Annotated in this window: 47 protein-coding genes; 28 read left to right on the forward strand and 19 right to left on the reverse strand. The window is 60.9% G+C overall.

All coding sequences use genetic code 11. The features are described from left to right. Positions 1-179: 179 nt before the first annotated feature. The 3 genes from JO015_21820 to JO015_21830 all read right to left on the reverse strand — a co-directional run bounded on the left by JO015_21820 (position 180) and on the right by JO015_21830 (position 2,649). Positions 180-584, reverse strand: a complete 405-nt coding sequence (locus JO015_21820) for a pyridoxamine 5'-phosphate oxidase family protein (GenBank protein ID MBW0001744.1) — start codon at positions 582-584, stop codon at positions 180-182. Positions 585-1,047: 463 nt separating this feature from the next. Beyond that, positions 1,048-1,557, reverse strand: coding sequence for a ferritin-like domain-containing protein (locus JO015_21825; GenBank protein ID MBW0001745.1), 510 nt, complete (start codon positions 1,555-1,557; stop codon positions 1,048-1,050). 54 nt (positions 1,558-1,611) lie between these two features. After that, on the reverse strand, positions 1,612-2,649 hold the full coding sequence (locus JO015_21830; protein MBW0001746.1) for a cysteine synthase A: 1,038 nt from the start codon (positions 2,647-2,649) through the stop codon (positions 1,612-1,614). Between the two features lie 187 nt (positions 2,650-2,836). Here JO015_21830 and JO015_21835 point away from each other — a divergent pair, with 187 nt between their 5' ends. The 5 genes from JO015_21835 (at position 2,837) to JO015_21855 (ending at position 7,055) form a co-directional block, all read left to right on the forward strand. Continuing rightward, positions 2,837-3,901: an Mrp/NBP35 family ATP-binding protein gene (locus tag JO015_21835; protein ID MBW0001747.1), complete on the forward strand. Its 1,065-nt coding sequence runs from the start codon at positions 2,837-2,839 to the stop codon at positions 3,899-3,901. Positions 3,902-3,981: 80 nt separating this feature from the next. After that, a complete protein-coding gene (locus JO015_21840) occupies positions 3,982-4,197 on the forward strand; it encodes a hypothetical protein (protein ID MBW0001748.1) in 216 nt (71 codons plus the stop codon). Between the two features lie 80 nt (positions 4,198-4,277). Continuing rightward, the gene (gene pyrR, locus JO015_21845) at positions 4,278-4,823 is read left to right on the forward strand and encodes a bifunctional pyr operon transcriptional regulator/uracil phosphoribosyltransferase PyrR (GenBank protein ID MBW0001749.1); all 546 of its coding nucleotides are present in this window, start codon (positions 4,278-4,280) and stop codon (positions 4,821-4,823) included. 11 nt (positions 4,824-4,834) lie between these two features. Then, positions 4,835-5,785, forward strand: a complete 951-nt coding sequence (locus JO015_21850) for an aspartate carbamoyltransferase catalytic subunit (GenBank protein MBW0001750.1) — start codon at positions 4,835-4,837, stop codon at positions 5,783-5,785. Beyond that, the gene (locus JO015_21855; GenBank protein ID MBW0001751.1) at positions 5,778-7,055 is read left to right on the forward strand and encodes a dihydroorotase; all 1,278 of its coding nucleotides are present in this window, start codon (positions 5,778-5,780) and stop codon (positions 7,053-7,055) included. Before JO015_21850 ends, JO015_21855 begins: the two co-directional genes overlap by 8 nt. Before the next feature lie 143 nt (positions 7,056-7,198). Here the strand turns inward: JO015_21855 and JO015_21860 are convergent, their stop codons facing one another. Beyond that, positions 7,199-8,284, reverse strand: coding sequence for a hypothetical protein (locus tag JO015_21860; protein ID MBW0001752.1), 1,086 nt, complete (start codon positions 8,282-8,284; stop codon positions 7,199-7,201). A 375-nt stretch (positions 8,285-8,659) separates the two neighbouring features. Here JO015_21860 and JO015_21865 point away from each other — a divergent pair, with 375 nt between their 5' ends. The 6 genes from JO015_21865 to JO015_21890 all read left to right on the forward strand — a co-directional run bounded on the left by JO015_21865 (position 8,660) and on the right by JO015_21890 (position 18,039). Then, a complete protein-coding gene (locus JO015_21865; protein ID MBW0001753.1) occupies positions 8,660-9,958 on the forward strand; it encodes a SpoIIE family protein phosphatase in 1,299 nt (432 codons plus the stop codon). Then, entirely contained in the window at positions 9,955-10,392 is a 438-nt protein-coding gene (locus JO015_21870) for an ATP-binding protein (GenBank protein MBW0001754.1), read from the forward strand. The genes JO015_21865 and JO015_21870 overlap by 4 nt, the downstream gene beginning before the upstream one ends. Before the next feature lie 121 nt (positions 10,393-10,513). After that, positions 10,514-11,899 (forward strand): sigma-54-dependent Fis family transcriptional regulator, encoded by a 1,386-nt coding sequence (locus JO015_21875; protein ID MBW0001755.1) that lies wholly within the window; start codon positions 10,514-10,516, stop codon positions 11,897-11,899. A 120-nt stretch (positions 11,900-12,019) separates the two neighbouring features. After that, entirely contained in the window at positions 12,020-12,238 is a 219-nt protein-coding gene (locus JO015_21880) for a hypothetical protein (protein MBW0001756.1), read from the forward strand. A 73-nt stretch (positions 12,239-12,311) separates the two neighbouring features. Beyond that, on the forward strand, positions 12,312-15,224 hold the full coding sequence (gene uvrA, locus JO015_21885; protein ID MBW0001757.1) for an excinuclease ABC subunit UvrA: 2,913 nt from the start codon (positions 12,312-12,314) through the stop codon (positions 15,222-15,224). A 376-nt stretch (positions 15,225-15,600) separates the two neighbouring features. Next, a complete protein-coding gene (locus tag JO015_21890) occupies positions 15,601-18,039 on the forward strand; it encodes a tetratricopeptide repeat protein (GenBank protein ID MBW0001758.1) in 2,439 nt (812 codons plus the stop codon). A 38-nt stretch (positions 18,040-18,077) separates the two neighbouring features. Here JO015_21890 and JO015_21895 read toward each other — a convergent pair whose 3' ends face one another. The 3 genes from JO015_21895 to JO015_21905 all read right to left on the reverse strand — a co-directional run bounded on the left by JO015_21895 (position 18,078) and on the right by JO015_21905 (position 20,889). Further along, positions 18,078-18,650 (reverse strand): GNAT family N-acetyltransferase, encoded by a 573-nt coding sequence (locus JO015_21895; protein MBW0001759.1) that lies wholly within the window; start codon positions 18,648-18,650, stop codon positions 18,078-18,080. A 32-nt stretch (positions 18,651-18,682) separates the two neighbouring features. Then, on the reverse strand, positions 18,683-19,759 hold the full coding sequence (locus tag JO015_21900; protein MBW0001760.1) for an alanine--glyoxylate aminotransferase family protein: 1,077 nt from the start codon (positions 19,757-19,759) through the stop codon (positions 18,683-18,685). A 65-nt stretch (positions 19,760-19,824) separates the two neighbouring features. Beyond that, the gene (locus tag JO015_21905; protein ID MBW0001761.1) at positions 19,825-20,889 is read right to left on the reverse strand and encodes a hypothetical protein; all 1,065 of its coding nucleotides are present in this window, start codon (positions 20,887-20,889) and stop codon (positions 19,825-19,827) included. A 410-nt stretch (positions 20,890-21,299) separates the two neighbouring features. Between JO015_21905 and JO015_21910 the strand changes: the two genes are divergently transcribed. Further along, the gene (locus JO015_21910; protein MBW0001762.1) at positions 21,300-22,007 is read left to right on the forward strand and encodes a hypothetical protein; all 708 of its coding nucleotides are present in this window, start codon (positions 21,300-21,302) and stop codon (positions 22,005-22,007) included. Between the two features lie 200 nt (positions 22,008-22,207). Here JO015_21910 and JO015_21915 read toward each other — a convergent pair whose 3' ends face one another. Next, complete coding sequence (locus JO015_21915) at positions 22,208-22,588, reverse strand: VOC family protein (protein MBW0001763.1); 381 nt, start codon at positions 22,586-22,588, stop codon at positions 22,208-22,210. Positions 22,589-22,731: 143 nt separating this feature from the next. After that, positions 22,732-24,423, reverse strand: coding sequence for a dihydroxy-acid dehydratase (gene ilvD / locus JO015_21920; GenBank protein ID MBW0001764.1), 1,692 nt, complete (start codon positions 24,421-24,423; stop codon positions 22,732-22,734). Between the two features lie 63 nt (positions 24,424-24,486). Between ilvD and JO015_21925 the strand changes: the two genes are divergently transcribed. The 5 genes from JO015_21925 to JO015_21945 all read left to right on the forward strand — a co-directional run bounded on the left by JO015_21925 (position 24,487) and on the right by JO015_21945 (position 28,721). After that, positions 24,487-25,287: a lycopene cyclase domain-containing protein gene (locus tag JO015_21925; GenBank protein MBW0001765.1), complete on the forward strand. Its 801-nt coding sequence runs from the start codon at positions 24,487-24,489 to the stop codon at positions 25,285-25,287. A 107-nt stretch (positions 25,288-25,394) separates the two neighbouring features. Next, on the forward strand, positions 25,395-25,949 hold the full coding sequence (locus tag JO015_21930) for an RNA polymerase sigma factor (GenBank protein ID MBW0001766.1): 555 nt from the start codon (positions 25,395-25,397) through the stop codon (positions 25,947-25,949). Continuing rightward, a complete protein-coding gene (locus JO015_21935) occupies positions 25,942-26,700 on the forward strand; it encodes a hypothetical protein (protein MBW0001767.1) in 759 nt (252 codons plus the stop codon). Before JO015_21930 ends, JO015_21935 begins: the two co-directional genes overlap by 8 nt. Before the next feature lie 76 nt (positions 26,701-26,776). After that, a complete protein-coding gene (locus tag JO015_21940) occupies positions 26,777-27,298 on the forward strand; it encodes a gluconokinase (GenBank protein ID MBW0001768.1) in 522 nt (173 codons plus the stop codon). Positions 27,299-27,365: 67 nt separating this feature from the next. Further along, positions 27,366-28,721 (forward strand): permease DsdX, encoded by a 1,356-nt coding sequence (locus JO015_21945; GenBank protein ID MBW0001769.1) that lies wholly within the window; start codon positions 27,366-27,368, stop codon positions 28,719-28,721. A 286-nt stretch (positions 28,722-29,007) separates the two neighbouring features. Here the strand turns inward: JO015_21945 and JO015_21950 are convergent, their stop codons facing one another. Genes JO015_21950 through JO015_21960 form a run of 3 tightly spaced genes read right to left on the reverse strand, consistent with a single transcriptional unit; the run spans position 29,008 to position 31,473 of the window. Continuing rightward, a complete protein-coding gene (locus JO015_21950) occupies positions 29,008-30,282 on the reverse strand; it encodes an insulinase family protein (protein ID MBW0001770.1) in 1,275 nt (424 codons plus the stop codon). 16 nt (positions 30,283-30,298) lie between these two features. After that, positions 30,299-31,021, reverse strand: coding sequence for a 2-C-methyl-D-erythritol 4-phosphate cytidylyltransferase (ispD, locus tag JO015_21955; GenBank protein ID MBW0001771.1), 723 nt, complete (start codon positions 31,019-31,021; stop codon positions 30,299-30,301). After that, entirely contained in the window at positions 31,021-31,473 is a 453-nt protein-coding gene (locus JO015_21960; protein ID MBW0001772.1) for a GatB/YqeY domain-containing protein, read from the reverse strand. Before JO015_21960 ends, ispD begins: the two co-directional genes overlap by 1 nt. 256 nt (positions 31,474-31,729) lie before the next feature. Between JO015_21960 and JO015_21965 the strand changes: the two genes are divergently transcribed. Next, positions 31,730-32,662, forward strand: coding sequence for a DUF1460 domain-containing protein (locus JO015_21965; protein MBW0001773.1), 933 nt, complete (start codon positions 31,730-31,732; stop codon positions 32,660-32,662). 24 nt (positions 32,663-32,686) lie between these two features. After that, entirely contained in the window at positions 32,687-33,757 is a 1,071-nt protein-coding gene (locus tag JO015_21970) for a PA0069 family radical SAM protein (protein ID MBW0001774.1), read from the forward strand. Positions 33,758-34,409: 652 nt separating this feature from the next. Here JO015_21970 and JO015_21975 read toward each other — a convergent pair. The 5 genes from JO015_21975 to JO015_21995 all read right to left on the reverse strand — a co-directional run bounded on the left by JO015_21975 (position 34,410) and on the right by JO015_21995 (position 38,663). Further along, a complete protein-coding gene (locus JO015_21975) occupies positions 34,410-35,087 on the reverse strand; it encodes a hypothetical protein (GenBank protein ID MBW0001775.1) in 678 nt (225 codons plus the stop codon). Continuing rightward, positions 35,084-35,956, reverse strand: coding sequence for an NAD(P)-dependent oxidoreductase (locus JO015_21980; GenBank protein ID MBW0001776.1), 873 nt, complete (start codon positions 35,954-35,956; stop codon positions 35,084-35,086). The genes JO015_21975 and JO015_21980 overlap by 4 nt, the downstream gene beginning before the upstream one ends. After that, the gene (rfbB, locus tag JO015_21985; GenBank protein ID MBW0001777.1) at positions 35,938-36,948 is read right to left on the reverse strand and encodes a dTDP-glucose 4,6-dehydratase; all 1,011 of its coding nucleotides are present in this window, start codon (positions 36,946-36,948) and stop codon (positions 35,938-35,940) included. The genes JO015_21980 and rfbB overlap by 19 nt, the downstream gene beginning before the upstream one ends. A 486-nt stretch (positions 36,949-37,434) precedes the next feature. Continuing rightward, positions 37,435-38,073: a lysophospholipid acyltransferase family protein gene (locus JO015_21990; protein ID MBW0001778.1), complete on the reverse strand. Its 639-nt coding sequence runs from the start codon at positions 38,071-38,073 to the stop codon at positions 37,435-37,437. Between the two features lie 98 nt (positions 38,074-38,171). Then, positions 38,172-38,663 (reverse strand): DUF4864 domain-containing protein, encoded by a 492-nt coding sequence (locus tag JO015_21995; GenBank protein MBW0001779.1) that lies wholly within the window; start codon positions 38,661-38,663, stop codon positions 38,172-38,174. 137 nt (positions 38,664-38,800) lie between these two features. Between JO015_21995 and pstS the strand changes: the two genes are divergently transcribed. The 3 genes from pstS to pstA are packed head-to-tail and all read left to right on the forward strand — an operon-like array spanning position 38,801 to position 41,816. Beyond that, positions 38,801-39,823, forward strand: a complete 1,023-nt coding sequence (pstS, locus tag JO015_22000; GenBank protein ID MBW0001780.1) for a phosphate ABC transporter substrate-binding protein PstS — start codon at positions 38,801-38,803, stop codon at positions 39,821-39,823. A gap of 44 nt (positions 39,824-39,867) precedes the next feature. Then, positions 39,868-40,827, forward strand: coding sequence for a phosphate ABC transporter permease subunit PstC (gene pstC, locus JO015_22005; protein MBW0001781.1), 960 nt, complete (start codon positions 39,868-39,870; stop codon positions 40,825-40,827). Positions 40,828-40,871: 44 nt separating this feature from the next. Continuing rightward, a complete protein-coding gene (pstA, locus tag JO015_22010) occupies positions 40,872-41,816 on the forward strand; it encodes a phosphate ABC transporter permease PstA (protein ID MBW0001782.1) in 945 nt (314 codons plus the stop codon). 453 nt (positions 41,817-42,269) lie between these two features. Here the strand turns inward: pstA and JO015_22015 are convergent, their stop codons facing one another. Next, a complete protein-coding gene (locus tag JO015_22015) occupies positions 42,270-43,841 on the reverse strand; it encodes an outer membrane protein transport protein (GenBank protein ID MBW0001783.1) in 1,572 nt (523 codons plus the stop codon). 198 nt (positions 43,842-44,039) lie between these two features. Between JO015_22015 and JO015_22020 the strand changes: the two genes are divergently transcribed. Genes JO015_22020 through JO015_22035 form a run of 4 tightly spaced genes read left to right on the forward strand, consistent with a single transcriptional unit; the run spans position 44,040 to position 51,480 of the window. Then, positions 44,040-45,923, forward strand: coding sequence for a long-chain fatty acid--CoA ligase (locus JO015_22020; GenBank protein ID MBW0001784.1), 1,884 nt, complete (start codon positions 44,040-44,042; stop codon positions 45,921-45,923). A 47-nt stretch (positions 45,924-45,970) separates the two neighbouring features. Then, entirely contained in the window at positions 45,971-47,260 is a 1,290-nt protein-coding gene (locus tag JO015_22025; GenBank protein MBW0001785.1) for a thiolase family protein, read from the forward strand. Positions 47,261-47,283: 23 nt separating this feature from the next. Continuing rightward, positions 47,284-49,425, forward strand: a complete 2,142-nt coding sequence (locus JO015_22030; GenBank protein MBW0001786.1) for an enoyl-CoA hydratase/isomerase family protein — start codon at positions 47,284-47,286, stop codon at positions 49,423-49,425. A gap of 15 nt (positions 49,426-49,440) precedes the next feature. Further along, entirely contained in the window at positions 49,441-51,480 is a 2,040-nt protein-coding gene (locus tag JO015_22035) for an acyl-CoA dehydrogenase family protein (protein ID MBW0001787.1), read from the forward strand. Positions 51,481-51,521: 41 nt separating this feature from the next. On the opposite strand, the gene JO015_22040 is transcribed toward JO015_22035, so the two are convergent. After that, complete coding sequence (locus tag JO015_22040; protein MBW0001788.1) at positions 51,522-51,872, reverse strand: hypothetical protein; 351 nt, start codon at positions 51,870-51,872, stop codon at positions 51,522-51,524. Positions 51,873-52,044: 172 nt separating this feature from the next. Between JO015_22040 and aceB the strand changes: the two genes are divergently transcribed. Both aceB and JO015_22050 read left to right on the forward strand, forming a co-directional pair. Beyond that, positions 52,045-53,643: a malate synthase A gene (gene aceB, locus JO015_22045; protein MBW0001789.1), complete on the forward strand. Its 1,599-nt coding sequence runs from the start codon at positions 52,045-52,047 to the stop codon at positions 53,641-53,643. A 121-nt stretch (positions 53,644-53,764) separates the two neighbouring features. Continuing rightward, complete coding sequence (locus JO015_22050) at positions 53,765-54,745, forward strand: hypothetical protein (GenBank protein MBW0001790.1); 981 nt, start codon at positions 53,765-53,767, stop codon at positions 54,743-54,745. The last annotated feature ends 385 nt before the right edge of the window (positions 54,746-55,130 follow it).

Consider the following 55,130-nt stretch of genomic DNA (forward strand, 5'->3'; position numbering starts at 1 on the left):
GGGTGCAAAAGCTGGCGCAGCGCAGAGCAGCGGGCGTGCCAAGGCCTAAAAGAACCATAAAAAAGGGGTTTTACCAGAGGGGCGGGCCCGGGCCGGGCGGGCCCGGCCGGCCCCCGCTAGGCAAAAAGGCCCTGCCCCCGCCCTTCCTGACCCGGAAAATTTTGCCGTGCGTGCCCGCTTCAGGCAAAATTCCACTGTTCCGTGTGCCGGATATCGATTCGGAGCAACGCCAGGTCCGGATCGGAAACGCCCTGCGGGAACCAGCGGCTCAGTTCCGTCGTCCAAAGTTTTTGGAGCAATTTTTGATCGTGGACCACCTGAGCTTGTCCGGTAACGGACACGTATGCTTCCTTTTCAGGGGAGGCAAACGTGACGTTCACCGCCTGGTGCTCCTGCGCTTCGGCAACCTTCGGCGTGTGTTCTTTGGTGATAAACCAGAGCGCATCCTGATCCAGGCCGGCGCACACCATCGGTCGCGAACGTAACCCGCCGTCCTTCTCCTGGGTGGTTAACATTGCCACCCGGATACTTTTAACTGCCTCGCCGAGAGCTTCGCTTGCGGAGGGTTTCGAATCTTGAGCCATAATTGCTTTCCGTGGATTCCCTGGAAGGTGAGGGCATCCCATGTTCGGCCGGTCCTGCAAACTGGATGTAACCGGACGGGCGTGCCGGAGGCGCGTCACGAGGCCAATCCCCCTACGGCCGCCGTGTGACCTTAATCTGTGTCAATCTGTGTAATCTGTGGATGCTTTCCTCTTTTCTGCCTTCTCTGCGTGTTCTGCGGATGATTTAATCTTTCCGCCGTGGTCGCCGTGGCTCGCCGTGTTCGCCGTGTGAACTCTTACGTCGTGCCCGCCACCCCCGCTGTGGCCGCCGTCCCGAGCTTCGAACCCCCAAACGCCAGACTTTACTCGGCACCCGCCACTCCCCTTCTTCATTTGGGGCATTCGAAAAAGAAAGGCGCATTCCTGGAGAAAGCGCCTTTCCGATTAACCGGTGGCTCCCGTGAGGGCGACCGCGGTTAATTTATGATTTCCTCTAAGCTTATCACCTGGACGCCGCTTGCTGGTTAACGCGGCTTTCAGCGATTTCCGTCAATTTCTTGTCTGCCTCTTTTTCCTCGTCTAACGTTTGTTCAAGGATCTGGGAAATCTGGTTTTCACCGACCTGCCGCGCCAAAGTGCGAGCCGTGCCGTACCCGGCCATTTCGTAATGTTCAACCCGCTGAGCGGCGCCGATCAACCCGGCATCAATCACATTCTTATCGCCCTGAGCCTTCACGAAGTGCTGGCCTTCCGTGACCAACCCCTTCATCGCTTCACAGGTTTCACCCTGCGGTTTTTCGCCGAGCTGTTCAAATATCCGGTCCAGACGGGTCACGTGCTCCTGGGTCTGGTTCAGGTGCATTTCGAAGGCCGACTTCAACTGAGAAGAGCCGGCGGCCTCAGCCATCTTAGGCAGCGCGTCGACCAGCTGGTTTTCGGCACTGTAGAGGTCCCGCAACTCCTCAAGCAGAAGATCACGAACGGAATTCAACTTAAGGGATGTAAATCTCATAACGTAATGGTTCGCACCGCCCCGGCCTGATGGTCGTTTTACGAGTACGTCAGGTTAAAGCCGGTCCAGAAATTCGAGGCCCGTCGCCTTCGGTTCCAGGTTTTTCGCCTTCAGCCACTCGGCGTTGAACAGGCGGGAAAGGTAACGGGCACCGGAATCGCAAAGGATCGTGGTGATCAACTGGCCGGGGCCATAATCCTTCGCCGCCTTGACGGCGCCGCACACGTTGATGGCCGAGGACATCCCGAGAAACAACCCTTCGTGCCGCAAGAGGTGGTAAACCATTTCGATCCCGAGGGCGTCCGGGATCCGGTAGGCACGATCGACCTCGATTCCTTCAAGATTTTTTGTTACCCGGCTCTGGCCGATCCCTTCAGCAACCGAATCACCATCATTGATTTCGGTGTGGCGATGGGTAAACCAGGACCACATCGCCGCCCCGTAAGGGTCGGCGCAGATGACTTTGATCCGGGGATCGCACTCCTTCAGAAAAATGCCGGTCCCGGCCAGCGTTCCGCCGGTGCCGATCGAGGCCACGAAGGCAGTCACCCGGCGATCGGTCTGTTCCCAGATTTCCGGCCCGGTCGTTTGGTAATGGGCGCGGCGATTGGCCAGGTTATCAAACTGGTTGGCCCAAAAGCCATTCCCGGTTTCCGCCGCCACCCGCTCCGATACGCGGATGTAATTGTTCGGATTGCTGTAAGGCGCATCCGGGACGGTTCGGACTTCGGCGCCCATGGCACGCAGGCCCTCGATTTTCTCCTGCGACACCGTTTCGGGCACCACGATGATACAATGGTAACCGCGCGCGTTTCCCACCAGCGCCAAGCCGATCCCCGTGTTGCCGGCGGTCCCCTCGACGATCGTGCCACCGGGGGCCAGCGCTCCCGACTTTTCGGCTTCGAGCACAATCCCAAGCGCAGCCCGATCCTTTACAGATCCCCCGGGATTCATAAACTCTGCTTTACCGTAGATTTCAGACCCGGTGGCTTCGGAAAGGGCATTGAGGCGGATCAAGGGTGTGCGACCGATCGCCTCAGAGAAACCGGCTGTCCGGAATCCGAGGGCAGAAACGCTCAACTCTGGCTGCATCCGTGAAGGGTACATCATTCCTGCGGTTGTGACAGACCGACCTGCACGGCGGCCCGGTGCCGGCGCCGCGGCACGTCCGGCCCGGCCTCCGGCTGGTTTAACTTCGTGAAATTCTGAAGTTCAATGCACATCCCCTGCCATACCCTTCTGCGTACAGTTAGGGGCTGCACTGGGACTGATTCTTGCTATGCCTCGCCTTTCTGAAGCTGATATCATCGATCGCCTGCGTCACGTCAGGTTCCCGGGTTACAGCCGGGATATCGTCAGCTTTGGACTGGTGCGGGAAGTGAAAGTTGCCGGCGGCGACGTTCTGGTCCGCCTGAACGTCGCGACCAACAATCCTGCCGTCCCGCAGCAGCTGAAAACCGACGTTGAACAGGCCGTCCGGGGCATGGTAGGGGTAAGTTCGGCGAAGGTCGTCATCGATATCAGTACCCCCCCGGAAACGGGCGGGGCGACGCCTGGAACGACGGCCATTCCGGGTGTAAGATACGTGGTCGCCGTTGCCAGCGGCAAAGGTGGCGTGGGCAAATCGACGGTGGCCGCCAACCTGGCGGCGGCCTTGCAGCAGAGCGGAGTCAAAACCGGCTTGTGCGACTGCGACATCTACGGGCCGTCCATCTCGCTGATGTTCGGCGCCACCCACGAGCAGCCGATGGCCACGGCGGAGGAGGTCATCATTCCGCTGGAACGCTACGGGATTAAACTGATGTCCATGGGTTCGCTTCTGGAAGATGATTCACCGGCGATCCTTCGGGGGCCGATGGTGACCCGGGCAACGCAGCAGTTCCTTCGCCAGGTAGACTGGTCAGGGCTCGATTACCTGGTTCTGGACCTGCCCCCGGGCACCGGCGACATCCAACTCACGGTCGTCCAGACCGTAGCTCTCAACGGCGCAATCATCGTCACCACCCCTCAGGAAGTGGCTTTGATCGACGCCCGGAAGGCTAGCGCGATGTTTGCCAAAGTGAATGTCCCGGTGCTGGGGATCGTCGAAAACATGAGTTTTTTCCTGAGTCCCAACGATGGAACCGCTTACCACATTTTTGGTGAAGGAGGGGGCGCCCGGGAGGCCAAACGGCTGCGTGTTCCTCTGCTGGGCCAGATCCCGCTTGACATTGAAACGCGTGAAGCCGGTGATCGGGGCATGCCTATCGTTTTTGAGAATTCCAAGAACCCGGTGGCGCAGGCATTTATGCGCATGGCCGCACAGCTGCGACAACAAATTGAGGAGCTTCCGCACACCCGGTAACCCCTTGGTTGTCTATGGCCAGGTTACTAATAAAGTCGTTGACTTCGCGCTCCGGGCTCTCCCAAAATAGAGAATCATCCATGGAACCCCCACGGGAAGATGCAACTGAACTGGTAAGAAATTCTGTCTTGTACAAAGAATTCCTGGCCGAGCGTGAGGAAATCCTGCGTCACAAATGGATTGAAAGCGAAAAAGCCGGTTACGACATCGGCTTTGAGCGTGCGCTGCTGGATTGGATCGTGAAGTACCGATCGGCCTGGCGTGAGAAACGCCAGCGCCAGATGAAAGGCTCCTGAGATCCTCCCGGCTGAGTTAAGTCTTTGGCCGGCGCGTCTCGTTTGAATTCGTCCGGTAAGATCCTGCAAGCAGGTTAGGCATGGTTCATACGCTCACGATCCTGGACGCCGGTGAAATTGCTCGCGCGTTGCGCCGGATGGCCGGTGAGATCCTGGAGCACAATCCCGATCCGGCTGCTTTTGCCCTCGTCGGTATCCCTTTGCGCGGGCCTGAACTCGCCCGCCGTCTTGCCGATTTGATGATGCAAATCGAAGGGCGCCGCCCGCACGTCGGGGCGGTCGATGTGTCGATGCACCGCGATGACCTGAAGCTGCGCCGGTCGTTGCGAAGCGTTCATCCGACCGAATTGCCGTTCCAGGTCGAAGACCTTACCCTCATCCTGGTGGATGACGTTTTGTTCACCGGCCGGACTTGCCGCGCGGCGATGGATGCGATCTCATCTTTCGGGCGCCCCGCCCGCATCCAGCTTGCCGCCCTGCTGGACCGCGGTCACCGGGAGCTGCCGATCCAGCCCGATTACGTCGGGAAAAGTATACGGACCGCACGCCACGAACTGATCAAGGTCCGGCTGGAAAGTATCGACCACGAGCCTGATTCGGTTCACCTTCAGAAGCCCGCACCGTGAACACTCCGGATTTGGCCCAGGCCGTTGATTGGCGGCGGAAAGATCTCCTGAATATCCGCGAGCTCGAACGGTTTGAAGTCGAAACCATCCTCGACACCGCCTCCGCCTTCAAAACCGTGGGGGTGCGGGACATCAAAAAGGTTCCGGCCCTGCGTGGGAAGACGTTGATCAACTTTTTCGTCGAGCCGAGCACGCGGACCCGCATTTCGTTCGAACTGGCGGCGCTACGCCTCAGCGCTGACGTGATTAACATGTCGGCGGCCATGTCGAGCCTGCAAAAGGGTGAAACCCTCAAGGACACAGCCAGAAACCTGCAAGCCCTGCAGGCGGACATCATTGTCCTGCGGCACGCCTCGGCCGGCGCCCCCAAGTTTCTGGCGGAACGTCTCGAAGCGAGCATCATTAACGCCGGAGACGGCGCGCACGAACACCCCACCCAGGCGCTGCTGGATGTCTTTACCATCCGGGAACATTTTCAGCGGGTGGCCGGCCTGAACGTGGTGATTGTGGGCGACATCCTTTTCAGCCGGGTTGCACGCTCAAACCTGTGGGCCCTTAAAAAACTCGGCGCCAACGTCATCCTGGTCGGGCCGAACACCCTGGTTCCGCGCAATTTCGAAGAAGTGGGCGTATCGGTGGCACGTTCCCTCGACGAGGTTCTACCGTCGGCCGACGTCGTTAACCTGTTACGCATCCAGCATGAACGGCAGCGGAAAGAGTATTTCCCCAGCTTGAACGAATACGTCCGCTTTTTCGGGTTGACGAAAGAACGGGCCGCCCGCCTGCGGCCGGGTTGCCTGGTGATGCACCCGGGGCCGATCAACCGCGGCGTTGAGATCGACAGCGAGGTCGCGGACGGGCCGCAGAGCGTCATCCTCGAGCAGGTCACCAATGGATTGGCGGTGCGTATGGCCGTGCTCTATCTGTGCAGCACCGCTGCGCGGCAGGCTGCACATGAGTAACCTGATTATTCGCCAGGGCCGGATCATCGACCCGAGTTCCCGCCGCGATGAGATCGCGGACTTGTTTGTGGCCGCCGGCAAGCTCAGTGCCGATCCGCCTCCGGACCCGGTCGAACTTATCGACGCGTCAGGTTTGGTGGTGGCGCCGGGCCTGATCGACATCCATGTTCATCTGCGAGAGCCGGGCCAATCGCATAAGGAGACGATCGAGACCGGCACGGAGGCGGCTGCCGCGGGCGGTTTCACCTCCATCGTTTGCATGCCGAATACCAGTCCGCCGCTTGATAATCCGAGCGGTGTCGCCTGGGTGCTTGACCGGGCGAAACGGGTCGGAACGGTCAACGTTTACGCTACCGGCGCGATCACCAAAGGATTGGCCGGTGAAGAAATGGCCCCGATCGGGTCCATGGTGCAGGCCGGGGTGGTGGCCATCACCGATGATGGCCGCTGCGTGCAAAATCATGAACTCATGCGGCGTGCCGTCGAGTACGCCAGGATGTTTGATCTGGCCGTCTTCGATCATTGCCAGGACTATTCGCTCGTGGGCAACGGGGTGATGCACGAAGGACGATGGAGTACGATCCTGGGGCTGCCCGGCTGGCCGCGCGCCGGTGAGGAACTCATCGTGATGCGCAACCTTCTGCTGGCTGAGCTCTGCGAGACGCGCATCCACTGCCAACACGTCAGCTCCGGGGGAAGCGTGCGGCTGCTGCGGGAGGCACACCGGCGGGGCGTGCCAATCTCAGGCGAACTTTGCCCGCATCACATTGCCCTGACCGACGATTCGATTCGTCATTTCGATACCAATTACAAGATGAACCCGCCGCTGCGTACGCAAAAGGACATCGACAGTCTTTTGGAAGCCGTGGCCGACGGCACCATTTTGGTGTTGGCCAGCGATCACGCCCCGCACGCCGCGTTCGAAAAGGAAGTGGAGTTTGACCAGGCGCCGTTCGGCATTCTGGGCCTTGAGAGCGAACTGGGTTTGTTTCTGACCTTGTTGATCCACCGGCACCGCGTGATTGACCTGCCGAAGCTGATCGAGATGTACACTGCCCACCCTGCGAAGCTTCTTCGCCTCGCCAAGGGCACGCTCCAACCCGGCGCGGACGCGGATGTCACCCTGATCGACCCGGACCTGGAATGGACGTACCGCGTAAAGGAGAGCCGCTCGAAATCCCGAAACTCACCGTTTGAGGGCTGGCAGCTCAAAGGGCGCGCCGTGCGCACGATCGTCGGCGGAAAAACCGTCTGGCGACACGAAAAGTGATACCGTTCAGACAGTTATCTCGGTAGAGTGCCGGCCCAGGGGGGCGTCGGCTCCGAAGAATGCGCCGTACCCGGTTGAATCGGCCGTCCGGCGGGAATGCCAGGGGGGCGTCCCCTCCTGCGCCCCCGTTTCAGCACCCAGACTTATTCCGAGTCGTCTGGCGGCGGCACCGGCTGAACCGGCTGGCTGTATCGATCCGGCGGCACGGAACGGTAAGGGTAATTGTAGGAATCCGGCGAACCCCGTCCCTGTTCGTAGGCCTCACCGGTAGCCTCAAGCGAAATGGTGTCCTGGCCGGTAAACTTCTTCTGGAACCACCCACCGATCCGCCGGGCAGCCCGCTCGGTCTTGTTCACCACCGTCTCGCCGAAATGCACCACCGTTTCGCCGTATCGATGCGCTTTGCCGGTCAAACTTTCGTCCTGCTGAGAGTAGGTACCGGGGTTGTAGTACGAGTACGAAGAGTCCGGAGGCGGCGCTTCCGAATACGTATTTTGCTGGGCGTAATAACGGCCGCGCCCATCCGGGTAACTCCGGCTGGAATCGTCGTCGTAGCCGCGAACTCCGGACGTCGTCGCGGCGTATGCTCCCTGGCCGGCCTGCGAACCAGGCCCGGGCGGAGTCGGCATCGCGGCGTAAGCCTGGTCCGTCTCATGGGTTCGCAAGGCGGGTGACACGGGTTTTCTGGGCACCGACGCGACGCTGCTGACGGGAACCCAGTCTCTGGCGGCAAGCACGTTCCCGTTGTCAGCGGCGATCTTTACCGTCCCGACGAGACGCTGCTGTTCGTCCAGCAGGGCAACGGTCCACACCGGCTTGCCCGAGACCGGGTCGGAAGTCAGCGTATAGTCGAGCGCGTCGAAGCCGACGTGGTGGCGCCGCGCTTCCGTTTCCGCGACGGTGAATGCACCGTCCGAGTCCGTGTTCAGGTTACTGAGATCGATCGGCTTGCCGCCGGGACGTTTCACGGGAGCGCGCTCGGCGTTGATACGATTGGCGACGACGTCAAATTCGCGCAAGCCACCGCGTGCCCCCGGGTCCTCGACCAAGACCGTCCAGTTGATCGGCTGGGGGTGTCCGGAGCGACCCGAAATCGCCACGACATGGTCGAGGGACTTTTCACCCTGCTTTACGCCGATCGCCCGCAGCGCCTTGTACGCGGTATCCTCGGCTCTTGCAATCGCACCGACGCCCAGTAAGACCGACGAAATCAGAACCAAACGCCTCATCACAATCTACCCTTTTAAGGCGAGTCCGGCCCATTGGCCAGAAAAAGGTTCGGCGTTCGGCGTTCGGCGTTTGGAGTTCGGGGCGGCAGCGTACCGGGCGTGGTGCGGTCCCTTTTTAATCTGCATAATCTGCGTAATCCGTGGATGATTTCTCTCTTCTGCGTCCTTCTGCGGATCCGCCGCTCGCAGCCCTGCCGCCTGGCACGATGTGAGCGTGGGCGACGGATAATCGTCCTTCCCGCCGTGTTCGCCGTGTCTCGCCGTGGCGCCGTGTGATTCCTCTCCGCTGCGGCCACCGTGTGCCCGAACCCCGAACTCCTCTCTCTGCGGCCTCGACCCGGGCCGGAGAATTGTTTAGAGTCCTTTCTGAATCTGATGGAGGATCGCAGCGGCACAACGCTCACCGACAAGGACCTGGAACGCTCAGTCACGCTCTACAAGGGGTTACTCGAGGTCAGCCGGCTGATCAGTTCAATCACCGATATGGACGAACTGCTGGCCGCGATCCTGGACGTTGCCCGGCGCGTGATGGCGGCTGAAGCCAGTTCGTTGTTCCTGGTCGACGAAAAGACGGGCGATCTCGAGCTGACGATCGCCCGCGGCAAACGCCCTGCTGCCGCCGCGTCGCTGCCGATTAAGGTTCCGCGCGGCAAAGGCATTGCCGGCTGGGTCCGGCAACGGCGTCAGAGCTTGCTGGTGGAACACGCTTATGATGATCCGCGGTTCTATCCGGAAATGGACCGGTCGACCGGGTTTATCACCCGCTCGCTGATTGCGGTGCCGCTCTTCCAGGATGCGCAGGACATCGGCGTGCTGGAAGTGCTTAATCCCTTGGGGAAACCGGCCTTCGACGACCTCGATCTCGAGGGTTTCCAAGCCTATGGCGATCTGGTGGCGACCTCGATCCAAAAGTTGCGTCTGATCAAGCGCGAAGGTGAACGGCGGCAATGGGAAAAAGACCTGGTACTTGCCACGGAGATTCAGCACTCGTTTCTGCCCGATGTGCTTCCGTCCACTGAACTGCTGTCGCTCGCAGCCCATTACCGGCCCGCTAAAGACATCGCCGGCGATTTCTATGACGTCTTTGAACGTGACCCAGGCGAATTTTACTTTGTGGTCGGCGACGTTTCGGGTAAAGGCGTTTCGGCTGCGCTGATGATGGCCCAGGCGCTCAGCATGCTCCGCCTGATCGTGCATTCGGGCATGTCACCGGGCGCTGCGCTTGCTCGCTGGAACGGCCGGATCTGCCGCCGGACGGTTCGCGGCATGTTTATTACCGCCATCCTGGGCCGAATCCGTCCCGAGCAAGGCCTGCTTGATTTCGCCGCGGCCGGGCACGTCGGTCCTTTGCTGCGGCAGGCGAACCTGGAAATTCGGGCCCCGGCCATCGCGGCAGCGCCTCCGCTCGGAATCGTTTCGGATCTTGAGTTTCCCGTAAACCAAATCAAGTTGTTGCCTGGAGACCAGGCCATTTTCTATACTGATGGCCTCGTGGAATCTTTTAATGCCGCACGGGAGCCGTTCTCCTTGGATCGGGTCAGGGCCTTGCTGGCGAGACCCTACGGCCGAGGAGGTGCGGAGATCCTCGATGCGCTAATGACGGAAGAAGCGATTCACCGCGGTAAAGTGCCACCGCACGATGACCTCACGATTTTAGCCATTGGTTTGAAATGAAGAAGAAGATCGAGTTTGCGAGCCACCCGGCCAATCTCTGGCTAGTCCGGCATTGCGTACGACAGTTTCTTCAGGATCATTCATTTACGAGCAGGGAAATCGATCTGATGGTTTTGGGCGTGGATGAGGCATGCACGAACATCATTCGCCACGCTTACCATCTGGCGGAAGATCAGCTGATTTGTCTCTCCCTGGAATCCTACCAGCAAGGAGTCCGGTTCCGCCTGCGTGATTACGGCGAAGGCTTTGACGGTACGCGGTACACCAGCCGGTCTCTGGACAGCCCGCGTCCCGGCGGCCTCGGCATGCACCTGATCCGGCATGCGTTCGACCACGTTCACTATCTGATGAAGCGAAAGGGCACCCTGCTGGTCCTGACCAAATTCCAAGGCAAGACCTCCGCCGTCGCCGCATCGACCGCGCTGGCGGGTTAAATGCCGTGAACGGCTTTTTTCGTGCAATCTTATGAGGCAAAAACTGCCGGGCGCGCCACAAATCACGGGGGACTTTCCGCCATTTGTGGCATTTTTCCGCTTGTGGCATTTGTGGCATTAAATGCGTGAGACCAAGCCCAGGGTCCTGATTGCTGATGACCAAAGCGATATCCTGAACGCTCTGGCGTTCATCTGCTCTGAGGAAGGGTATGAAACGATAACCGCCGATTCGCCGCAGGCGGTATTGGCCCTGGTGCGCTCAGGTGAGTTCGACCTGTTGTTGATGGACATGAACTTCGACGTCCGCGAAACGACCGGTGAGGGCGGGCTCGAACTCCTCCGGCAGGTTTTACAGCTCGACTCGCTCCTCAGCGTCGTGGTGATGACCGCCTACGGTTCGATCCCGCTCGCCGTTAAGGCGCTTCACCTCGGGGCCAAGGACTTTCTGCAGAAGCCGTGGGAAAACGAGCGCTTGCTGTCCATTCTGCGGACCCAGCTGCAGCTGCGCCGGGCCTTGCGCCGGCACGCCCGTCTGGAGGCGGAAAACCAGATTTTACGCCAGGCACAAACCATCCGGCCCGCGAGTTTCATTGCGCATTCGCCGGCCATGGAACGCATTGAGCGCGTCATCCGGCAGGTCGCACCCTCCGACGCCAACCTCCTCATCACCGGGGAGAACGGCACCGGCAAAGGGGTCGTGGCGCGCGCCATCCACCAGCTTTCGCCGCGGGCGCAAGGGGCATTTATCAGCGTCAACATGGGTGGACTGCCCGATTCCCTTTTCGAGAGCGAAATGTTCGGCCACGTAAAAGGCGCGTTTACCGATGCCCGCAGCGAACGGGTCGGCCGGTTCGAACTGGCGGACAACGGGACGATTTTCCTTGATGAAATCGCCAACCTGACCGCGCCGCAGCAGGCCAAAATCCTCCGCGTCCTGGAGACCGGCGAATTTGAGAAGGTCGGATCATCCAAAACCCTGCGGGTGAATGCCCGGGTCGTGAGTGCAACCAATGCCGACCTGCGGGCTGAGATTGGCGCCGGCCGGTTCCGCGAGGATTTATTTTTCCGGCTTAACACGATCGAGATTCACCTGCCGCCGTTACGTGACCGGATTGAAGACATCCCGGCCCTGGCCAATTACTTTCTTGACGAACTCGCGCACCGTTACCGTAAAGAGATCACGGGTTTAAGCCCGGCCGCCCTCGAACGGCTCAAGCGGCATTCCTGGCCGGGCAACGTCCGCGAATTACGGCACGCGCTTGAGCGTGCGGTGCTCCTCACGGGTGATGGGGAGATCAAAGCCGAAGACTTCGGGCTCCAGGGGCCGGGCCCCCGAGCCGCGTCCCTGGACGACATGGATCTGGAGTCGGTCGAAGCGCACCTGATTCGTAAAGCCCTTGATCGATGCGAAGGCAACGCCCTGCAGGCAGCCGAAATTCTAGGGCTCAGCCGCAGTGCTTTCTACCGGCGCCTGCAAAAGCACGGGATCAACCCAAAACCAAAGTAAGATGGGTTTGGAACATGATTGAAAGGTGCTCGGAATCGGGTAGGCTGCCATGCCGTGTCTGCTGGCGAACAAACATCGGCGGGAAACCCGATCGAGCAAGACCCTCGGCTGGTTGAATTCGTGGCTGCTTTCCGTGAATCGAAACATTATCTCCTGAATTCGGTAGCCATTTGGATGGCGCAGGCCGAACTGGGCAGCCGGAACCCTGATTTTCACGAAAAACTGGCTCAGTCGATCCTTGAACGCTCCGAAAAGCTGGTCGCGTTGACGCGGGAGACCGAGGCCAAGCTGAAGGCCTTTGTGCCTTACGGATGCGACGTAAGCCCGTCCCGGCATTAGCCGGTGTTCAACGGAATCCACTTTCCGCAGCCTACCGGTTGTGCTTTTGTGAGCATTTACCGGTTTTCGCCCGATGGCAGCTGAGAACATTCGTATCCAGGGTGCCCGCCAGCACAACCTGAAAGGGGTCAACGTCGAACTCCCCCGGGAACGGCTCGTGGTGGTCACGGGCCTGAGCGGCTCGGGCAAATCTTCGCTCGCCTTTGATACCTTGTACGCCGAAGGGCAACGGCGGTACGTGGAAAGCTTGTCGGCCTACGCCCGCCAGTTTCTCGACAAGATGGAGAAACCGGAGGTGGATTTTATCGAGGGGCTGTCCCCGGCCATCGCCATTGAGCAACGAGGCTCGGTTGCCAACCCGCGCTCGACTATTGCGACCACCACGGAGATCTTCGACTACCTGCGGGTTCTTTACGCCGCCATCGGCCAGCCGCACGACCCCATTACAGGCGAGAAGGTCTTCAAGCAGACGCCCCAGCAGATCGTCGACCAGATCATGGCTTTCCCGGAAGACACACGGGTCCTGGTCATCGCCCCGGTGGTACGAAACGAAGCGGGCGAGTTTCGCGACGTGTTGGAAAAGATCAAACGGGAGGGTTTCGTACGCGTCCGGATCGACGGGGAGATCCTGGAACTGGCCCGGCCGGAGCCGATCCGGCTCAGCCGCAACGTGCAGCATACGATCGAGGTGGTCGTGGACCGGCTGGTAATGCGGGAAGGGGTCCGCCCGCGTTTGGCTGATTCGGTCGATACCGCTCTACGCTGGGGCAACAATCGCGTGATCGCAGCCCGCCAGCGGCCCGGCGAAACCGGCTGGGAAGATATCCCCTACTCGACGGGTTATTGTAACCCGAAGACCGACTTCATCCTGCCGGAGCTCACCCCCAAGCATTTCTCGTTCAACAGCCTGGCCGGCGCGTGCCCGGCGTGCCAGGGGTTGGGCAGCGAAACCTTTTTCGATCCGGACCTCGTGGTTCCAGACCTGAAAAAGTCCCTGGCCGCAGGCGCGATCGCACCCTGGCGCAAGGCGCCCAAGAGCCTCCAGGCCTTTCGCCAAACCCTTCTTAAAGCCCTCCTCCGGGAGTTCGGGGGCGACCTGGAAACACCCTTCGAGGAACTGCCCAAGGACCTGCGCGGGGCTGTCCTTCACGGGACCGGCAACCGCGCAATTTCTTTCGAGTTCGGGGGTAAGGAGGTGAATCAACCTTTTGAGGGTGTGCTCGAGCAACTCGACCGACTGTTGGCCGAGACGGACAGCGAGGCGACCAGAACCCGTCTCAAGGCGTTTCAAAACCGGCGTACCTGCCGCGTCTGCCACGGGGCGCGGCTGCGGCCTGAGGTCCTCGCCGTGACGCTGGCGGACGAGCATGGCTCCGAACAAACTATCCATACGTTCTGCTCCCTGACGATCGGCAAAGCCCAGCGTTTTCTCGAGGAGATCGCCCTTTCCAAGCAACATCGGCTGATCGCCGCGGAGGTACTCCGCGAGATCTGGAACCGGTTGACGTTCCTGGTCGAAGTGGGACTCGGCTACCTGACCCTTAACCGCGAGAGCGGCACCCTCTCCGGGGGCGAGGCGCAACGAATCCGGCTCGGCACCCAGATCGGCTCCGGGCTCGCCGGCGTCCTTTACGTGCTGGACGAACCCAGTATCGGGCTGCACCAGCGCGATAACGACCGCTTGATCGCGACGTTGAAACGGCTGCGCGACCTCGGGAATACCGTCGTGGTGGTCGAACACGACGAGGATACCATCCGGGCCGCCGATTACGTGGTCGACCTCGGCCCGGGTGCCGGTCCCCGGGGCGGCCAGATCGTTGCGGCCGGATCGGTGGCCGAAATCGAAGCCAATTCCGATTCACTCACCGGCCAATACCTTGCGCGCCGGCTCACCATTCCCGTACCGCGGACGCGCGTGCTCCCGAAAGGGCTGCTCTATAATCAAGGCCAGCCGCCTGCACCCGGTGCGGACGGATGGCTTACCGTCGTCGGGGCCAGGGAAAACAATCTCCAGGACCTCACCGTTTCCTTTCCGCTCGGTTGCCTCGTGTGCGTTACCGGGGTGTCGGGCAGCGGTAAGTCAACCCTCATCGACGACATTCTCCGGCGCGCGTTGTTCCGGTATTTTTACAAAGCGAAAGACCGCCCCGGCGAACACAAGACAATCATCGGCCTCGACCAGATTGATAAAGCGATCATTATCGACCAGAGCCCCATCGGGCGTACCCCCCGCTCGAATGCCGCAACCTATTCGGGGGCGTTCGGTCCCATCCGCGACTTGTTCAGCCAGCTTCCCGCCTCGCGCGTGCGCGGGTACGACAGCGGCCGTTTCAGCTTTAACCTGAAGGGGGGCCGTTGCGAGAACTGCCAGGGTGACGGCGTGATCAAAATCGAGATGCATTTCCTGGCCGATGTTTACGTCCAATGTGAAATCTGCCACGGCGCGCGTTACAACCGGGAAACCCTGGAAGTCACTTACCGTGGCAAAAACGTTGCCGACGTGCTGGCCATGTCGGTGGACGAAGCGGCCCGGTTCTTTCGAAATGTCCCGTCCGTGTATGACCGGTTAGCGCCGCTGGTTGATGTGGGTCTGGGTTATCTGACGCTGGGCCAGTCTGGCACGGAGCTGTCGGGTGGCGAGGCGCAAAGGGTCAAACTGGCGGCAGAACTGGCCAAGAAAGCGACCGGTCGCACCCTGTACATTCTGGACGAGCCTACGACCGGGTTGCACTTTGCCGACATTCACCAGCTGCTCGGGGTACTGATGAAGCTGCGGGACCAGGGCAACACGCTGGTGGTCATCGAGCATAACCTCGAAGTGATCAAGTGCGCAGACTGGATTATTGATCTGGGACCGGAAGGCGGTACCCAAGGCGGACGGCTGGTCGGGCAAGGGACCCCGGAGCAGCTGGCAGAGATCGGCGAGAGCTACACCGGTCAATACCTCCGCAGGATGCTGGTTGAGGCGGCAGGCCGGGTCAGATGAGGCCAACCGTGAGCTGCTTCGCGGCTGAAGCGCCCGGCGGGGCGGGTAACGGGTAACGGGTAACGGGTAACGGGTAACGGGTAACGGGGGTCGGGTAACGGGGGTCGGGGGTCGGGGGTCGAGTGTGGAGTGTGGAGTGTGGAGTGTGGAGTGTGGAGTGTCGGGGGTTGTCCCGGGACGGTTGACCTTAGCCATGGACTTGAACGTTTGGTGCGAGTTAACGTTTCCCGTCTGAATGGGCGCAAATAAACAGGCCCCGAAAGTCGATTTCAGCCCCGAAGGGGCGGCAGATCATAGCCCAGGGTTCCGCCCTGGACTATGTTCCCGCGCCCCTTCGGGGCTGAGGGCCGTTGCCCTTCAGCTTGCTTCTATCGCCATGCTGGCAGCCACCAGCCTCGCCGGATCGGCCGGGGCCGGGCAAACCGGCGATCTCCTGGCCGAGGCGGAGCGGGCCGCCCGGGAAGGTGTGATCGAGGTGAGCATCATCAAACTTGAGCAGTACCTGCAGGGTTCGCCGGATCCGGCGTCGAGCCGTCGAGCCAGGATGCTGCTCGCGGAAGATTTTCTTAATGTGCGCAAAGGGACCGAAGCCCTGCGGGTTCTTGCCGGCCCGGATCTGCCTGTGCCCGAGGCGGATTTCCTGCGCGCGCGCGCGGCTTTGCGCCTGCAGCGCTGGGATACGGCGGAGAAAACCTATACACGACTCCTGCAGACGGCGCCCGAGCCCGCTCTACAGGAACGTGCGCGGCTGGGATTGGCCGCAGCCAGGTACGGCGCGAAAGATCTCGACGGCGCGTTGAAGGTGCTGGATTCGCTGCTGCAGGCGCCGGCTCCTTTAAACGAGCGCGCCGTTTTGCTCGCGGCGCAGATCTGCCTGGAGCAGGCACGCTTTTCGGATGCGCAAGCGTGGCTGGACCGCCTCGGAAATCCGGGACCGCGCGAGGCCATTCTGCGCCGGTGCCTGCAAGGTGAACTGTTCCTGAAGCAGGGACATACGTCCCAGGCCCGGCAGGCGTTTGAGGACGTCGTGAATGCGACCACCGGGAAAACGGGGCGCGCCCTGGTCATCGCTCAGACGGGCTTAAGCCAAATCGACCTGGCCGCGCAGGATTTCGAAGATGCGGAAACGCGAATCGAAAAGGTTATCGCCGACCAGCCCCGCACCCCGCTGCTGCCGCAGCTTTTCCGGACGTTATTCAATATCTACACGCTCGAAAGCAGCGCTTCGGGCAGCGATCTTGCCGGGTGGTCCGCAGAGGATCCCGCGGTCGCCGGCCCCGAACGGCCTGCTTACGCCCTCTTTTACCTGGGTAAGCTGGCCCAGAACCAGGGAGCGGCCGAGCGTGCGCATGACCTGTTCAAGCAGACGGCACAGCGTTTTGCGGACCAGGCTGCCGCCTCCTTGGCGATGATGGAACTGGCACAGGATGATTTATCGGCCGGACGGACGGATGAAGCCATTCGCCGGCTTGCCGGAACCGAACCCCAAAAGCTCGGGAACGAAGAGAGAACCGCCTGGTGCGCTCTGCTGGCGGAAGCTTACGCGCATAAGGGATCATTCGACCAGGCCCATGCGGCTTACGGCCGCGCCCTGGAAACCGCCGGCGGGCCAACCCGCGCGCGCGTCCTGTACAACATGGCCCTTTGTGCGCTCCGGCTCCGCAAAGACCAGCTGTTTGCCGACGACCGGAAAGCGCTCCTGGAAGCTGATCCCGAATCGGCGTGGTCGGGGGAACTGGAATTTCAGAAAGGCCGCTTGGAGGCGGCGGCCGGCGACCGGCGCGCCGCCACGCAAACGCTCCGCCAGTTTCTGGCGCATTACCCCAACCACGCGCGCGTTTCAGAAGCGCACCTGCTTCTGGCCGAGTGCACCTATCAGGCGAAACCCGTGAATTTCACCCGTGTCGCGGATGAGCTGTCAAAAGATGTTCCGGCCGACCCCAAGCTGACAGAACAAAAAGAACGCCTCGCCTTCTTTGCCGCGGCTGACGACCCTGACGCATCGTTAACCGACGCACCCCGCCTTGCCGAAGCGTTCTTTGCGCATTACCCCACGTCGCCGGCGCGCGCGGAGATTCACCTTAAACTCGGCGAAGTGTACTTTCAGGCGAATGATTACGCCAACGCGCGAACCCAGTTCGAGCTGGTCCCCGACGAACAACCGGAATCGCCTTTGGTGGAAGCCGCACTTTTTCTGGCGGGTGAAGCCGCGCGCCGCAGCCTGAACCCGTCGTCTGTGGACGAGGCAATCGCGCTCTTTGAGGAAGTGTATAAACTCGGGGGCACGCTTCGTTTCCAGGCTCGGCTTGAGCAGGCGTACGCCAAGCGCCAGGTTCATCAGGAAAGTGAGGCGATCACGCTCCTGGACGACCTGCTGGCATTGAAACCGCCCGCCGACATACGTCTTCAGGCGCTCGAGGCGAAGGGTCAGGCCCAGTTCGCCCTCGGGGCGCAGGACCCGGCATCTTACCCGCAGGCCAAAGAGACGTTCGCAGCCTTGGCTAATCCTGAAAACCCGGTGGACTGGCGCCAGCGCGGTTTATACCAAGCCGGTAAGTGCTTCGAAAAACTTGGCCGGCCGGATGATGCTTTGGCTGCCTACTACGACACGCTGGACCTTGTTGGTACAACCGGCGATCAGGTCTGGTTTTTCCGCGCCGGATTCGACGCTGCGCAAATCCTGGAGCAACGCCATGCCTGGAGCTCAGCGGGAGCCGTGTACGAGAAACTGGCGAATACCCGCAGCGGGCGAGCCGCAGAAGCCAGGGAACGCCTTACAAAGTTGAGGCTGGAACATTTCCTCTGGCCGGACTGAAGCCGAGTTCGCCGCGGGACAAACGGCCCAGCCCCCCTTCAGTCCAGGGGACGATTCGTTTCGGCCGCAACAAACGCCACCGCTGCCTTTCTGCGAGGTTCACCCAAGGTGCGCCCCAACGCCAGTTGCAGATAACCGTCCGCCGTCGCAAAACCGAACTGGCGGAAAACGGACGCGGATGCTTCCGACGCGCTGACCAGCAGCAACGAAACGCCCGCTTGCCGCGCCCACAAAGCCGCATTTTCCAGCAGATCGCGCTGCAGGCCCCGGCTCCAGAAGGTTCGGTCAACGTGCAAACCGCTCAGTAAAGCCTGGCTGTTCGGTTCGCCCTTCGGCGCGGGCAATCGCAGTATTTTTTGAATGCAGACCGTGCCGACAAGGTGTTCGCCGACGTCACCGACGATGATCCCCCAGTCGCGATCTTTGAACTTGTCGGCCAGGAACGCCGAAAATGTGTTGGCGAACTCATCGTAATCCTGGGCCGGCGATTGGCCGCCGCAATCCTCCCACCGTAACCGGATTATCTCGGGCAGGTCACGAACGGTAGCCTGACGAATCAGCACCGACCGGACACGACGATGGGTGGCGGGAATCGGAGTCGCATGCTTCATGCGATTCAGTTACGACCGCCCACCGAATAAATTTAACCGCGCAAAACCGCGCTCATCGCTTCAAGCAACGGCTTCATGCTCGCAACCGTCTCATCCCCCATGTTGGAAATGCGGAACGTGTGCCCCTTAACCTTGCCGTACCCGCCATCGATCTGAAAACCGTGCTCCTGGCGCAGCCTCTTGACGAACGCGGCAACATCAATGCCACGGTTATTCCGGACGCAGGTCAAGGTGACCGATCGGAACCCTTCCCTGGCGAAAAATTCAAAGCCGTTGGAGTCCACCCACCGGTGCACAAGCGCATTCGTGTCCCGGTGACGCTGGTACCGGGCTTCCAAGCCTTCCTGAAAGATGTCTTCCAGCTTGGAACGAAGCGCATAAATGTGGGGAATCGCCGGCGTGCTCGGCGTCATAAACTGCTCCGCATTTTTCTTGAATTCGATCAGGTCGAAATAATACCCGCGATCCGGAAGCTCAGCCGCTCGCCGGTAAGCCTTCTCTGAACACGCGAACAGCGAAAGGCCGGGCGGCAAGGCAAGGGCTTTCTGGCTGCCGGTCAGCATCAGGTCGATGCCAAGCTGGTCCATCAAAATGGGCACCGCCGAGAAAGACGAAACCGTATCGACGATAAACGCCACCTCCGGGTAGTTGCGAACCACGGCGCTGATTTCCGTAAGCGGGCTCATCACACCCGTTGAGGTCTCATTGTGGATCAGCGTCACGGCGTCAAAACGGCCCGTGGCAAGCCGGCGGTCGACTTCAGCCGGGTCAATCGGCTCGCCCCAGTCGACTTGCAGCGGCTCGGCCGGTTTGCCGCAGCGTTTGGACACGTCGTACCACTTGTCCGAGAAAGCGCCGCACATGCAGTTCAGCACACCCTTCTTCACCAGGTTGCGCACGGCGCCTTCCATGATGCCCCAGGCGGAGGATGTCGAGAGCAACACCGGCTGCTGAGTACCGAAAAGGGTCTTCAGGCCAGGCATGAGCCCCTCGTACAGCGCTTTGAAATCGTTGCCGCGGTGGCCGATCATCGGAGCCGTCATGGCGGCAAGCGTCCTGGCGGAAACCTCGACCGGCCCGGGAATGAAAAGCTTAACTGGCTGAGACATCGTCCGGTTACATTGACGGTCCCCGTTCCAATCTCAACTGAAAAGCGATGACGCGCAGCGGCGACCTAATACAGGGGCAAGCTCAGGTTCTTGCCGGCGTCAACGAACATCTGGCGCAGGTGATCCCGGATCAGCGTAGGCTCGGCGCCCAGGGTCAAATTCGACTTGCTCGAATCCCAGGTATGGCTCCAGTCGACACTGGCATTGACACGCGGCACCAGCGGTAACGGGCCCAGGGACTCTTCCGGAGGCTCCAGGCAGAACAACTTGGTCTTGCCCCGCAGATTCTTCGGCGTTTGTGCCGCGGTTGCCTGCTTGATTTGGTACTTCATGCAGGTGATCTGGTGCAGTTCGCGCACATAGACCGCGTCCGAGGCCTTATTGATGCCGCCGATCAGGATATCATCGCCGCGCGGATCGTTGAGAAGTACGAAACTCACGCGAGCCCGCATGGCGCCCTGGATCCAGGCCGCGGTCTTCTGCAGCGGCCAGACCTCGGTGCCGCCCACGGAGGCATGCACCGAACTCGACAGGGTTTGCTTCTTTTTCTCCTCGGACGTGAGGGTGCCCTTCGAAGACACGCGGTAAAGGATGACGGGCAGGTTCTTCTCCTTCAGTTCGATCGCCGTGTTGTAGGCCATCAGCGCAATCTCGAGCATCTGGTCTGCCGTGATGTCGACTTTGATGATATTGGGCACCGTCTTGTAGATGGGGATCCTCTCCTCCACCGTTTCGTCGACCACCCTTTTGAATTTTCGCCCTTTAACGTCGGTCTTCTCAACTGTGATCTTCTTCCCGGTCTTCTTTACGGAAACTTTTACCCGATCAAGCACTTCCTTAGTCCCGCGCTGCTGCATGTGGACGGCCTCTTTGTGAAACTCGCTTCCCACTTCATGCTCCATCGCCAACGGGCGCACGGCCGTCGACACCTCGCTTACCTGAGACAGCGTGGACGGATCATTGTCGAGCCAGCCGCGCTGCATGACCAGGCCCAGCACCTGCTCGCCCGATATCGACCAGGTGGCCTTCTTGAGGTCCCTCTCGTTCAGGAAAAATAGAAAGTTGTTGCGCGTTTTCCACTTCGCCTCACAGTCTGCGCTGCACCAGGGGTGCATGCCGCCTTCCTCCACAGTTCGGTAAGGAACCTCGTTTCCGCAGATCACACATTTCATTTCATGCCTCCGGGGGTTGCTGGTAACGGCACACGATCACCACGCCATAATTGTTAGTCATAGGAAATCGCTCTTGGCCTTCCGAAGCGTTGGCCCCGAAGATGAAGCCAAAAGCGTGCGTTTCCACGATCGCAGATGAGCGTAATGATGGGGAGGTGCAGAAGTCAAACACGGGCTTTTTCAGGTTACGGTTCTGCCCGTAGTTTTGCCTTGGCAGGGTAATAGAGTCTTAAGGGTAGCTTGCCTCAACGTTCCCCATTCTCACGCGCCTCCTACACCGAACCGTGCCGCCCGCCGCCTGAGCATGATCTGCGGTCTTCTTTTCTGCTGTTGCCGGTCACCCCGAACGCTTATGTAAGTTTCCGGCAATGATGTCGCGGTCAGAAACAGCCCTGCACTCCAAACTTAAGCAAGTCGTTGCCTTTTGGGCGTACGAGCGGGGCTTTCGCAGCCTGGCCTTTGAGGTTGCCGCCCCTCGTTCTTCCTTCCGGGTCGACGTTGCGGCGTACCGGGCCTTCCGGAACGCGGACGCGGATTTCTGCCCGAGCGCGCTCGTGGCGGTTTTCGAGTGCAAACAGGCGCGCAGCGATCTTTTGAAGGACAACCGGCGCCGGAACCGCCTGCAGGAGCAGTTGGCCGCCTTGCAACAGCGGCGGATCGATCTGGAGCGCCTGCTGCGGGTGCACCATCCGCACCTCTGCCGCGGCGATTCACTCTTCCCTGAGTACGATACCTTCGACACCAGCCTCCTTGAGCATCAAGGCTACCGGCTGACGATCGATAAAATCGCCCGGATTCACCGGCAACTGCGTGCGGGGACCAAGTTCGACCAGATGGGCCGTTACGAACTGGCCGACCTGCATTACCTGGTCACGCCGCCTGATTTGATTCGTGCTGAGGAAGCGCCGGTCGGCTGGGGTCTGCTGGAACTGCAACCCACGGGCGAACTCGTCGAATCGATCGCCGCCCTGCGCTTCCGGTGTCCCGACCGGTTACGCTGGCTGGAGCGGATCGCGAAGTCGGCAACGGCAGCCCTCCTGAAAAATGCCATCAACTCAGTGCCGAGTAACGGGTAACGGGTAACGGGTGCAAGGATCGAAGCGGCCGCATGAGTGCCGGAGAGCGGCGTACGATGCCACCTTGTTCTGTGTCAATCGGTGTAATCTGTGGATGATTTCTCTTTTTTGCGTTGTCCGAGGGCGCCGCGGATTTTTTTCTTTCCGTGGCTTTGGCGTGTAACCGCACCCGCTACCCGTCACGCGTTACTCGCTACCCGTCACTGCGTACCGGAACCCGTTTTCCGTTTGTGAATGATGAGCGTATTGCCTTCCGAATCAAACACGCCGGCCATACGGCAGACCGGCGTCTCCATCGGTTCAAAGATAAACCTGCAACCGCGCTCCTTTAACTCCCGGATGGCCTCTTCAAAATTTTCCATTTCAAGCGCGACGGTACCGCCGTCACCCGATGGTTTGAATTGTTCGACACCGAACCCCAGGGCCAGCACGCCCGGTCCAACCTCGTATTCGACCCACGCCATCCCGTGACCTTCGTGAACCACGCTCGGCGTGAGGCCGAGAACGCCTTCATAAAACTCCCGGGCCCTTTGCACGTTGGTCACAGGATTAACGGTGAATGCGAGTTCGACGATTTTCATAAGGCATCACGATGGTAAGTGAAAAATTTCGGGATCGGCGCAAGCTCCGACCCAAGAAGCCGTAATTCGGGACCTTGTTCTCCTGCCCGGAGCCTTGAACGCAGCTCTGTCATTTGTGGCATTTTTCCGCTTGTGGCATTTGCTTACAGGTCCGTCACCGCTCCCAGGGATGCCGAACTGACCTGGCGCGCGTACTTGGCCAGGGCACCCCGGTTATAACGGGGCGGGGGTTGTCTCCACGCGGCCAGCCGGGCGGCAAGTTCGCTTTCCGGGATCGCCAGTTCGATCTTGCGTCCCTGCCCATCGATGACGATCGGGTCACCGTCTTTTACAACCGCGATCGGCCCTCCGGCAAAAGCTTCGGGCGTGATGTGGCCGATCACAAAACCATGGCTGCCGCCTGAGAACCGGCCATCAGTGATGAGGGCAACGTCTTGACCCAAACCTTTGCCCATGATGGCGGAAGTCGGAGACAACATTTCACGCATCCCCGGACCACCCCGCGGCCCTTCGTACCGGATCACGACGACATCGCCCTTCTGCACGTGGCCGTCCAGGATGGCACGCATGGCAGTCTCTTCCGATTCGAAAACGCGGGCTGTACCTTCAAAGCGCAGTCCTTCCTTGCCGGAAATCTTGGCCACCGCGCCTTCCGGCGCCAGGCTGCCGTAAAGCACGACCAAATGGCTATCCGGTTTGATCGGGTCCGCCAGCGGATGCACGATCGTCTGGCCTTTCGGATATTCTTTCACGCCGGCAAGATTTTCGGCCAGCGTTTTACCGCTGACGGTGAGGCAGTCGCCGTGCAGAAGTCCTTCTTGCAGCAACGTTTTCATCAGGGGCATGATCCCGCCGATCTGGACCAGCTCCCACATCACGTGTTTGCCGCTGGGTTTCAGATCGGCCAAAACCGGCACGCGTTTGCCGATACGCGTCCAGTCATCGAGCTTCAGGGGAATATTCGCCGCGTGCGCCATGGCCAGCAGGTGCAGCACCGCGTTGGTTGATCCGCCCAGCGCGATCGCGACCGTCATCGCGTTCTCAAACGCTTCCTTTGTTATGATGTCCGAGGGCCGGACCCCGCGTTTGAGCAGGTCGAGCACGGCGGCGCCGGCGGCGGCACAATCGGCGAGCTTCTCGCGGGAAACGGCCGCCTGGGCTGAACTGTTCGGCAAACTCATCCCGAGGGCTTCAATCGCCGACGCCATCGTATTCGCAGTGTACATACCCCCGCACGAACCCGGACCGGGAATGGCGCAAGATTCCACCTGCTCAAGTTCGGCGTCGGAGATCCTCCCAGTGGAATGCGCGCCGATCGCTTCACAAATGGACACGAAATCGACGTACTTATCGTTGAGGCAACCGGGTAGAATCGTGCCGCCGTAAACAAAAACCGAGGGCCGGTTCAGCCGCGCCAGCGCGATAAGGCAACCGGGCATGTTCTTGTCGCAGCCGCCGATCGCCACCACGCCGTCGAACCCTTCGCAGCCGGTCACCGCCTCGATTGAATCAGCGATGATTTCCCGGGACACGAGCGAATATCTCATGCCCTCGGTGCCCATCGAAATGCCGTCCGAGATGGTGATGGTGTTAAAAATCACCGACTTACCCCCCGCCGCGTCCACGCCCTGGGCCGCAGCCTTTGCCAGACCATCGATGTGCACGTTGCAGGGCGTGACCATGCTCCACGTCGAGGCGATCCCGATGATCGACTTGGTAAAATCCTCTTTCTTAAAACCTACGGCGTACAACATGCCCCGGCTGAACGCGCGTTCCGGTCCGTCAACGACAGGGGCAGAGTGTTCTCGTGGATTGGGCGGGGCCTCGGGTGTCATACGTCGTGCTTTAACTGCGCTTTGAGCGCCTGACAAATCAAAGTAACGGGTAACGAGTAGCGGGTGAGACAAAATGCGTTGCGGAACGTAGAAGGCAAAGATGCACCTTTCACCACCCTTCATGCCGTGACCTACAGCCAATTCCATTTCCGGTTTAACGTTCCGCTCCTGGCGTTTGCGGGCGCGATTTCCTGCCTGGCGCCCTGGCGGGCTTCGGTCTGGGCGGCTTTTCTCGTCATCCTCGCCATTGTGGTCGCCTTTACAACCCCGTGGGATAATTTCGCCGTTGCTCAGGGCATCTGGAGTTTTCCCGGCGGCAGGCACGCCTTCCGGATCTGGCACTTACCCGTCGAAGAATACTGCTTTTTTGTCATCCAGAGCGTCGAGGTGCTGTTGCTTTGTCATGGGTTAACCGGTCTGGCGGGTTTTCGAAAACCATCCACTCCCCCGCTCAATTCGCCCGGTGTCGTTGCCGGTGTGGGCGCCATTGCTGCACTCTGGGCGTTTACCGGGCTCCGGTTCGGACGGTGTCTGCCACGGCGGGCGCAATACCTGTTTCACCTCCTTTACTGGTTCGGGCCCGTCGTGGCTTTCCACTGGGTGCTGGCGGCTCCGTTGCTGCTCGCCAACTTGCCTCCCATCCTTCTCGCGACGGCGACGGTCGGCGCCTGGCTGACCTTCGCGGACCTGACCGCCGTCCGGCAGGGAATCTGGGAATTCGATGAAAGGCAGATTCTCGGCCTTAAGTGGCGCAACCAGTTACCGGTTGAGGAAATCCTCTTTTTTTTCGTCTCGAGTCTCCTGGTGGCGCAGAGTTACGTCATATTGGCGCCTGCGGCAGCCAGGATTATCGCCGGAGGGTAAGCCGCAGCCCTTCACCTTTTGCCAGGAATAAATCGCAGCGTGACGGCTCTGTTCCACCGGAGACGTGACGCCCGCCCAATGCGCCCAATGCAGATGCCCCAAAGCTCATGATCGGCCAAACGATTAACCTTGAGGCGGCAGTGGCGAGTTTTTACCAACCGCTTTACCGGTTTGCCTACTCGTTGACCCGCAACGAAGCCGAGGCGTTGGACCTCACGCAGCAAACCTTCCTGATCCTGACCCAGCATGTCCACCAGATCAGGGAGCAGGAAAAACTCAAGAGCTGGCTTTTCACAACGTTGCGACGCGAGTTCCTGAAAACCGCACGGCGCCAGAGCAGTTACCCGGAAGTTGAATTTCACCCCGGGCAGCACGACGCCCCATCAGCCGAAGATGCCGGGGGCACGGCGGCTGATGCCCACACCATCCTGCAGGCACTTGACCAGGTGGACGAAATTTACCGCGTCACGCTGAAACTCTTCTATTTGGGGGAACTTTCCTACCGCGAGATTGCCGACACGCTCGAGGTGCCGGTCGGAACGGTCATGTCGCGCCTTTCGCGCGGCAAAGAGCAACTTCGGACCAAAATCGCCGGCCTCGAGACCGGGGTTGATCCGAAAATCATCACGATGCCTCAACGCAAACGAAAGGGCCATGAATAACGAGACCGCCAAGGTGATCCTGAGCGCATACCGCCATGACGGCGCTGACGCCCAGGATCCGTTATTTACCGATGCTCTCCAGCAGGCGCGCCTCGATCCGGAACTGGGTAAGTGGTTCGAGGAGCAACGCGCCTTCGACCAACGCATTTTCCAGGCTGCCCAGCGCATTAAAACGCCGGCTTCGCTCAAAGAAGTTTTGATTGCCGTCGCGCAAGGCGCCAAGGCGCGGCCCCGGTCGCGTTCACGGATTCCCTGGTCCTGGCTGGCCCTGGCTGCGGTCCTGGTCATCGCCGGCCTTGTGCTGGTCGGGCCGCTGGGCGTAAATCGCTCCAACGGCGAGAATACCCTGGCCGTATTCCAGCAGGACGCACTCGCCATGTTGTCGGGGCAGCCGGGACCCAAGCTCGACTTCTTAACGCCCAGCCTGCCGGCAACCCAGGATTACATCGCCAAAGAACAGGGCCCGCTCGCGCCAACGCTGCCGGCGGCTCTTAAGGGGATGCATACGGCAGGCTGCCTGGTGACCGAATGGCATCATTACCGCATCTCGCTCACGTGCTTCCTCATGCACGACGGCCAATTGGTCCACCTGGTCGTTCTCCCCAAGGACGCCCTGGCCGGCGCCCGGTTGCCCGGCGACTTCCAGGCAGCCGACGGATGGCGGATCGTTTATCGGGAACGGGATGGCATGGTAATGTTCTGGGCGACGCACGCGCCCATGAACGAATTTGAAAACCTGCTTCAGAGCTGACGGCGCCGCCCTGTCCCGCGTCCTTTTGATCGATTTCGCTTGCCTGGGCGGCATGTTTTAACGAAGAGACCTTCTTGTGAGCGACGCCGTGGCTCTGATCATGATCGGTGTGTCCGGCTCGGGTAAATCCCAGGTCGGCGAGGAAGCTGCCAAGACACTCGGGTTGAAGTTCTTCGACGCGGACGACTTCCATTCGGCTGTCAACAAGGAAAAGATGCATCTGGGCATCCCGCTGACCGATGACGACCGGCAGGGTTGGCTGCAGTCCCTCCACGACCTATTGCAAAAGGAATTGGAAGCGGGCGAGTCGTGCGTGCTCGCCTGTTCGGCGCTCAAACGGGTCTACCGGGAACGGCTCAAGGGCGGTCTGAAAGGCGTTTACTTCTTTTATCTGAAGGTCGACCATCACGTCGTGGCCGAACGCCTCCAACTGCGCCAACACCACTTCTTCGCCAAAGAATTGCTGGACACGCAATTTGCCATCCTGGAGGAACCCGGACCGGACGAAGCATTCGTCGTCGACCAGAACCGGCCCCTGCAAGAAGCTGTGCAGCAGGTGCTGGGGTATGCCGCGCAACTGGGCCTCAAGCCCGTATAGTTGCGAGCGAATTTTTCGACGGCAGCCCGTCACTTTGCTTCCGGCGGAACCCTGCTAGTGTCGGGACATGTCCCCCGACACCTTGCGCGTTGTTGCAACCCTCTTTGCAATTGTTCTGCTCATCGTTTTAATCACCCGTTTCAAGATCCACCCATTTATCTCGCTGATCATCGCCTCGTTCTGCCTGGGGCTGCTGGGCGGCCTTAAGCCGGATGAAGTGGTGAAGAACTTCGAGAAAGGCTTCGGCGACGTCCTGAGTTTCGTCGGCATCGTGATCGGGCTGGGCACGATGCTCGGGGGATTGCTGGTCGCCTCCGGGGGTGCTGACCGCCTGGCCAACGCGCTGGTGTCGCTCGGCGGTAACCGCTGGGTGCCCTGGACCATCTTTTTCGCCGCGCTGCTGATCGGGCTGCCGCTGTTCTTCGAGGTGGGCTTTGTCCTGCTCGCCCCCCTGGCCGTGACCATCGCCTTGCGGATGAAGGCGCCCGTCACGGCGATCGGCCTGCCGATGCTGGCCGGCTTATCGGTCGCGCACGGGTTGGTGCCGCCGCACCCGGCGCCGACGCTCGCGGCCGCCACGTTCCACGCCGATATCGGTAAAACCATCCTTTTGGGCATTCTCGTGGGTATCCCGGTAGGCTTGCTGTCCGGCCCGGGCTACGCGTTGGTGGCGACGAAGTTCCTGCGGATCGGAGCCCACCCGGCGCTGGAAACCATCGAAGAGGTGCGCCAGAATAAGCCCACCGGCAACCCGCCCCCGCTCGGTCCGGTGCTGGTGGCCATCCTGCTGCCGCCCGTCCTGATGATGGGACGCTCCGTCGCCGACGCCTTTATCGCGGCAGGCTCGCCGGTACGCCCGCCGATCGACTTTATCGGCGATCCGGTCATGGCGCTGCTGATCGCCCTGCTTTATGCCTTGTTTGCCCTCGGCCTGCGCGAGGGCCGAACCCTGACGAACATCGAAGGGCTGCTCGGCAGAAGCCTGGAACCGATCGCGGCCGTGGTGCTCATCGTGGGGGCAGGAGGCGGGTTCAAACAGATGCTGATCGCAGTCAAGATTGGTGACCTGATCAGCCAGGTTGCCACCCAGGCGCACCTGTCGCCGTTGTTCCTGGCGTGGCTGGTTGCCGCCCTGGTCCGTGTTGCCACCGGTTCGGCCACGGTCGCCACGATCACCGGCGCGGGCATCACCGCCCCGCTGCTGGCGACCAATCCGACGGTGAGCCCGGAACTGATGGTCCTGGCCATCGGCGCAGGCTCACTCATCCTGTCGCACGTCAATGACGCGGGCTTCTGGCTGGTGAAAGAATACTTCGGCCTGAGCCTGGGAGATACGTTCAAGTCGTGGACCGTCATGGAAACGTTGCTGTCGGTCTTCGGCCTTCTCGGGGTGCTCGCCCTCGGCACCGGGGTACATCGGTGACGAGTGCCGGGCGTCGGGTGGAGTTCGGAGTTCGGGGTTCGGGGTTCGGAGCGGCGGAGAATGCCGCAAATGAAGAAGTGGCGAGTAACGAGTAACGAGTAACGAGTAACGGGGGCGAGCTTGGAGGAGAGCCGCCGATGTCAACTCCAAAGTTCCTTTTTCCCCGCCGTGGTCGCCGTGGTCGCCGTGTGAACTCTTACGTTGTGCCCGCCCCACCCGCTGCGCCCGCCGTGTGACCGTGTGAACTCGTACCCGCCAAACCCGCTGCGGCAAATTCTAACGCTATCTACAGGTTCAACTCTTCCACCCAGCGCTCGACCGCGTCCTGTTCGACCGGTCCCACGACGGCCATCCCCAGGCATTCCGGTGCGAAGCAGGTCCGGGCGGCGGCCTGGATCATCTCCGGCGTGACCTGCTTGAACCTGGCATGGACGTTATCGGGATCGACCACTTCGCCGTAAGCAAGGATCGACTCGCCCATCCACATGATCTGGTTCGTCGTGCTCTCCAGGCCGAGTTCATTCTGGCCGACCGTGTATTCCTGGGCCTGCCGGAGTTCCTTTTTAGTCGGAGGACGCCCGCAGAGCTTTTCCAACTCGCGTGCAATCGCGCGCAGCGCACTCCGCAACTTACCGGGCTCAAGTCCGACGCAGATGCTGACGAGCCCGGAATCTTCCAGGAGCAACGTCCCGCTCTGGATCGAGTAGCAGAAGGCGTACCGCTCGCGCAGCTGCTGGAACAGCCTCGAGCTCATGTTCTCGCCAAGAATCACGCTTAACAATTTAAGGGCGTGCCGGCGTTCATCGGTCCGGCTCACCGCGTGATACCCGATGGCCAGGTGCGTCTGCTCGGTGTCCTGGCGGGAAATCAGGATGCGTCGCGGCCGTTTACCCGGCTGCCACCGGTGCGGATCCGGCACCCGTCCGTGCGGCAAAGCGCTTAAGCGAGCGCCAAATTCATTCAGAACCTGCTGGTGCGAGCAGTTGCCGGCGACCGTGATAACGGTCGTTTGGCCGTTATAATTCTGGCTGACGTAATTGACCAGCTCGGGCCGCCCGATCCGGGCAATCGTTTCTTCCGTCCCGGTCAAAGGCCGCCCGAGCGAGTGCTCCGGCCACATCACTTCCGAGAGTAACTCGTGCGAATACTGCGCCGGCTGATCCTTGTACATGAGGATCTCTTCCCGGATGACGTCGCGTTCGCGGTCAATCTCATGTTCGGCGAACACAGAATCCACGTACATGTCACACAGGACATCAGCGAGCACCGGTAAGTGCTGGGCGCTCGCTTTCGCATAAAAGCAGGTGTGATCCTCGGTGGTAAACGCGTTGACGAAACCGCCCAGACCTTCCACCTGTTCGGTAATCTGGCGGGCCGTGCGGCGTTTCGTGCCTTTGAACAGCAGGTGCTCCAGAAAATGCGAGATACCGCAACACCGCTCGGACTCGTGACGCCCGCCCACGCCGACCCAAATCCCGATGCTTACACTCTTCATTTGCGGCATTTCGCGCGTGGCCACGCGGACGCCGTTGGCGAGGGTAGTAGTCTGGTACTGCATCATCAGACAAAAGTCATCTTTACGGCCGATTGTTCTCTCGCGCGTCTCGAATCGCATTTTGAATTGGTCTCAGCAAGCTTTCAGCCACCGCGAGGTCACGCGGAAAAGTAATTTTCAGGTTCCAGTTCGGATTTTCCAATAACCTGACCGGGTACCCAAGGGCCTGCACGGCGGACACCTCATCGGTAACGGCTTCACCTTTGGCCAGCACGGCCTGGTAAGCCGCCAGCAGCCAGCCTTTGCGAAAAATCTGAGGGGTCTGCATGGCCCACAATCCCTGGCGATTCACACTGCCTGTCACCACGTTTCCTTTGCCGGCTCGTTTCAAAGTTTCCACCACCGGCGCGGCCAACGCCGCTGCGCCGGCGTCCGCAGCCGCTTCGATGGCAAACCCGATCGTTTCAGCACTCACCAGGGGCCGGGCGGCATCATGGACGGCGACGAGATCCGCCGCGTCATGGACCGCTTGTAATCCCGCCCACACCGAAAGGTGCCGTTCGCTGCCGCCGTCGACCACGCGGCGGAGTTTACTGTAGGGGCCGGCGCATTCGATTGCTGCCCGGACCCGGTCTCGACTTTCCGGATGCAGGACCAGCACCACCTCCGAGATCGCCGGGCATTGCTCGAAGCGGTCCAGGGAATGCATCAGCACCGGCCGGCCGGCAAGTTCCACCAACAATTTGTCGAATCCCATCCGCTGGCTCCGGCCGGCGGCTACGAGGACGGCGCTTACAAAGGGCATCAGCTCAAATGCTTCTGTACGACCTGGCTCAGGGTTTTGCCCTCCACCCGACCGGCCGCGCGTTCCGTGGCCAGTTTCATCACCTGGCCCATCTGCGCCTTCGAGGTGGCCCCTGTCTCCTGAATCACTGCGCGTACGAGCTCGTCAATGTCGGCTGCAGATAATGGTTTTGGCAAGTATTCTGACAGGTATACGATCTCTTGCTGTTCCTTTTGCGCCAACTCGGGCCGCCCGCCCTGGTCAAAACTGGCGATCGCATCCTGGCGCTGCTTCACCTGTTTTCTAATCACCGCCAACGCCTCCGGGTCAGCCAATTTCCCGCCTGCACCGTACTTCTCGATCGCGGCATTCATGAGCGCCGCCTTGGCCATGCGTAACACGGAGAGCCGGCCGGCATCCCGGGCGCGCATCGCCTCCTTGAGGTCGTGGTCGACTTGCTCCTGGATCGTCATGGTGACGAGTGTAGACTCTCGAGAGGGCTTTTCGCAAACGCTACCAGCATGGATTACGTCCCATCGGTGCCGCCGCCGTCAGGATCGATGCCGCGCCTGGATCGCTCGTCCCAGGCAAACAAAACGAGCGAAGACCGGCGCCCCCCGCGCATTCACACCGGCTTCACAAACCGCCCGACTCCGGCGGATATGCCTGGACGGCAGGGACGCCGCACCATAAAATCCCCGCCACTTTCTTCTCCATTCCTACTCCCGTATGCGCCAGGTATTGTTGTTTTGCGCTGCTCTGCTCCTGCTGTTCACCGGGCTACCCGCGCTCCCGGCAAGTTCTCTCCCCTTCAGAATCGTCTTCCAGGGCGAACCCATCTTCAACGAGCTCGTGGCACAAGCCGAGCGGGAAAACTGGCGGGCGTTGCCGTTGGGAGAACGGACGGTAGCCGCCGGGAAAGCTCTCCTGGGCCGGCCTTACCGTAATTTCACCCTGGAAATTGATAACTACATCGAGGCGCCTTCGGTCAACCTCTATGGAGTCGACTGCTGGACCTATTTCGAGATCTCGCTCGGGTTCGCCCGGATGCTGGCCGTCAAAAACCCGCCCTACAGCCCGCAGGACCTCCTGGCCATGATCGAGCTTGACCGTTACCGGGGCGGCCACTGCAACGGCGTCTACACGTCGCGCCTGCATCACCTGGAGGATTGGATCGCCGACAACCGGCGCCGCGGCCTGGTTACCGACCTTACCCGGTCCCTTGGAGGCGTGCCGATGTGGGGGCACTACGAAAACGAAATGAGCGCGAGCTGGCGAAGCTCGCGTTACCTCCGCCACAACTTGGCCCTGGTACCGGAGATCCGCCGCATCGAGGCCAGGATTTCGGCGCGAACGATTTACCACATTCCCAAGAATCGCGTGGCCGCCATCGAACCGGCTCTGCGCGACGGCGACGTGATCTGCATCAGCAGCACGTATCGCGGAGGGTTTACCGAACACGTCGGCCTGGCTTACCGCGATGAGCGCGGGGTTCTGCGGTTCATGCACGCCTCGAAAGACGCGCGCCAGGTCATCATCGACGCACCCCTGCACCAGTACCTGTACCGCTACCGGAAGTTTGCCGGCATCATGGTTGCCCGGCCGCGGGAAGTGTCCGGTTCGGTCCACGTGGCCATGCTCGATGAAAACGCAGGCGGTTAAAACGTCGCCGTCCCTGGTAAATGCATGAATCCGCCGGCTTCGGGTGATCAGCTGCCCCGGCGTGGCCGCGGTGCGCCCGGCAACCCGGCCAACCGCTTTGAACGGTCTCACTACGAGGCCGACGAGTTCTGCGAACCGGCAGACCAACCCTCTGCCATGCCCACGCACCTTTACCCTGATGACGCGCAATCGATCATCGCGTACAACGAAAGCCCGGACGTCGGCTTCGCCGCGAGCGTAAATCCGTATCGCGGGTGCGAACACGGCTGCATTTATTGTTATGCCCGGCCAACCCACGAATTCCTCGGGTGCTCCGCCGGCCTGGATTTCGAGACCAAGCTTTTCGTCAAGTACCGGGCGGCAGAACTACTGACTCGGGAGCTGAATGCGCCCGGTTGGCAGCCGCAAACGCTCACGATGAGCGGGGTCACCGACTGCTACCAACCGGTTGAAGCGAGGCTGAAGATCACGCGGGCATGCCTCGAGGTGCTGGCGGAATTTCGCAACCCGGTATTCATCGTGACCAAGAGCCGGCTGGTAACGAGGGACATCGACCTTCTGGCCGAACTCGCCGGGTTCGGGGCGGCGGGCGTTTCGATCTCGATCACCACGCTCGACCCGGCGCTCGCGCGGACCATGGAGCCGCGGGCAGCGTCACCCGGCGCGCGCCTGGAAGCCATCGAACGCCTCCGGGCAGCCGGGGTGCCGGCGGGCGTCAACTTCGCGCCGGTCATTCCGGGCTTGAACGACCATGAAGCGCCGGCTTTGCTCAGCGCTGCCGCCCGGGCCGGCGCGCAGTTCGCCGGTATGACGATGATCCGGCTGCCGTTGGCGGTAGCCCCGCTGTTTACTGAATGGCTGGAACGGCATTACCCGGATCGGAAAGAAAAAATCCTTGGCCGGATCCGCTCCATGCGCGACGGCAAACTCAACTCGACCCGGTTCGGCGACCGGATGCGCGGGCACGGACCGGTGGCGGAACAAATCCGGCAATTATTCAAGGTCAGCTGCCGGCGGGCAGGCCTGACGCGCATCTCGGATCTCAGCACCGCCGCGTTCCGGCGCAGCGACCGTGGCCAATTGGAACTCTGGTAACACCGTCACACGGTCACACGGCGGCCACAGCGATTTGGCGGGCACAACGTAAGAGTTCACACGGCGAACACGGCGAGCCACGGCGACCACGGCGGGAAGAGGGGGGAAAGAGTTTGGAGTTCGGAGTTCGGGGTTCGGAGCTCGGAGGCGTCGTAGAACCACGTCCGATCTCCCCGGAGGGTCACGTTCACACGGTGCGAAGACCGAATCATCCGCAGAACACGCAGAGAACGCAGAAAAAGATCCACGAAACCGGAGCTTGACACCGGCAACTCGCCCCCATGCTGCCGCTCCGAACTCCGAACTCCGAACTCCGAACTCCGAACTCCGAACTCCGAACTCCGAACTCCGAACTCCGAACTCCGAACTCCGAACTCCGAACTCCGAACTCCGAACGCTTTCCCCTTCTTCCTCTTCCTCTTCGTCTTCCCGCCGTGGTCGCCGCGGCCCGCCGTGTTCGCCGTGTGAACTCTTCCGTTGTGCCCGCCCTCCTCACTGTGCCCGCCCTCCTCACTGTGCCCGCCCTCCTAACTGTGCCCCCCGTGTTACCGTGTGAACGCAGTCGTTGTGCCCGCCGTGTAACCGGCACTCGGCACCCGGCACTCTCCATTTGTGGCATTTTTCGGCTTGTGGCATTCATTTGTGGCATTCTCTAGGGCCCGCCGCGAAGTGTGAGGTACACCTGGTCCTGTTCGATGCGAAATCCCTCGAGTCGGGCAAGCAGGAGGTCGCCTGCCGGCAGGCGGGCGCGAATTCCCCGTTTGATGCCGTTGGCAATGGTTTCGCGGTAACTCTGGCCGGTGAACAGCCATGCGAGGCGCCGTCCGTTGCCTTCGAGGTCAAAATTCTTTACCGTCAGTTCCCGGTTCTCCACGGCAAAGCGGGCGGCGATCCGGCCATCGAAGAATCGTTGGCTGATTCCAGGCAAGAACGGCACGTCGCGCATGAACGCCAGGGGCACGCTGAGTTCGCCGACGAGCCAGTCCTGTTCGATTCTCAAGCGGAGGTGTTTCGCCAGGTCGGCATTGGTGCCGCCGGCCCAGAGCCATGCGTTGAGATCGGCGGCCGAGAAGGCGTACTCTTTGGTCCCGTTTTCCTGCAGTCCCTGGCGCACCAGCGCCAGTTTGGATTGAAAACTGTTCTCTTCGGCGGCTGTGGGCGGCGGCCCCAGATCACGCGGTGTGCCGGACGTCATCTGGTAAGCGCCTTCGTAGGTCGACACCGCCCCCCACAACAGTGCGCCGACGACGAGCACGAGGCCCAGCAAAAGCATCAGGCATCCACCGGTACAAGCGCCCCTTTCCGTCGTGATCTGCCGCGGCAACCTCATGCGGTTTGATAATGCCGGTCGACGTACGCGGCCACTGCTTCCTGCCAGGGCCGGGGTTGCACGCCGGCCAACGTCTGGAATTTCTTGGTGGCCATGACGGTATGCACCGGTCGTAGCGCCTTGAACTGCTTCATCTCAGCCAGGGTGAGCGACGCTACCTCCGTGGTCCTGATCGGTATCCCGAGCCGTCTTGCGGCGGCGAGCGCAACTTCACCCCACTCCTTCCAGCTGCAACGGCCGGCGTTGCACAGGTGCAGAATCCCATTTACCGATCGTTCCGGCAGGATCGGGTGCAACCATTGGGCAATGTCCAGGGTGTAAGACGGCGCGGACCATTTATCGGCGACGGCGGCAACGGCCGCTTCGCTCTGCGCTCGGGCGATCAACTGGTCGATAAAACTCGGACGGTCCGGGCCAAACACCCACGAGACCCGCACCACCAGGTGGTCCGGGCTGGCTGTAAGAACCGCGAGTTCACCTAGCCGTTTGCTCCGGCCATACCGGTTGACCGGGTCAGGCGCGTTCTCTTCCGTCAGGGGAGCCGGACTTTTGCCGTCGAACACGTAGTCGGTGCTGACGTGAACCAGACGGGCACGGCGGCGCGCGCAAAACTCGGCGAGCTCGCCCGCCGCCTCGCCGTTCAACCGTTGCGCCAATCCGGGATTTTGCTCGCACCAGTCGACGCTGGTCGCGGCAGCGCAGTTGAGCATCGTTTCGAATTCGGGCAAGGCAAGCTGCCCGGCGACCGGAGCGGACAAATTAAGGTCCTCTCGTCCCAGGGCGATGACTTCGTACCCGGAGGCAAACTCTCGGGCTAACGCGGCGCCGAGCCGGCCGCGCTTGCCGACGATTACGATCCGTTTGGCCATGGCCTGCCGGGCGAAACGGTTTGGACGGCTGCGTACCACCAGGGACGGCTCTGCTGGTACCAGCGGATGGTTTTGGCAAGCGACGTCTCAAGCCGGTGCAGCGGCTTCCAGCCAAGCTCATCCCGGATCTTGCGCGTTGAAATTCCATAACGGCGGTCATGCGCGGGCCGATCCGGAACGTGCTGCAGGAGCTTTTCCGAAGCGCCTAACTCGGTCAGGATCGCCCGGATCACGTCCAGGTTCGCCCGTTCCTCGCCCGAGGCGACGTTGTAAATTTCCCCGGCTCTTCCGTTCATCAACGCCGTGAAGATCGCGCTGCAGTTATCCTCCACGTAGAGCCAGTCCCGCTGCTGGCGCCCGTCGCCGTAAATCGGGATCATGTGCCCTTCCAATGCCCGCACGATAACCAGCGGGATCAGCTTTTCCGGGTGTTGATAGGGACCGTAATTGTTCGAACTCCTGGTGATGACAACGTCTTGCCCGAACGTTTTGAAATAGGAAAACACGATCAGGTCGGCCGCTGCCTTGCTAGCGGAGTAGGGCGAACTCGGGTTCATTCGGCTTTCCTCGGTAAACTCCTCGTGGTCACCGGCGGGGCCGTAAACTTCGTCAGTCGAGACCTGGACGAAGCGTTTGACCCCGTGGCGCCGTGCCGCGTCCAGCAACACTGCCACCCCGGCCACATTGCTGTGCACAAAATGTTGCGGTGAAGCGATGCTGCGATCCACGTGGCTTTCCGCGGCAAAGTTGACCACCGCATAAAAACTGTGGGCGCCCAGGATGCGGTCCATAGCTTCGGGATCGGCAACATCGGCGTGCATAAACTCGTAGCGATCCCCGAAGCGCAGCGGAAGATCCGCCGTCGTGGCCAGCGATCCGGCGTACGTGAGCGCGTCGACGTTGGTAATGAATTCCGGATCGTAATGATCCAGCACGTAACGAATGAAATTGCTCCCGATAAACCCACACCCGCCGGTGACGAGCAGACGCATGCCTCGCCTACTATCACGTTATTATCGGGTTGCAACGATCGCCGCCCGATTTCCGGGCCGATTCACGGTGTGGCTGGTCACGCGCATAGCTTGGATCTAATGTTTTGAGGTGCAATCCACCGTTTGTAAGCTGCCAGAAGGACCGCAGAGGAGGCCGTGAAATGGATCCCGAACTGCAGGGCGCAGCGCCCAAGCTTTTAACCGACTACCTTGCCGCCAAAAGACGCCGGCGAAAAACCCGGGCGGCATTGCCCATGTCGGAAAAGGTGAAAGTGTTAGAAAAACTCCGCGTCCGAAATCAAGAGTTTCGGCAGTCCAGGCACCAGCGCTCAAAGGATAGGCTCCCTGAGCCCCGCTGACCTTGGCTGCTCCGATTAACTCATGCAGGTCCTACTTTTGTATCACCGGCTGAGCACCTGAGGTTAGACCGGCCTGAAGACGGAGTCCATCCCCTACCCGACACCCGACACCCGACACCCGTTCCCGTTACCGCATCACCATGCGCTCGACCATCGCCGTCTCGATCCCGGCGCGCGCCCGTTCAAACGCTTGCTCGGACAAATCAGGCGGCACCGTAACCATCGGGAGCAACGTCACCGTGACCTGCGAAAACGGCTTAGGGATGGCGAAACCGTCCCAGGATTTCAACCGCCAGTAACGGCTGTACTCGATCAGGAACGGCATCAGCGGGACCCCGGCCCGTTGTGCAAGGAGAAGCGCCCCCGGCTGCAACCGGTACCGGGGACCCCTGGGGCCGTCCGGCGTAATGCAGATATCATACCGTTCCTCGACCCGCCGCGTGAGGTGGAGCAACGCAGCTGCGCCCCGGCGCGAACTGGAACCCCGAACCGCGCCCATGCGAAACTGCCGGACGAATTCCGCCAGGTAAGCGCCATCCCGGCTCGGGCTGGTGAGGACGATCAACCCTTTGCGCTTAGGGTATCGGCGCACAAACAAGGCCGGCATCGCCAGGATCCGGTTATGCCAGATCAGCATGATCACCGGAGTCGGATACGGTCCGCGGAGGAACCCAGCCTCGTCGAGAATGCGGTAACGAAGGGTGCGGCAAAGCGCCTTCAGCAGCAGCGACGCCAGCCAGACGGCGCCCCTGGCAGAAAAGGACAATTGATGAATGGTCGACGCCGGCACGCCTGCATATCGGCGGCAGCGGCTTTGCCGTCAAACGCTTCGGCCGGCGCGGCGGCTATGAACCGCGTCGTCAGTCAGATCGCCACCTCGTCGGTGCCGGAACGTTCGCGCTCGAGTCGCAACACCGCGTCGGTCATCCAACAGCCCCGGCATTCGGCGCTCTGTTGCTTCGAAAGCAGAAACAGGTAATAGACCTCGTGTCCGCTTGCTGAGACGATCTGCACCAGCACCTTGGCCTGATCGCCTTCTACCTGGGTATCGGTCACCGTCCCGGAGATCGAATTGAGCAGCGGCGAGTAAGGCGGGCTTCGCACGATCGTGGTAAAATGAGCCAGGGGGCCGGTGACCAACCGGTTGGAGGGTGACGCGAATCGAAAGGACCGCTCAATCCCGGCGTCAGGACTCGGAATATCGTTGCGGCGTAAGGCATCGATCTGGACCTGCACCACTTCCTCGGGCGTCAGGGACGGGCTTGGTTGCAGATCCTGGGCCGAGGACGAACCCGCCCAGAGTACGAATGCGAAGGCAAGCGCAAACCGGATGCAGCGCTGCCGCGAAACGTTCATCGAAGAAAGTTCGCACCCCAAAGTGCACCAGATGCACCCTCCGGGCGTAAAAAGCCGCAGGAGTGACGGAAATGTAACAAACTTCGGTTTGCCGCAAAACGCATCTTCGACAATCGAAATGGGGTCCGGGTCCCGTTATGAGAAAACTCGCGTTACGCATCCTACTACTGTTGTCCGTCCTGCCGGTTTCGCTCGTTGCCACTTCAGGGTTTGCGGCAACCCAGCTCCAAGGCGCCGGGGCGACCTTTCCCGCTCCGCTTTACCAGCGTTGGATTGCTGAATTCACAAAGGCCCACTCAGGGATTCAGATCAATTATCAAGGGATCGGCAGCGGCGCCGGGATCAAGCAATTCACCCAGGGGCTGGTAACCTTCGGTGCGAGCGACGCCGCCATGACCGACGAAGAGATCGCGAAGGTTAAACCGGGCGTGGTGCTGATCCCGGCCACGGCCGGCAGCATCGTGCTCGCGTATAATCTGCCCGAGGTCAACGATCTGAAACTATCCCGAGAGGCTTACGCAGGGATCTTTCTGGGCAAAGTGACCAAGTGGAACGATCCGTCGATCGCCAAGGCAAACCCCGGCGTCAAGCTGCCGGATCTCCCGATCTCGGCCTGCGAACGATCCGACGGCAGCGGTACGACGTTTGTTTTTACCCAGCACCTCAGCGCCGTCAGCCCGGAATTTCAGGATAAAGTGGGCAAAGGCACCACCGTCACCTGGCCGGTAGGCGTTGCCGGCAAAGGAAACGACGGCGTTACCGCGCTGATCAAGCAATCCCCCGGGGCCATCGGCTACGTCGAGTACGGGTACGCGGTGATCAACAGACTGAAGTTTGCCGCCCTCGAGAACAAGTCCGGCAATTACGTCAAAGCCACGCCCGAATCCGGCGCGGCCACGCTGGCGGAGGCGCAATTCCCGCCCAACCTGCTGCGCGCCTGGGTCCCGGATCCGGCCGGCAAAGACGCCTACCCGATCGCCACCTTTACGTGGTTGCTGCTGTATAAGACGTACGCCGACCAAACCAAGTGGAACACGCTTAAGTCGTTCGTAAACTTCGGGCTGGCCGATGGTCAGAAGTTCTCGGAGGGCCTGGGCTACATCCCTTTGCCGAAAGCGGTTGCCGATAAAAGCCTGGAGGCATTGAACGAGGTCAAATAGCGATAGCAGCCGTTTCCTGAGCCGAAAAAATCGGGCGCACCCGTATGGCTGAAAACCAAAAAGCATCTTCTTCCACCGGCCCGTTTCGGAAGCGAGGTTTGCAGCTCGACCCGTTCCTGGTCATTTGCTGGGCTGCTTCGGCCGCGACGGTAGGAACCCTGATCTGGATCGTCGCGGGCATCCTGGTTCAGGCCTGGCCGGCCATGCAGAAAGCCGGCCTGGCTTTTTTTACCCAGGCGGTTTGGAACCCGAACCGCCAGCAGTTCGGGGCCTTCCCGTTTTTGTTCGGGACGGCCCTGAGTTCCACCATTGCCTTGGTGATCGCGCTGCCGCTGGGTGTGGCGATCGCCGTGTTCCTGAGTGAGAATTTCCTGCCTTCGGCCGTGCGGCAATCGATCCGGTTTGTCGTGGAAATGCTCGCCGCGATCCCGAGCGTGGTTTACGGCTTGTGGGGCATCGCGGTGGTTATCCCGCTCGTGGAACGCTGGGGCGGATTGCTCAGCGCGAAACTCGGCTTTATTCCTGCCTTCAAAGGGCCCGTCTACGGAAACAGCATGCTCACGGCGAGCCTGGTCCTCGCCTTGATGGTCCTGCCCACCATCACCGCAATCTCCCGAACCGCCCTCGTCGCCGTACCCAGGACGTTGCGCGAAGGTTCCTACGCCATCGGCGCCACGCGCTGGGAAACGATTTTCAGGATTCTGCTGCCGACCGCCTCGCCCGGCATTGTGGCGGCGACGATTCTTGGTTTCGGCCGCGCGATGGGCGAGACGATGGCCGTGGCCATGCTCATCGGCAACAGCCCGCGCTTGTCCTGGTCACTCCTGTCACCGGCGGGCACCCTGGCCAGCCTGCTTGCCAACCAATTCCCTGAAGCATCCGGCATCCAGGTAAGCGCGCTGATGTACGCCGCATTCTCGCTCGTGCTGCTTACTCTCCTGGTGAACATGGCCGGCGAGTTTATTCTTCGCCAGACCCAAAAAGCTACCGCCGGTTTGCGCTAACGTCACGCCTCCGCCCCCCCGCCTTCAAGCAAGGTTACCTCCCTATGGACTCTGCCGGCGCCACCCTCACCGCTCCTCAAACCCTGAAAGCTGAAAAGCCGCGCGACAAGGCCCGCCTCGGGATGGACAAGTTCTGGACCATCCTCTGCGTCGCCATCTCCTTTCTGACGCTGATCCCTCTGTTTTCGATCGTGTACCTGGTCGTGCGGAACGGCAGCGAACTCCTGCGACCGAGCATTTTTACGGGCCTGCCCCCGGCGCCCGGGCTTGAAGGGGGTGGATTCGGCAACGCCATTCAAGGCACGATCGTCATGGTAGTCATTGCGCTCGTGTTATCTGCGCCCTTGGGGATCTGTTCCGCGATTTACATTTGCGAATACGACCGTCATTCCCGCCTCGCACGCATGGTCCGGTTCATCGCCAAATTGTTGACGGGCATTCCTTCAATTATCTGCGGCGTTTTCGCCTACGCCGTGGTGGTCATCACCACCGGCGGGTTTTCGGCCCTGGCCGGCGGGGTTGCGCTGGCGGTGCTCGCTCTGCCGACCGTCCTGCTCACTTCGGAACAAGCTTTGTTGGGCGTTCCAAATGCCCTCCGGGAGGCTGCCTATGGACTCGGTTCCACGCGGTTTCAAACCATTTACCGAATTGTTCTGCCCGAGGCGTTGCCGGCCATCATGACCGGGATCATGCTGGCCGTCGCCCGCGCCGCAGGCGAAACCGCGCCGGTTCTGTTCACCGCGCTTTTCAGCGAGTACTGGCTTCAGAACATCATGCAGCCGACCGCGTCTTTGTCCGTGCTGATCTACAACTTCTCAGGGCTGCCCTACCCGTATCAGATCAAGCTGGCCTGGACGGCATCCCTGGTCCTGGTCGCCCTGGTCACGCTGGCGAACGTCATCGCCCAGCTCGTGTTCAGCAAACGCGTTCCCGGCAGAAGGCGGTTTAAGATGGGATGGTTTCTGAATATCCGTCGCCCGGGAAGTTGAGGCGATAGGCCGAAGGGGTGGCGGAACTTAGCCTACGGTTTACCCCACGGCCCTGCAGTCAGGGGCGAGGGGGATGCTTTCGTCCCGCAGGGACGAAGACCACGCCCGGCCTGCCGCCTTTAACTAAGGGGCCGTGGGGTAAACCCTGGGCTATGTTCCAGCGCCGCTTCGGGGCTGAAATCCGGTCGAAATTCCACCACGATAACTGTCTAAATGGTGTAAGACCAATTCAACAGGGTGCGGAGCACCCAGCAGTAACCCCCTCCCGCCGGGCTTCTACCGCAATAAGCGTTTAATTGGTATTGATTTCTCGTAGCGCTGCCGGGATTTCACGTACAAGAAGCGGCCTTGTAGCCCGAAAAATTCGGAGTCTTTCGGTTTCTCGAGGGGAGTTGCTTCGATGCTCCGGAACTTAGGTTTGCCCCGGCTATGGCCCCGGCCGGCTGCCAGGCGTCACTTCAGGTAACCCTTGCCTGTCCCTTTCCCTTCTGTCGACGGCGCTTCGGCCGTCTTCGGCCCGCCCCACAGAAACGTCACCGAGGCGCTCACGATGTCGACGCTCGCGTCGAAGGATCCTCGCACGTTATGGCCTTGGGCATCGGTGACGTCGACCGCTGCATTACCAACGAACAGGTGCGCGTACCCCACGTCAAACGCTACCCAGGAAGCCGGCCGGTACTGCAGGCCTCCCGAGACGAAATAACGGTTGTCGTCAGGAATCCGAGGATTGCGCGTTTCCGCGTTGCGGATCGGCGTTTCGTCGTAAGCAAAACCGAGCCGTAAGGTCAGGCACTTCGATGCGTACCATTCGAACCCGATCGCATAACGCAACGAATCTTTGTAATCGATATTCAGGCTGCTGGCTTGGCCCGCTGCGGCCTCGGTCAGCGGGTTGCTGTACATAATCGGGACTTGCTGCAACCGGCTCCAGCGCGTCCAGGCAATGTCGCCGAGGAGCGCGAACTGGTGCAAAAATCTCTGGTAAACGCTGAAATGGTAGACATCCGGCAAGTCGAGACGCGCGCTGACGGCTTGGTTAAAAAAGGTCCCCTGTAAAGCCGCCGCGGCCGGAAACTGCACCGGGGACCCCGGCGCGGTCAGCGCCGGAACACCCCGGAACTGAGCGGAACCATGGAGATCGTGCGTAATTCCCGAGCGATAGCTGATGCCGATCCGGCCATCCTGAAAGAACGAATTTTCATCGCCCTTCAGGTACTCAATAATCCCGCCTACCGTGAAGCCGAGGTCCCAGCTACTGGCCGACAATTCCGAAACGCCGTCGCGGCCTTGAGGTACAAAACCGGCCCGGGCGTACGCGCCCGCTACCGCCCCCCGAACCGCCGGCGGCAACAACGGAAAAAATGTCTGGTTCAAAACCCCGGCGCCGATTGCGCCGAAGTCTACTGCCTGGCTGAGCCGGGCCGAGGCGTACTGAACGTCCAGGTTTGCGCCAATCGAGATGCGGTCCAGAAACCGGTAGGCGATGGATGGCTGGAGATCCAGCGTGGTCAGTTTGCTGCGAAGGGCGACGTAACGTCCGACCCAGGTCGGATCGTAATCCGTCTCCAGGCCGAACGGGACACTCAGGCCGAAACCGACGGATAAATCCCCGTAGTTGCGGCTGCGAAAGACCGGTTGGGACAGGTAAAAATTCGGCAAGAGCTTGTCTTTGCCGCTGTCACCGCTGTCGATGCCGGTCAGCGGTTCACCGTTGAAGGGAGTGCCCGGAGCTCGCAGTCGAGAGCCGTCGTTGTGGAAATAGGCGGTCGGGATGAGGTATTGGCCGCCTGCCTGCAACTCGCCGCGGTCCAGCAGGGCCATTCCGGCCGGGTTGAAGAAGATCGTGGAGGCATCTTCGGCCTGCGCGGCGCCGCCGGCGTAGGCCGACCCCAGACCGCTTACGCTTTGTTCGTTCAACAGGAAACTGCCGGCACGCGAATTGCCGGGAAACGCAAAGGTCGCCAGACCCGCGCAAACCAGGATGGCCCTGGCCGCTCTTCCATTAATCGTCACTGGTTTGACCATTGAGGGGGATAAATTTAAGGAAAACGCCAATCATACGGAGTTTCCAAACCGAGGAAACGCAAACTCGGCCGCGAAGACAATCCAATTCTATACCCCAATGGTGCATCCCGGCAGCGCCCGAAAAGGATTGCATTCCGGGGCGTCTCACCGGATACTTTAGGGGGTTAACTAATTTGCGATTTCAGGTTCACGCCCTGTATGGCTGAGTGCACCCAAGCTGTTGCCCCGACCCGGGTCTTTGATTTTATCCGGCACCAACTAAACCACTATCCCCAGGCTGACGCCTTCGCGTACAAGGTGGCCGGAGAATGGAAAAAATTTTCGACCGCCGAGGTGATTGAAGCGGCTGATGCCCTGGCCTGGGGGTTGTACGGCCAGGGTATCAGGCCGGGTGACCGCGTGGCCAGCGTTACCGAAATGAATCGCCCGGAGTGGAACATCATCGACATTGCCGTCATGTCCCTGGGGGCGGTCCACGTTCCCATCTACCCCAACCTTCCGGTTGAGGAATTCCGGTACGTCCTGGAACACTCGGCGGCCAAACTGGCCTTTGCTTCGAGCGAACGCCTGTACCGCGCGTTATCCGCGGCCGCGGATGGCTTGCCGGCCCTGCAGCAGATCTATACGTACGATGAAATCGGAGGGGCAACCTCGTGGCGGGAACTCGCCGCCTCCGCCGCCGCGTCATTAGACGCCGGCGCCAGACAGACGTTGGCGTCGTTACGGGACCGGGTACAACCCGACGACCTGGCGACGCTCCTTTACACCTCCGGGACCACCGGAACTCCCAAGGGGGTGATGCTTTCGCACCGCAATCTTACGAGCAACGCGATCGTCTGCGCAGAACTGGTGCTGAGCGCGCACCACGAGCGCGCGCTCTCTTTTCTGCCGCTCTGTCACATCTACGAACGCACGCTCATCAATATTTACATCTATTCCGGCGTCTCTGTCTATTACGCCGAGAACCTGAACACGATACCGGCCAACCTGCGCGAGGTGCGGCCTCACCTCTTTTCGACTGTGCCTCGCTTGCTCGAGAAAATTTACGAAACGATCCTGGAAAAAATTGAGCACCTGCCTGCGCCGCAACGAATCATTGCTCGCTGGGCGCTCCGGCTGGCTATGCGGTACGACCCTGAGCGCCCGCCGACCATCTCCCAACAGGTGAGCCGGGCCGTGGCCGATCGTCTCGTGTACCGGAAGTGGCGGGCGGCGTTCGGCGGCCGCGTGCGCGCCATCATCTCCGGCTCGGCCGCCCTGCAGCCGAGGTTGGCGCGAATCTTCTGGGCCGCCGGAATGCCGGTGTACGAAGGCTACGGTCCGACTGAGGCTGCCCCAGTGATCTCCGTTAACCGACCGCGGGGCAATCGCCACCGGATCGGCACGGTGGGTCCCGTCATCCCCGGCGGCGAAGTTAAAATCGCCGAAGACGGCGAGATCCTTTATCGTGGGCCGAACGTGATGGCGGGTTACTACCTGCGCCCGGACCTCACCACGGAAACGATCGACCCGCAAGGGTGGCTCCACACCGGAGACGTCGGGGAATTCGACGGAGAGTTTCTTAAAATCACCGACCGCAAAAAGGAGATATTCAAGACGTCCGGCGGGAAATACGTCGCGCCGCAACAAGTCGAAAACAGGTTCAAGGAGTCACCTTACATCGCCCAGGTCATGGTCGTCGGCGAAAATCATAAATTCCCGGCGGCGTTGATCGTACCGAATTTTGCCGCCTTGACCGGCACTCTCGGCCTTCAGGATGGGACCCCGGCGGAACGAGGGCGAATCCTGCACCGTCCGGAGGTAAAACGTTTGTTCGATGCGGAGGTTGCCCGGTTGAACACCGGCTTCGGCCGGTACCTGCAGATCAAGAAGTATGCGCTCCTGCCGTCCGAATGGTCGATTGCGAATGGAGAACTCACCCCCACGATGAAACTGCGCCGGAAGCGCATCGCCGAGCGTTATGCCCCGACCATCGCCGGCTTGTACGCCGGAGAGGAGCAACTCGCTGCCAAGCTCGACCGGTATGAGCCGGCCGGCCGGCGCCGCGCCGAGGGTAGCCTGGGTCCTTCGACTACAACCTGATCTTCCAGCGATCTTGCGCCGGCGAGCAAGATGGCCCGATTGAACCTATGAACGAACCTATTTACATCGTCGACGGCCTCCGCACAGCGTTCGCGAAAGCGGGCACCGCCCTGGCCGACAGTGACCCCGTCGAACTGGGCAAAGCCGCCATGAGCATGCTGCTCGCCCGCACCGGTATTGATCCGGCTGCCATTGAGGAAGTCATCCTGGGTTGCGTCGGCCAGCCTGCTGAAGCCGCCAATGTCGCGCGCGTCGTGGCCCTCCGGGCGGGCGTCCCCGACTCGGTCCCGGCTATTACCGTCCACCGGAACTGCGCTTCCGGATTTGAAGCAGTGACGCAAGCAGCGGAAAAAATGCTCGTCGGACGAGGCGACGTCTACGTCGTCGGAGGGGTCGAGAGCATGTCCCAGGTGCCCCTGCTCTACCAGTACGAAACGGCTAAAAAGATCGGAGCCCTGGCGCGCGCCAAAACCCTTCCGCAAAAGCTGGGCGCGATAGCCAGTTTCCGCCCGGCTGACCTGCGGCCGCGCATCGGATTGCAGCTCGGCCTGTCGGATCCGATCAGCGGGTTGAACATGGGCCAAACGGCTGAAAACCTCAGCCGGGATTTCAATATCTCGCGGGAGCAACAGGATGAGTTTGCCCTGAGATCACACCACAAAGCGATCGCCGCCCGCCCGAGGCTGCGTGAAGAGATCACCCCCGTCTACCTGACCAAATCCAAAAACGGCAAGCCTTATTTCGATCAGGACAACGGTCCGCGCGAAAACCAGACCATGGAAGCGTTAGGAAAGCTCAAGCCCGTTTTTGAACCCGTGACCGGTACGGTAACAGCCGGCAACTCTTCGCAGATTACCGACGGGGCTGCCGTGTTGCTCCTGATGACCGAAAAGGCCTTGCGCGAATCCGGCCTGCAACCCCTTGGGCGCCTCGAGGCTTACGCTTACGCAGGGCTTGACCCTTCCCGGATGGGGCTCGGGCCGGTCTACGCGATCCAACGGGCCGAACAGAAAACCGGCCTGGGATTGAAAGACGCCGAACTTATCGAAATCAACGAAGCGTTTGCCGCCCAGGTGCTGGCTTGCCAGCTCGCGGCGCGCTCGGCCGAGTACTGCCGCCAGCACCTTGGACGTGAGGATGCGCTGGGAGAAATTCCTGACGAAATCCTTAACGTGAACGGCGGCGCCGTCGCGCTGGGGCACCCGGTCGGGGTTACCGGAACACGCCTGGTGCTTACGGCCCTGAAAGAATTGCATCGCCGCAACCAGCATCGGGCGCTCGTCTCCCTCTGCGTCGGCGGCGGTCAGGGCGGTGCGCTTTGGTTGAATCGTAATTAACCCACTTTACCAGGACCATGGCCGTGAGCGGCAATCTCCGTTGCGAACTTCTTGATTCCGGCGTTGCCGTCCTGACGTTTGATCGTCCGGACTCCGCCGCCAACATTTTTGACCAGCCGACTTTCGACGAACTCAACCAGCAACTCGAGTCGCTGGAGGCGAAGGGCGGGAGCCTCAAGGGGCTGGTCCTCCGGAGCGCGAAACCCAGGATCTTCATTGCGGGTGCAGACCTGAATGGGTTCAGCCGGGAACGCGATCCGCAACGCCTGGGCCGCTTGATTGACCAAGGCCAGCAGACTTTCGACCGGATCGCCCGCCTGCCGTTCCCGACCGCAGCAGCCATTCACGGCGTTGCCTTGGGAGGCGGCCTGGAAATCGCGCTGGCCTGCGATTACCGGGTGGCTTCCCTGGATTCCGCAACCAAGCTGGGCCTTCCGGAAACCAACCTCGGCATTCTGCCAGCCTGGGGCGGCTCGACCCGCCTGCCGCGGCTGATCGGTTTGCCTGCCGCGCTCGAGATGATTTTAGCCGGAAAACAGCACGCCGCGAAACCTGCGCTCAAGATCGGGTTGGTCGACGGCGTGGCTTACCCGGAACGGATCCTCGCCGAAGCCGTAAAACTCGTGCTCCAGGGCAAAAAGCGCCGCCTCAAACCTCACCTGGCCAACCGGGCTCCCCTCTCCAAGGTGATCGCGGCGCAGGCGCGAAAACGGGTCCTGGCAAAGACGCGGGGTAATTACCCCGCTCCCCTCAAAGCGTTGGAGGTTGCCGTGGCGGGGCTGACATCATCGCCCGCGCAATCGCTTGCCAATGAGCGGCGCGAGTTTATCAACCTGGCGATGGGCGAGCCGGCCGCTAGCCTGATCCGGGTATTCTTCCTGCAGGAACGGGCAAAGAAGCTGGCGGTCGAATCCGCGGAAAAGCCGTTGCCGGTCAGGCGGGCCATGGTGGTCGGCGCCGGCATTATGGGTTCCGGGATCGCGCAATGGCTCAGCGCGCGCGGGCTGCGGGTCGTGCTGAAGGACATCGGGCCCGAGCCGCTCGGCAAAGGCATGCAGGCCATCGCCAAGCTTTATCGTGACGCGGTTAAACGGCGCATCTTTACCGAAGCGGAAGCCCGCGCCGGGTCTGACCGCATCCTGCCGGTATTTGAGGACAACATCCCGCTGCACGATGTTGATCTTGTAATTGAGGCCGCCGTCGAAAAACTGGATCTGAAATGCCAGGTGTTCCGCCAACTTGAGGAAAAGGTTCCGTTCTGCCGGGTGCTGGCCACCAACACCTCGGCGCTGTCGATCGACGCCATCGCGGACGGCCTGCCGCATCCGGAAAAAGTGGTCGGCATCCATTTCTTCAACCCCGTCCACCGGATGCAACTGGTGGAGATCGTGCGGGGCCCGCGCACGGGTCCGCTTGCGCTGGCTACCGCCGTGCAGCTCGCGAAAGCCATCGGCAAACTGCCCGTCCTCGTGAAGGACAGCCCGGGCTTTCTCGTTAACCGCATCCTGTTGCCTTACCTGATAGAGGCGGTTCGTATTTTCCAGGAAGGTTATCCGGCGGAGCGCATCGACCGCCTCATGCTCGACTTCGGGATGCCGATGGGGCCGCTCCGCCTCGGCGACGAAGTCGGGCTCGACGTCGCGGCCCACGTCGCCACGGATCTGACTCAGCGGCTTTCCCATCTCCCTCCGGTTAACGCCGTCCTGCCGCGCATGCTCGAGAAAGGCTGGCTGGGCCGCAAATCGGGAAAGGGCTTTTACGATTACCAGACCAAAGGCAAGGAGACGCTCAACTCCCAATTGAACGAATTTCAGGCGCTGCAGGCGCCCCAGGTCGACGACGCTGAACTCCGGGACCGCATGGTCCTGCTGATGGTGAACGAGGCGGCCCGGTGCCTGGAGGAGGGCGTGGTGACCGCTCCGGAGGATGTCGATTTCGGCATGATCATGGGGACGGGCTGGGCACCGTTCCGCGGCGGCCCGCTGAATTACGCGGATTCCACCAGTCTGCCGGCCGTCGTCGCCCGTTTGCAGGAACTACAGAAACGCGTCGGCAATTACTTCGCCCCTTGCGCTCTCCTGGCCGACAAAGCCGCGCGGGGGGACCGCTTTTACGCTTCGGCGCCCGGGCCTGAATCGAGTGCCGGTGGTCCGCCGCAATCCTGAAGGTCGTGTCGTGTTATGAAAGAAACGTTGTCCAAACCTGCGCTCAACCTGGATCGCCCCTTGCCGGACGCCCCTCCGGACCGGCCCCCGCAAGGGCCGGTCTTTCCGCCGATCGAACGCAAACCGGTCGCGTTTGAGGTCAGAGCGTTACAAGCCTTGCTCGACGGCGAGTTTGCCGAGACCAGGACCATGGTCAAAAATCTGGTGTCGCAGTTTTCCTACGATGACGGCCTGGACGTGCCCGCCTACCGCGCCAAAGTGCTGGCCTGGACCGTTAGCCTCGCTGAAGCCGGACTCGGCCGCATTTTCATCCCACGCGAACTGGGCGGCGAAGAAAATCTGCCGAAGTTCATCGCCGCCTTTGAAGCCCTGGCGTTCCACGACCTCAGCCTGGTCATCAAGGTCGGCGTGCAGTTCGGATTATTTGCCGGGAGCATCCAGCGACTGGGAACCGAATACCATCGCCGCAAATACCTGGTGGACGCCGTGACAGCACGCCTGCCGGGCTGCTTTGCCATGACGGAGATCGGTCACGGGTCAAACGTGCAGGGGCTCGAAACCACGGCCGTGTACGATCGCGCGACGGACGCGTTTATCATCAACAGCCCTTCCTATTCGTCCGGGAAAACTTATATCGGCAACGCCGGCGAACATGGACGCCTGGCGACGGTCTTTGCCCAACTCGAGGTAAACGGCGAGCGGCACGGCGTGCATGCGTTTCTGGTCCCGATCCGGGACGAGGCCGGTCACCCGCTGCCGGGCATCACCACTGCAGATAACGGCCTGAAAATGGGCCTGAACGGGGTCGACAACGGTCAACTCTGGTTTGACCACGTCCGGGTGCCGCGGCTCGAAATGCTGAACCGCTTTGCCGAAGTCACCCCGGAGGGCGTTTACCGCAGCGAAATCAAGAGCGCCAGCGCCCGCTTTTTCACCATGATCGGCACCCTCGTGACCGGACGGATAAGCATCGCGGCCACGGCCAACAGCGCCGCCAAATCCGCGCTGACGATCGCGATCCGCTACGCGGCGCGCCGGCGCCAGTTCGGACCGCCGAAAGCCGGCCGGGAAACGCTGCTCCTGGATTACCCCGCACACCAGACGAGGCTGATGCCCCTCCTGGCGAACGCCTATGCACTCGACTTCGCTTTGAAACGCCTCGTACGGCTGAACGAAAAGGCAACGCCGGGCAATTCCCGCGACGTCGAAACGCTGGCGGCAGCCCTAAAGGCTTTTGTCACCTGGAATACCACCAAAACCATTCAAACCTGCCGGGAAAGTTGCGGGGGCGAAGGCTACATGGCGGTGAACCGGTTTGCCGCGCTGAAGGCCGACACCGACGTCTACGCTACGTTCGAAGGTGACAACACGGTGCTGATGCAACTCGTCGCCAAAAACCTGCTCACCGAGTTCGGCGATAAATTAAAGCATCTGCGTCCGGCGCAGCTGGCTGGTTTTTTTGTCCGGCGAAAGTTTGCCCAGGTGGTAAAGCAGAGCCCGCACTTATGCCTGAACGTTGCCAAGGAGCATCTGCTCGATCCGGCCGTGCAGCAGATGTATTTCAAGTATCGCGAGGACGCATTGTTGTCGAAAATTGCGCAGCTGTTTCGCCGGGTGCTTTCATCTGAACAGGCCGCTGACCCGAACCCCGAACGCCGAACCCCGAACCCCGAACGCCGAACTCCGAACGCCGAACTCCGAACCCCGAACTCCGCTTCCTACACGGCCTTTACTCGTTTGCAGCCCGAATTGCTCGAACTGGCGCACGCCTACTCGGAGCGGATCATCCTGGAGTATTTCACGGAGGCGATCGCCGGGGTCGAAAACCGGCCGCTGCAGGCCGTACTCAAGCGGATGGCGGACCTGTTTGCCCTGACGCACCTCGACGAGCATCGAGCCTGGTACCTGGAACAGGGTGTTTTCACGACCGCGAAAAGCGGCGCCATCCGTGCCGTCGCGCTCAGGTTGTGCCGCGACCTCAGCCAGGAGGCCGTCGCCTTGGTCGATGCGTTCGGCATTCCGGATGCGTGCCTTGCCGCGCCGATCGCGCTTTAAGGCGATCGCGGCCAAATACTGCCCCGGCCCCGGCCCTTACCTTACACCGCCCGGCGGGTTACCCGGTTCCACTCGCCGTTGTTAAGAAAGTCAATGTCGAGGCGGAACCGCCCGTTCTCGCTCCGGGTTACGTCGGCCGAAAACATGCTCTCGGCGCCGCAGAGATGCGCAACGACCGAGAGTTCGTTGATCCGGTCGGCAACCGCCTCGGCGGCCCGGTTGGTCGCGTAGCTGTACTGTTGGGCTTCCTCCGCCACGAAACGCACTTTGTCCTTGGCAAATGCGTCCGTCACCATCCGTCCCACCACTTCGTTCAAGTAGAACTCCGGCGTCATGCCGAGAATCATCGCGACCTCTTCCAGGGCCGCCCAGTTCTCGCGGGTCAAATTCATGCTCAATTTCTCTAACGGCGTTTCCATAAAACACCTGAGCGGCACCTCAGCACTTTTTATGCTCACAACCGAAAAATTCGACGCAGATCTGCAATTCCCGGATTTCGCATGACTCGCGACACCCGGCACCCGGCACTCGACACCCGGCACCCGACACCCGACACTACTTCCCATGAACGACTCTTCGTCCGACCCCATCGTCGTCTCCGGCCCGCCCAGCGCTTCTCAGGAAATGATCCTGTCGGCCGGCGCACTTGAGTTGCTGGCTGAACTCCACCATACCTTTGACCAGAGGCGCCTGGACCTTTTAGACCGTCGCCAGCAACTCCAACGCGAGTTGGATCGCGGCAAAAACCTCGATTTTCTACCCGAAACCGCGCACGTCCGGGAATCCGAATGGCGCGTCGCGCCGATCCCGGCGGACCTTATGGATCGCCGCGTTGAGATCACGGGACCGACCGATCGCAAGATGGTGATCAACGCGCTGAACTCCGGCGCGAAAGTCTTCATGGCGGACTTCGAAGATGCCAACGCCCCCGTTTGGGCTAACATGATTGAGGGTCAGCGCAACCTCTATGACGCGGTCCGGCGCACGATCACCTATACGGGTCCGGAGGGTAGGAGCTATCAATTAAACGAGAATCCGGCGGTTCTGTTCGTGCGGCCGCGCGGCTGGCATCTGGTCGAGAAACACATCCGGATCGACGGTCGTCCGGTCTCCGGCTCGCTCTTCGATTTTGCGCTCTACTTTTACCATAATGCCAAGGAATTGCTGGCTCGCGGTACCGGCCCTTACTTTTACCTTCCTAAGATGGAAAGCTACCTGGAGGCGAGGCTTTGGAACGACGTCTTTAACCTGGCCCAGGATAAAGTAGGCGTTCCCAGAGGCAGCATTCGCGCAACGGTGCTGATCGAGACCATCCCGGCCGCCTTCCAGATGGATGAGATCCTGCACGAACTCAGGGACCATTCCGCCGGCCTGAATTGCGGGCGTTGGGACTACATCTTCAATTGTATCAAGCGTTTTCGGAGCCGTGAGGACTTCGTGCTGGCTGACCGCGCTCTGGTGACCATGACCACCCATTTCATGCGTTCCTATTCCCTCCTCTGCATCAAGACCTGCCATCGCCGGCAGATTCATGCGATGGGCGGAATGGCCGCGCAGATCCCGGTGAAGAACAACGATGAAGCCAACCGCCAGGCGTTTGCAAAGGTGCAAGCCGACAAGGACCGTGAAGCCACCGACGGACACGACGGGACCTGGGTGGCGCACCCGGGTCTGGTGCCGGTAGCTTATAAAGCCTTTGACCAGGTCATGCCGGCCGCTAACCAGATTGATCGCCGGCGTGACGACGTTAACGTCAGCGCGGCCGACTTGCTGCGGTTCGAACCGAAGGCCCCGATCACAGAACAGGGCGCCCGGATCAACATCAGCGTCGGTATCCAATACCTTGAAGCCTGGCTTCGCGGTTCCGGCGCCGTGCCGATCTTCAATCTCATGGAAGACGCCGCCACGGCAGAGATTTCCCGGGCGCAACTCTGGCAATGGTTACGCAGTCCGAACGGAAAACTCGAGGACGGCCGCAAGTTGGATCCGGACCTGTTCCGAACCCTGTTCACGGACGAGATGTCCAAACTCGAAACGCTGGTCGGTCCGGAAAGATTTCGTTCCGGCCGTTACGAGGCGGCCGGCAATCTTTTTCAGCGATTGATCACCACGGAAGAGTTTGTCGAATTCCTTACTTTGCCCGGTTACGACCTGTTAGACTGAGATCCGCCTGGTGTTGTTATGGATTTTCCCACTATCTATTAAGAAGATGTAAGCCCCGTAAATGTAGCTTGTTACCGTTGCCCCGACCTTATACATCAGCTCTGCGGAAAGAGAACTTCGCATGCGCTGGACAGAAAAGCTGGGATTTCACTTCAACCACTACGCGTGGCTGTTTCAGGAAAAGCGAGATTGGGGCGTGAGCGGTCTATGGAGTCGGCGGGCCAGTCTGAACGACGCGACTAACCTTCAGCTGCCGCCCCCTCGCAACGGTGAAACCACCCGGGTGCATGTTCTGATCGGCCGTCGCTGCTGGGAGCGCGGCCTCTGGATGCTCGCGTCGCTCTTCCATGCCTGCGGCAAAGCGTGGCCGGTGACGTTTCACGATGACGGCACGTGCGACCGCACCGTTCAGGCGCAGCTTATGGCCGTGGCGCCATTCGCGCAGTTCCTTACTCGAGCTGACGCAGATGCCCGGATGGCAGAGCAGCTGAAGGCTTTCCCGCACACGCGCTTGCTCCGCCGGGACTGCCCATCGCTGGTCAGGCTGCTGGACACGTGCACGCTTTTTGAGGAATTCAACCAGCTCGTTCTCAGCTGTGACCTCCTCTTTTTTCTCACGCCCAAAGAGTTGCTCTGGTGGGACCAGGACGGGTGGCAGGAAAGCCTGTTCCTCGGGAGTGCCGGGAATCTCTCTTCAGAACTTCTCTCGGCGATAAACCACCGGCTTGGGATCGAACCCCTCCGCCAGCTCAACTCCGGGGTCGCCGCCCTTCGGAACGGCTTCCTCGATCTGCCGTTGATCGAGAAAACCCTCGTCCGAACCGGAGCAGTCCATGCGGAACAGCGCTGGGCGGTCGAACACGCCCTGTTTGCGATGTTGGCGGCAGTGAAGCCGTCAAGCCTGTTGCCATCCAGTTACGTGATTTCTGCCGGCCACACCAAGCCGGCCACGGCGACCATGCGCTTTTACGTCGGCCACGCTCACGACCAGTTATATTCCGAAGGGCTAAGCACCATGGCTCCCATCCTCTCGTCGAGGTTCGGCCGCCGGCATCCCCATCGCCACCGCCCGACCCGCCCCGTCCGGTTGCCGGCTTCCTGATAAGGAAATGCCACAAATGGAGCGTTTCGTGTCACACGGCGGGCACAGCGAAATGGCGGGCACAACGTAAGAGTTCACACGGCGACCACGGCGAGCCACGGCGACCACGGCGGAAAGACTAAATCATCCGCAGAACACGCAGAAGAACGCAGAAAAGAGAGAAACATCCACAGATTACACAGATTGACACGGATTAAGAGGACCGGGCGGCAACTCTAAGGTTGACACTCGCACCTAACCCCCATCCTGCCGCTCCGAACTCCGAACTCCGAACTCCGAACTCCGAACTCCGAACTCCGAACTCCGAACTCCGAACTCCGAACTCCGAACTCCGAACTCCGAACTCCGAACTCCGAACTCCGAACTCCGAACTCCGACCTCTTTC

It is taken from the genome of Verrucomicrobiota bacterium (genome assembly GCA_019247695.1).
Classification (GTDB): Bacteria; Verrucomicrobiota; Verrucomicrobiia; order Chthoniobacterales; family JAFAMB01; genus JAFBAP01.

Coding starts and splice junctions, on each gene's coding strand:
- JO015_21820 (MBW0001744.1), bottom strand. CDS start 584: ATGGCTCAAGATTCGAAACCCTCCGCAAGCGAAGCTCTCGGCGAGGCA.
- JO015_21825 (MBW0001745.1), bottom strand. CDS start 1,557: ATGAGATTTACATCCCTTAAGTTGAATTCCGTTCGTGATCTTCTGCTT.
- JO015_21830 (MBW0001746.1), bottom strand. CDS start 2,649: ATGCAGCCAGAGTTGAGCGTTTCTGCCCTCGGATTCCGGACAGCCGGT.
- JO015_21835 (MBW0001747.1), top strand. CDS start 2,837: ATGCCTCGCCTTTCTGAAGCTGATATCATCGATCGCCTGCGTCACGTC.
- JO015_21840 (MBW0001748.1), top strand. CDS start 3,982: ATGGAACCCCCACGGGAAGATGCAACTGAACTGGTAAGAAATTCTGTC.
- pyrR (MBW0001749.1), top strand. CDS start 4,278: ATGGTTCATACGCTCACGATCCTGGACGCCGGTGAAATTGCTCGCGCG.
- JO015_21855 (MBW0001751.1), top strand. CDS start 5,778: ATGAGTAACCTGATTATTCGCCAGGGCCGGATCATCGACCCGAGTTCC.
- JO015_21860 (MBW0001752.1), bottom strand. CDS start 8,284: ATGAGGCGTTTGGTTCTGATTTCGTCGGTCTTACTGGGCGTCGGTGCG.
- JO015_21865 (MBW0001753.1), top strand. CDS start 8,660: ATGGAGGATCGCAGCGGCACAACGCTCACCGACAAGGACCTGGAACGC.
- JO015_21870 (MBW0001754.1), top strand. CDS start 9,955: ATGAAGAAGAAGATCGAGTTTGCGAGCCACCCGGCCAATCTCTGGCTA.
- JO015_21875 (MBW0001755.1), top strand. CDS start 10,514: ATGCGTGAGACCAAGCCCAGGGTCCTGATTGCTGATGACCAAAGCGAT.
- uvrA (MBW0001757.1), top strand. CDS start 12,312: ATGGCAGCTGAGAACATTCGTATCCAGGGTGCCCGCCAGCACAACCTG.
- JO015_21890 (MBW0001758.1), top strand. CDS start 15,601: ATGCTGGCAGCCACCAGCCTCGCCGGATCGGCCGGGGCCGGGCAAACC.
- JO015_21895 (MBW0001759.1), bottom strand. CDS start 18,650: ATGAAGCATGCGACTCCGATTCCCGCCACCCATCGTCGTGTCCGGTCG.
- JO015_21900 (MBW0001760.1), bottom strand. CDS start 19,759: ATGTCTCAGCCAGTTAAGCTTTTCATTCCCGGGCCGGTCGAGGTTTCC.
- JO015_21910 (MBW0001762.1), top strand. CDS start 21,300: ATGATGTCGCGGTCAGAAACAGCCCTGCACTCCAAACTTAAGCAAGTC.
- JO015_21915 (MBW0001763.1), bottom strand. CDS start 22,588: ATGAAAATCGTCGAACTCGCATTCACCGTTAATCCTGTGACCAACGTG.
- ilvD (MBW0001764.1), bottom strand. CDS start 24,423: ATGACACCCGAGGCCCCGCCCAATCCACGAGAACACTCTGCCCCTGTC.
- JO015_21930 (MBW0001766.1), top strand. CDS start 25,395: ATGATCGGCCAAACGATTAACCTTGAGGCGGCAGTGGCGAGTTTTTAC.
- JO015_21935 (MBW0001767.1), top strand. CDS start 25,942: ATGAATAACGAGACCGCCAAGGTGATCCTGAGCGCATACCGCCATGAC.
- JO015_21945 (MBW0001769.1), top strand. CDS start 27,366: ATGTCCCCCGACACCTTGCGCGTTGTTGCAACCCTCTTTGCAATTGTT.
- JO015_21950 (MBW0001770.1), bottom strand. CDS start 30,282: ATGATGCAGTACCAGACTACTACCCTCGCCAACGGCGTCCGCGTGGCC.
- ispD (MBW0001771.1), bottom strand. CDS start 31,021: ATGCCCTTTGTAAGCGCCGTCCTCGTAGCCGCCGGCCGGAGCCAGCGG.
- JO015_21960 (MBW0001772.1), bottom strand. CDS start 31,473: ATGACGATCCAGGAGCAAGTCGACCACGACCTCAAGGAGGCGATGCGC.
- JO015_21965 (MBW0001773.1), top strand. CDS start 31,730: ATGCGCCAGGTATTGTTGTTTTGCGCTGCTCTGCTCCTGCTGTTCACC.
- JO015_21970 (MBW0001774.1), top strand. CDS start 32,687: ATGAATCCGCCGGCTTCGGGTGATCAGCTGCCCCGGCGTGGCCGCGGT.
- JO015_21975 (MBW0001775.1), bottom strand. CDS start 35,087: ATGAGGTTGCCGCGGCAGATCACGACGGAAAGGGGCGCTTGTACCGGT.
- JO015_21980 (MBW0001776.1), bottom strand. CDS start 35,956: ATGGCCAAACGGATCGTAATCGTCGGCAAGCGCGGCCGGCTCGGCGCC.
- rfbB (MBW0001777.1), bottom strand. CDS start 36,948: ATGCGTCTGCTCGTCACCGGCGGGTGTGGGTTTATCGGGAGCAATTTC.
- JO015_21995 (MBW0001779.1), bottom strand. CDS start 38,663: ATGAACGTTTCGCGGCAGCGCTGCATCCGGTTTGCGCTTGCCTTCGCA.
- pstS (MBW0001780.1), top strand. CDS start 38,801: ATGAGAAAACTCGCGTTACGCATCCTACTACTGTTGTCCGTCCTGCCG.
- pstC (MBW0001781.1), top strand. CDS start 39,868: ATGGCTGAAAACCAAAAAGCATCTTCTTCCACCGGCCCGTTTCGGAAG.
- pstA (MBW0001782.1), top strand. CDS start 40,872: ATGGACTCTGCCGGCGCCACCCTCACCGCTCCTCAAACCCTGAAAGCT.
- JO015_22015 (MBW0001783.1), bottom strand. CDS start 43,841: ATGGTCAAACCAGTGACGATTAATGGAAGAGCGGCCAGGGCCATCCTG.
- JO015_22020 (MBW0001784.1), top strand. CDS start 44,040: ATGGCTGAGTGCACCCAAGCTGTTGCCCCGACCCGGGTCTTTGATTTT.
- JO015_22025 (MBW0001785.1), top strand. CDS start 45,971: ATGAACGAACCTATTTACATCGTCGACGGCCTCCGCACAGCGTTCGCG.
- JO015_22035 (MBW0001787.1), top strand. CDS start 49,441: ATGAAAGAAACGTTGTCCAAACCTGCGCTCAACCTGGATCGCCCCTTG.
- JO015_22040 (MBW0001788.1), bottom strand. CDS start 51,872: ATGAATTTGACCCGCGAGAACTGGGCGGCCCTGGAAGAGGTCGCGATG.
- aceB (MBW0001789.1), top strand. CDS start 52,045: ATGAACGACTCTTCGTCCGACCCCATCGTCGTCTCCGGCCCGCCCAGC.
- JO015_22050 (MBW0001790.1), top strand. CDS start 53,765: ATGCGCTGGACAGAAAAGCTGGGATTTCACTTCAACCACTACGCGTGG.